At 62.0% G+C, this 55,583-nt stretch carries 57 protein-coding genes (1 of these 57 cut by a window edge); 37 read left to right on the top strand and 20 right to left on the bottom strand.

The genetic code is table 11. The features are described 5' to 3' along the window. Positions 1-155: 155 nt before the first annotated feature. From ACR0NY_RS04500 to mltG, 5 genes are all read left to right on the top strand, one after another. Positions 156-389 (top strand): acyl carrier protein, encoded by a 234-nt coding sequence (locus ACR0NY_RS04500; protein ID WP_005982462.1) that lies wholly within the window; start codon positions 156-158, stop codon positions 387-389. 138 nt (positions 390-527) lie between these two features. Further along, positions 528-1,067, top strand: a complete 540-nt coding sequence (locus ACR0NY_RS04495; protein WP_170338071.1) for a GNAT family N-acetyltransferase — start codon at positions 528-530, stop codon at positions 1,065-1,067. Between the two features lie 123 nt (positions 1,068-1,190). Next, entirely contained in the window at positions 1,191-1,934 is a 744-nt protein-coding gene (locus tag ACR0NY_RS04490) for a 1-(5-phosphoribosyl)-5-[(5-phosphoribosylamino)methylideneamino]imidazole-4-carboxamide isomerase (protein WP_170338073.1), read from the top strand. Between the two features lie 195 nt (positions 1,935-2,129). Then, on the top strand, positions 2,130-3,395 hold the full coding sequence (fabF, locus tag ACR0NY_RS04485) for a beta-ketoacyl-ACP synthase II (RefSeq protein WP_170338075.1): 1,266 nt from the start codon (positions 2,130-2,132) through the stop codon (positions 3,393-3,395). Then, positions 3,396-4,556: an endolytic transglycosylase MltG gene (mltG, locus tag ACR0NY_RS04480; RefSeq protein WP_170338077.1), complete on the top strand. Its 1,161-nt coding sequence runs from the start codon at positions 3,396-3,398 to the stop codon at positions 4,554-4,556. A 115-nt stretch (positions 4,557-4,671) separates the two neighbouring features. Here mltG and ACR0NY_RS04475 read toward each other — a convergent pair whose 3' ends face one another. Both ACR0NY_RS04475 and ACR0NY_RS04470 read right to left on the bottom strand, forming a co-directional pair. Further along, a complete protein-coding gene (locus tag ACR0NY_RS04475) occupies positions 4,672-5,922 on the bottom strand; it encodes a DEAD/DEAH box helicase (RefSeq protein ID WP_170338079.1) in 1,251 nt (416 codons plus the stop codon). A gap of 309 nt (positions 5,923-6,231) precedes the next feature. Next, positions 6,232-6,531, bottom strand: a complete 300-nt coding sequence (locus ACR0NY_RS04470) for a hypothetical protein (protein WP_170338081.1) — start codon at positions 6,529-6,531, stop codon at positions 6,232-6,234. A gap of 592 nt (positions 6,532-7,123) precedes the next feature. Here ACR0NY_RS04470 and ACR0NY_RS04465 point away from each other — a divergent pair. Beyond that, entirely contained in the window at positions 7,124-8,494 is a 1,371-nt protein-coding gene (locus ACR0NY_RS04465; protein ID WP_170368919.1) for a DNA-packaging protein, read from the top strand. On the opposite strand, the gene ACR0NY_RS04460 is transcribed toward ACR0NY_RS04465, so the two are convergent. Next, on the bottom strand, positions 8,495-9,337 hold the full coding sequence (locus ACR0NY_RS04460) for an SDR family NAD(P)-dependent oxidoreductase (protein WP_170368640.1): 843 nt from the start codon (positions 9,335-9,337) through the stop codon (positions 8,495-8,497). A 192-nt stretch (positions 9,338-9,529) separates the two neighbouring features. Between ACR0NY_RS04460 and ACR0NY_RS04455 the strand changes: the two genes are divergently transcribed. From ACR0NY_RS04455 to ACR0NY_RS04380, 16 genes are all read left to right on the top strand, one after another. Then, positions 9,530-10,702 carry a phage portal protein gene (locus ACR0NY_RS04455; RefSeq protein WP_170368639.1) on the top strand — a complete coding sequence of 391 codons (1,173 nt, stop codon included), beginning with the start codon at positions 9,530-9,532 and terminating at the stop codon, positions 10,700-10,702. Further along, positions 10,695-10,919 (top strand): GTA head formation protein, RCAP_rcc01685 family, encoded by a 225-nt coding sequence (locus ACR0NY_RS04450; protein WP_093962401.1) that lies wholly within the window; start codon positions 10,695-10,697, stop codon positions 10,917-10,919. Before ACR0NY_RS04455 ends, ACR0NY_RS04450 begins: the two co-directional genes overlap by 8 nt. Before the next feature lie 26 nt (positions 10,920-10,945). Next, positions 10,946-11,491: an HK97 family phage prohead protease gene (locus tag ACR0NY_RS04445; RefSeq protein ID WP_170368638.1), complete on the top strand. Its 546-nt coding sequence runs from the start codon at positions 10,946-10,948 to the stop codon at positions 11,489-11,491. Positions 11,492-11,525: 34 nt separating this feature from the next. Beyond that, positions 11,526-12,704: a phage major capsid protein gene (locus tag ACR0NY_RS04440; RefSeq protein WP_170368637.1), complete on the top strand. Its 1,179-nt coding sequence runs from the start codon at positions 11,526-11,528 to the stop codon at positions 12,702-12,704. 177 nt (positions 12,705-12,881) lie between these two features. Then, complete coding sequence (locus tag ACR0NY_RS04435) at positions 12,882-13,481, top strand: head-tail connector protein (RefSeq protein ID WP_170338091.1); 600 nt, start codon at positions 12,882-12,884, stop codon at positions 13,479-13,481. Beyond that, positions 13,478-13,816, top strand: a complete 339-nt coding sequence (locus ACR0NY_RS04430) for a phage head closure protein (protein ID WP_170338093.1) — start codon at positions 13,478-13,480, stop codon at positions 13,814-13,816. Before ACR0NY_RS04435 ends, ACR0NY_RS04430 begins: the two co-directional genes overlap by 4 nt. Further along, entirely contained in the window at positions 13,813-14,226 is a 414-nt protein-coding gene (locus ACR0NY_RS04425) for a DUF3168 domain-containing protein (protein ID WP_170338095.1), read from the top strand. Before ACR0NY_RS04430 ends, ACR0NY_RS04425 begins: the two co-directional genes overlap by 4 nt. Positions 14,227-14,246: 20 nt before the next feature. Beyond that, positions 14,247-14,660: a phage major tail protein, TP901-1 family gene (locus ACR0NY_RS04420; RefSeq protein WP_170338097.1), complete on the top strand. Its 414-nt coding sequence runs from the start codon at positions 14,247-14,249 to the stop codon at positions 14,658-14,660. After that, positions 14,660-14,980: a gene transfer agent family protein gene (locus ACR0NY_RS04415; RefSeq protein ID WP_170338098.1), complete on the top strand. Its 321-nt coding sequence runs from the start codon at positions 14,660-14,662 to the stop codon at positions 14,978-14,980. Before ACR0NY_RS04420 ends, ACR0NY_RS04415 begins: the two co-directional genes overlap by 1 nt. Beyond that, positions 14,977-15,195 (top strand): rcc01693 family protein, encoded by a 219-nt coding sequence (locus ACR0NY_RS04410; protein WP_170338100.1) that lies wholly within the window; start codon positions 14,977-14,979, stop codon positions 15,193-15,195. Before ACR0NY_RS04415 ends, ACR0NY_RS04410 begins: the two co-directional genes overlap by 4 nt. After that, positions 15,173-15,835 (top strand): phage tail tape measure protein, encoded by a 663-nt coding sequence (locus tag ACR0NY_RS04405; RefSeq protein ID WP_005982489.1) that lies wholly within the window; start codon positions 15,173-15,175, stop codon positions 15,833-15,835. The genes ACR0NY_RS04410 and ACR0NY_RS04405 overlap by 23 nt, the downstream gene beginning before the upstream one ends. Before the next feature lie 15 nt (positions 15,836-15,850). Next, a complete protein-coding gene (locus tag ACR0NY_RS04400) occupies positions 15,851-16,483 on the top strand; it encodes a DUF2460 domain-containing protein (RefSeq protein ID WP_170368636.1) in 633 nt (210 codons plus the stop codon). Further along, the gene (locus ACR0NY_RS04395) at positions 16,483-17,370 is read left to right on the top strand and encodes a DUF2163 domain-containing protein (protein WP_170368635.1); all 888 of its coding nucleotides are present in this window, start codon (positions 16,483-16,485) and stop codon (positions 17,368-17,370) included. The genes ACR0NY_RS04400 and ACR0NY_RS04395 overlap by 1 nt, the downstream gene beginning before the upstream one ends. After that, the gene (locus ACR0NY_RS04390) at positions 17,370-17,813 is read left to right on the top strand and encodes a C40 family peptidase (protein WP_170368634.1); all 444 of its coding nucleotides are present in this window, start codon (positions 17,370-17,372) and stop codon (positions 17,811-17,813) included. Before ACR0NY_RS04395 ends, ACR0NY_RS04390 begins: the two co-directional genes overlap by 1 nt. Beyond that, the gene (locus ACR0NY_RS04385; protein WP_170368633.1) at positions 17,813-21,778 is read left to right on the top strand and encodes a baseplate multidomain protein megatron; all 3,966 of its coding nucleotides are present in this window, start codon (positions 17,813-17,815) and stop codon (positions 21,776-21,778) included. Before ACR0NY_RS04390 ends, ACR0NY_RS04385 begins: the two co-directional genes overlap by 1 nt. 7 nt (positions 21,779-21,785) lie before the next feature. Further along, positions 21,786-22,082: a DUF7742 family protein gene (locus tag ACR0NY_RS04380; protein ID WP_170368632.1), complete on the top strand. Its 297-nt coding sequence runs from the start codon at positions 21,786-21,788 to the stop codon at positions 22,080-22,082. Here ACR0NY_RS04380 and ACR0NY_RS04375 read toward each other — a convergent pair. Next, positions 22,063-22,401 (bottom strand): TraR/DksA family transcriptional regulator, encoded by a 339-nt coding sequence (locus ACR0NY_RS04375; RefSeq protein WP_170338108.1) that lies wholly within the window; start codon positions 22,399-22,401, stop codon positions 22,063-22,065. The two genes, ACR0NY_RS04380 and ACR0NY_RS04375, sit on opposite strands and share 20 nt — an antisense overlap. Before the next feature lie 86 nt (positions 22,402-22,487). Between ACR0NY_RS04375 and cysE the strand changes: the two genes are divergently transcribed. After that, complete coding sequence (cysE, locus tag ACR0NY_RS04370) at positions 22,488-23,297, top strand: serine O-acetyltransferase (protein ID WP_093962389.1); 810 nt, start codon at positions 22,488-22,490, stop codon at positions 23,295-23,297. Between the two features lie 69 nt (positions 23,298-23,366). On the opposite strand, the gene ACR0NY_RS04365 is transcribed toward cysE, so the two are convergent. Genes ACR0NY_RS04365 through pdhA form a run of 3 tightly spaced genes read right to left on the bottom strand, consistent with a single transcriptional unit; the run spans position 23,367 to position 27,073 of the window. Further along, a complete protein-coding gene (locus tag ACR0NY_RS04365) occupies positions 23,367-24,680 on the bottom strand; it encodes a pyruvate dehydrogenase complex dihydrolipoamide acetyltransferase (RefSeq protein WP_170368631.1) in 1,314 nt (437 codons plus the stop codon). 14 nt (positions 24,681-24,694) lie between these two features. Next, entirely contained in the window at positions 24,695-26,068 is a 1,374-nt protein-coding gene (locus ACR0NY_RS04360) for a pyruvate dehydrogenase complex E1 component subunit beta (RefSeq protein ID WP_170368630.1), read from the bottom strand. Positions 26,069-26,083: 15 nt separating this feature from the next. Continuing rightward, on the bottom strand, positions 26,084-27,073 hold the full coding sequence (gene pdhA / locus ACR0NY_RS04355) for a pyruvate dehydrogenase (acetyl-transferring) E1 component subunit alpha (protein ID WP_093962386.1): 990 nt from the start codon (positions 27,071-27,073) through the stop codon (positions 26,084-26,086). Between the two features lie 224 nt (positions 27,074-27,297). On the opposite strand from pdhA, the gene ACR0NY_RS04350 reads away from it, so the two are divergent. Next, the gene (locus tag ACR0NY_RS04350) at positions 27,298-28,017 is read left to right on the top strand and encodes a hypothetical protein (protein ID WP_170358790.1); all 720 of its coding nucleotides are present in this window, start codon (positions 27,298-27,300) and stop codon (positions 28,015-28,017) included. Here ACR0NY_RS04350 and ACR0NY_RS04345 read toward each other — a convergent pair. From ACR0NY_RS04345 to ACR0NY_RS04335, 3 genes are all read right to left on the bottom strand, one after another. Then, positions 28,014-28,313 (bottom strand): FtsB family cell division protein, encoded by a 300-nt coding sequence (locus ACR0NY_RS04345; protein WP_170338112.1) that lies wholly within the window; start codon positions 28,311-28,313, stop codon positions 28,014-28,016. The genes ACR0NY_RS04350 and ACR0NY_RS04345 overlap by 4 nt on opposite strands. A gap of 165 nt (positions 28,314-28,478) precedes the next feature. Then, complete coding sequence (locus tag ACR0NY_RS04340) at positions 28,479-28,823, bottom strand: lysozyme inhibitor LprI family protein (RefSeq protein WP_170358791.1); 345 nt, start codon at positions 28,821-28,823, stop codon at positions 28,479-28,481. A 59-nt stretch (positions 28,824-28,882) separates the two neighbouring features. Further along, positions 28,883-30,073 (bottom strand): phosphoglycerate kinase, encoded by a 1,191-nt coding sequence (locus ACR0NY_RS04335; RefSeq protein WP_170368629.1) that lies wholly within the window; start codon positions 30,071-30,073, stop codon positions 28,883-28,885. A gap of 134 nt (positions 30,074-30,207) precedes the next feature. Here ACR0NY_RS04335 and ACR0NY_RS04330 point away from each other — a divergent pair, with 134 nt between their 5' ends. The 3 genes from ACR0NY_RS04330 (at position 30,208) to ACR0NY_RS04320 (ending at position 32,337) form a co-directional block, all read left to right on the top strand. Further along, on the top strand, positions 30,208-30,714 hold the full coding sequence (locus tag ACR0NY_RS04330; protein WP_093962382.1) for a peptidylprolyl isomerase: 507 nt from the start codon (positions 30,208-30,210) through the stop codon (positions 30,712-30,714). Then, complete coding sequence (locus ACR0NY_RS04325) at positions 30,707-31,252, top strand: peptidylprolyl isomerase (RefSeq protein ID WP_170368628.1); 546 nt, start codon at positions 30,707-30,709, stop codon at positions 31,250-31,252. Before ACR0NY_RS04330 ends, ACR0NY_RS04325 begins: the two co-directional genes overlap by 8 nt. 122 nt (positions 31,253-31,374) lie before the next feature. Then, positions 31,375-32,337, top strand: coding sequence for a DUF3179 domain-containing protein (locus ACR0NY_RS04320; protein WP_170368627.1), 963 nt, complete (start codon positions 31,375-31,377; stop codon positions 32,335-32,337). 16 nt (positions 32,338-32,353) lie between these two features. Here ACR0NY_RS04320 and ACR0NY_RS04315 read toward each other — a convergent pair whose 3' ends face one another. The 6 genes from ACR0NY_RS04315 to ACR0NY_RS04290 all read right to left on the bottom strand — a co-directional run bounded on the left by ACR0NY_RS04315 (position 32,354) and on the right by ACR0NY_RS04290 (position 38,032). Next, positions 32,354-33,658: a hypothetical protein gene (locus ACR0NY_RS04315; RefSeq protein WP_480771280.1), complete on the bottom strand. Its 1,305-nt coding sequence runs from the start codon at positions 33,656-33,658 to the stop codon at positions 32,354-32,356. Positions 33,659-33,811: 153 nt separating this feature from the next. Continuing rightward, positions 33,812-34,501, bottom strand: a complete 690-nt coding sequence (gene aqpZ, locus ACR0NY_RS04310) for an aquaporin Z (RefSeq protein ID WP_170368625.1) — start codon at positions 34,499-34,501, stop codon at positions 33,812-33,814. A 179-nt stretch (positions 34,502-34,680) separates the two neighbouring features. Continuing rightward, positions 34,681-35,184, bottom strand: a complete 504-nt coding sequence (locus ACR0NY_RS04305) for a bactofilin family protein (protein WP_170338122.1) — start codon at positions 35,182-35,184, stop codon at positions 34,681-34,683. After that, positions 35,174-36,499 (bottom strand): DUF5930 domain-containing protein, encoded by a 1,326-nt coding sequence (locus ACR0NY_RS04300; RefSeq protein ID WP_170358803.1) that lies wholly within the window; start codon positions 36,497-36,499, stop codon positions 35,174-35,176. Before ACR0NY_RS04300 ends, ACR0NY_RS04305 begins: the two co-directional genes overlap by 11 nt. A gap of 175 nt (positions 36,500-36,674) precedes the next feature. Beyond that, positions 36,675-37,493 carry a ferritin-like domain-containing protein gene (locus ACR0NY_RS04295; protein WP_170339424.1) on the bottom strand — a complete coding sequence of 273 codons (819 nt, stop codon included), beginning with the start codon at positions 37,491-37,493 and terminating at the stop codon, positions 36,675-36,677. A gap of 77 nt (positions 37,494-37,570) precedes the next feature. Next, a complete protein-coding gene (locus tag ACR0NY_RS04290) occupies positions 37,571-38,032 on the bottom strand; it encodes a peroxiredoxin (RefSeq protein WP_170338126.1) in 462 nt (153 codons plus the stop codon). 68 nt (positions 38,033-38,100) lie between these two features. Between ACR0NY_RS04290 and ACR0NY_RS04285 the strand changes: the two genes are divergently transcribed. The 4 genes from ACR0NY_RS04285 to ACR0NY_RS04270 all read left to right on the top strand — a co-directional run bounded on the left by ACR0NY_RS04285 (position 38,101) and on the right by ACR0NY_RS04270 (position 44,642). After that, positions 38,101-41,487 carry a YhdP family protein gene (locus ACR0NY_RS04285; RefSeq protein ID WP_367646344.1) on the top strand — a complete coding sequence of 1,129 codons (3,387 nt, stop codon included), beginning with the start codon at positions 38,101-38,103 and terminating at the stop codon, positions 41,485-41,487. A 44-nt stretch (positions 41,488-41,531) separates the two neighbouring features. After that, complete coding sequence (queA, locus tag ACR0NY_RS04280; protein WP_170368918.1) at positions 41,532-42,578, top strand: tRNA preQ1(34) S-adenosylmethionine ribosyltransferase-isomerase QueA; 1,047 nt, start codon at positions 41,532-41,534, stop codon at positions 42,576-42,578. A 108-nt stretch (positions 42,579-42,686) separates the two neighbouring features. Continuing rightward, positions 42,687-43,958 carry an MFS transporter gene (locus ACR0NY_RS04275; RefSeq protein WP_170368623.1) on the top strand — a complete coding sequence of 424 codons (1,272 nt, stop codon included), beginning with the start codon at positions 42,687-42,689 and terminating at the stop codon, positions 43,956-43,958. Between the two features lie 108 nt (positions 43,959-44,066). After that, positions 44,067-44,642, top strand: a complete 576-nt coding sequence (locus ACR0NY_RS04270; protein WP_170368622.1) for a DUF924 family protein — start codon at positions 44,067-44,069, stop codon at positions 44,640-44,642. Here the strand turns inward: ACR0NY_RS04270 and ACR0NY_RS04265 are convergent. Continuing rightward, a complete protein-coding gene (locus ACR0NY_RS04265) occupies positions 44,639-45,070 on the bottom strand; it encodes a hypothetical protein (RefSeq protein ID WP_170368621.1) in 432 nt (143 codons plus the stop codon). The genes ACR0NY_RS04270 and ACR0NY_RS04265 overlap by 4 nt on opposite strands. A gap of 211 nt (positions 45,071-45,281) precedes the next feature. Here ACR0NY_RS04265 and lpdA point away from each other — a divergent pair, with 211 nt between their 5' ends. Continuing rightward, complete coding sequence (gene lpdA, locus ACR0NY_RS04260; protein ID WP_170368620.1) at positions 45,282-46,676, top strand: dihydrolipoyl dehydrogenase; 1,395 nt, start codon at positions 45,282-45,284, stop codon at positions 46,674-46,676. 158 nt (positions 46,677-46,834) lie between these two features. On the opposite strand, the gene ACR0NY_RS04255 is transcribed toward lpdA, so the two are convergent. Then, positions 46,835-48,220, bottom strand: coding sequence for a dipeptidase (locus ACR0NY_RS04255; protein ID WP_170368619.1), 1,386 nt, complete (start codon positions 48,218-48,220; stop codon positions 46,835-46,837). Positions 48,221-48,561: 341 nt separating this feature from the next. On the opposite strand from ACR0NY_RS04255, the gene hemA reads away from it, so the two are divergent. The 4 genes from hemA to ACR0NY_RS04235 all read left to right on the top strand — a co-directional run bounded on the left by hemA (position 48,562) and on the right by ACR0NY_RS04235 (position 53,004). Continuing rightward, entirely contained in the window at positions 48,562-49,785 is a 1,224-nt protein-coding gene (hemA, locus tag ACR0NY_RS04250; RefSeq protein ID WP_170368618.1) for a 5-aminolevulinate synthase, read from the top strand. Positions 49,786-49,914: 129 nt separating this feature from the next. Beyond that, a complete protein-coding gene (locus tag ACR0NY_RS04245; RefSeq protein ID WP_093962367.1) occupies positions 49,915-51,135 on the top strand; it encodes a helix-turn-helix domain-containing protein in 1,221 nt (406 codons plus the stop codon). 72 nt (positions 51,136-51,207) lie between these two features. Then, entirely contained in the window at positions 51,208-52,329 is a 1,122-nt protein-coding gene (gene ispG / locus ACR0NY_RS04240) for a flavodoxin-dependent (E)-4-hydroxy-3-methylbut-2-enyl-diphosphate synthase (RefSeq protein ID WP_170368617.1), read from the top strand. A 279-nt stretch (positions 52,330-52,608) separates the two neighbouring features. Continuing rightward, complete coding sequence (locus ACR0NY_RS04235) at positions 52,609-53,004, top strand: hypothetical protein (protein ID WP_170368616.1); 396 nt, start codon at positions 52,609-52,611, stop codon at positions 53,002-53,004. A gap of 43 nt (positions 53,005-53,047) precedes the next feature. Here ACR0NY_RS04235 and ACR0NY_RS04230 read toward each other — a convergent pair whose 3' ends face one another. Continuing rightward, complete coding sequence (locus tag ACR0NY_RS04230) at positions 53,048-53,806, bottom strand: DsbA family protein (protein WP_170338145.1); 759 nt, start codon at positions 53,804-53,806, stop codon at positions 53,048-53,050. Next, entirely contained in the window at positions 53,803-55,185 is a 1,383-nt protein-coding gene (locus tag ACR0NY_RS04225; protein WP_170368615.1) for a M48 family metalloprotease, read from the bottom strand. The genes ACR0NY_RS04230 and ACR0NY_RS04225 overlap by 4 nt, the downstream gene beginning before the upstream one ends. Between ACR0NY_RS04225 and ACR0NY_RS04220 the strand changes: the two genes are divergently transcribed. After that, positions 55,184-55,583 carry the beginning of a pyridoxal phosphate-dependent aminotransferase gene (locus ACR0NY_RS04220; RefSeq protein ID WP_170368614.1) on the top strand. It continues 764 nt past the right edge of the window, so only the first 400 of its 1,164 coding nucleotides appear in the window; the start codon lies at positions 55,184-55,186; its stop codon lies off the right edge, out of view. The genes ACR0NY_RS04225 and ACR0NY_RS04220 overlap by 2 nt on opposite strands.

The following is a 55,583-nucleotide window of genomic DNA, read 5'->3' as shown; positions in this document are numbered from 1 at the left end:
GCGGCGCATGTAATCAGGGGCCGGTCGTTCAGGTCGGCCTTCTACTTTCCCGGAGACCCGGGACTCAAACCGCCCGGATCGGGCAAACCAAGGCCACCCCGAGCGGGCAAGGGCAGAACCGGGCAGACCGCCCTGAAATGGAATGAGGAATAGACATGAGCGACGTCGCAGATCGCGTTAAAAAGATCGTTGTTGAGCACCTGGGTGTTGAAGAGGACAAAGTCACCGAGAACGCGTCCTTCATCGACGATCTGGGCGCGGACAGCCTGGACACCGTTGAGCTGGTCATGGCTTTCGAAGAAGAGTTCGGCATCGAGATCCCCGATGATGCAGCCGAGACCATCCAAACCTTCGGCGACGCCGTGAAGTTCATCAGCGAAGCTTCCTGATCGCTTTGAATTTGACCGAAAACGGCGCTTCCGGGCAACGGAAGCGCCGTTTTTTTTTGCCCGCTGGAATTCCCGCTTGCCTCGTGGAAAATCGGTTTGCACTGTTTGCGATGAGGCAACAAAACACCGGGTAAGGGCATGAAAAGATCCGCCCCGATGATCAACACCGCGCGCCTGATGATGTGTGCAATGCGCCCCGAGGACTTTGAACGGTTCGCGGAGATTTGGCGTGACCCCTGCGTGGTGCGTCATATCGGGGGCAAACCCCGCACCCGCGGCGAGGCGTGGGACGCGTTCCTGCGCAATGCGGGGCACTGGCAGATGGCTGGATTCGGGCAATGGGCCGTGTTCTTGCAGGCGAATCGCAAATTGATAGGTCAGGCCGGGTTCTTTTACGGCAACCGCTGTCTGGGCGAAGATTTCGATACCTTCCCCGAGGCCGGTTGGGTGTTGGCGCCCGAGGCGCATGGCCTGGGATACGGGCACGAGGCCGTTCAGGCCGCGCATGACTGGTTCGACCGGATCATGCCCGGGCCCTTGGTGTCGATGATTGACGCGGATCATGAGGCCTCGCAAAAGCTGGCGGCCAAGCTTGGATACAAATTGCTTCGCCAGACAGAGTATCGGGACAGCCCGGTGAAACTGTTTCGCCGCGACGGCCCTCCGGCCCGGAACTGAAACGCTTCTTTTTTCGCGGTGCCGCAAACGGATCGCCGTTTGCCGAAACTGAGAAATGCGAACTTGCGCGCGACCAGTATGCTATCATGGATATCCGGAACGATTGAGCGGAGGAGTGTGCTCATGAGGGTTTATCCTACAATGGAATTGCAGAACGGCCGCTGTGTCACGCTGGACAAGGGCCGTCTGGACGAGCCGATGATCTGGCATGTCGATCCGGTGGAAACGGCCCAAGGCTGGGCCGCCGCAGGTGCCGAGTGGATGCACCTGACCGATTTCGACGCGATCGAGGGGCGGGACACGAACTCTGCGTTTGTCGAACGGATCATCCGCAGCGCCGAGCTGCCTGTTCAACTGGCCGGCGGGTTCCGCTCGCGCGAGCAGGTCGAGCGTTGGATCGACAAAGGGGCGGGCCGCATCGTGATCGGCACCCTTGCGGCGCGTGATCCGCATCTGTTCAAAGAGCTGGCCAAGCTATACCCAGACCAGATCGTGTTGGCCGTGGACGTGTGGCAAGGTTACGTGATGACCGACGGCTGGCGCACCCAAAGCGCGTTCACACCGGAGGCTTTCATCGAAGCGTTTGCCGATGCTCCGCTCGCTGCCATTCTGGTCACCGATATCGACAGCGACATGGTGGATGTAGAGGCGCAGCTGGGCCTGATTTCGGGGCTGGCCGCGCATTCGCGTACGCCGGTGATCGCCAGCGGCGTCGTGCGCAGCAGCGACGACATCTCGCGTCTGGCGTACATTCCCAATATTTCGGGTGCGTTGGTCGGGCGGGCGCTATTCCGCAAGGCGGTCGACCTGTCCGAGGCGTTGGCGGTTGCCAAAACCGCCCATGAACCTGTGGCGCAGTTCCAGTAACGCAGCCTAATCCGTCCGAGATGCCCCTGACAGGTTGTCGGGGGCGGCTCGTGTGGTTCTGCTCTGGCCGTGCGCGGTGTGTGGCGCGGAGGCAGGCGGCAAGCTGCCGGTGCGGAATATGCTGTTGCTCTTGCCCCCGGCCCCCGGGCCGGGGTATGAGCGTTTCTCAAACAGGAAGCAGGCAAGAGGCATTTCATGCGCAGAGTCGTTGTAACCGGTCTGGGATTGGTCACTCCACTGGCCAGCGGGGTCGAGGAAACCTGGTCGCGGCTGCTGGCCGGAGAGTCGGGCGCCGGCCCGATCACCTTGTTCGATGCCGAAGCCGCAGGAGTCACCACGACCTATGCCTGCGAGGTGCCACGTGGTGACGGGACCAACGGGACCTTTAACCCCGATGACTGGATGCCGCCCAAGGAACAGCGCAAGATCGAGGATTTCATCCTGTATTCGATCGCTGCCGCCGAGATGGCCTGCAAGGACGCGAACTGGTTGCCCGAAGACGAGGAAGAACGTCTGCGCACCGGCGTGCTGATCGGGTCGGGCATCGGTGGTCTGGGCTCGATCGCTGAAACCGCCAACCTGATCCGTGACAAGGGTCCGCGCCGTGTGTCGCCCTTCTTCATCCCGGGCGCGCTGATCAACCTCGCGTCGGGTCAGGTCTCGATCCGCTTTGGCTTCAAAGGGCCGAACCACTCGGTGGTGACCGCCTGTTCGACCGGTGCCCACGCGATCGGCGATGCCAGCCGTATCATCCGGTCGGGCGATGCCGACGTTATGATCGCCGGCGGCGGCGAGGGCTGCATCTGCGAGATCGGTATTGCCGGTTTCAACGCATGCAAGGCGCTGTCGACCAAATATGCCGACAACCCCAAGGCCGCCAGCCGCCCCTATGACGTCGACCGCGACGGTTTCGTGATGGGCGAGGGCGCCGGTATCGTTGTTCTGGAAGAATACGAGCATGCCGTGGCCCGCGGCGCCAAGATCTATGCCGAGGTTCTGGGCTATGGGATGTCGGGCGATGCCTATCACATCACCGCGCCGGCCGAGGATGGTGACGGGGCCGAACGTTCGATGAAGGCAGCGCTACGCAGCGCAGGGCTCGAGCCGAAGGATCTGGACTATATAAACGCGCATGGCACCTCGACCATGGCCGACACGATCGAGCTGGGTGCCGTTGAACGGCTGCTGGGCGAACATGCCAGCAAGGCGACGATGAGTTCGACCAAATCGGCCACAGGACACCTGCTGGGGGCCGCGGGCGCGATCGAGGCGATCTTCTCGATCCTTGCGATCCGCGATCAGGTCGCCCCGCCGACGATCAACTTGGACAATCCGGCGGTGGAAACACCGATCGACCTTGCGCCGAATGCCAAGCGCGAGCGGGAAATCAACGTGGCGCTGTCGAACTCGTTCGGTTTCGGCGGCACCAATGCCAGCGTGATTTTCGGGAAAGCGTCATAAATGTGGCGGGCTCTGGCATCCAATGCGCTTACCTTTCTTGTGGTCGCCATGTTTCTTCTTGGCGGTGTGATCCTTTGGGGGCAATCGCAATATAAGGCCGAGGGCCCGCTCGATACCGCCATTTGCCTTCGGGTGAAGGGTGGCTCGAACATGAACAAGGTCAGCCGTGACCTGGAAGATCAGGGCGCGATCAGCAGCGCAACGATCTTTCGTATGGCGGCAGACTACACCGACAAGTCGCAGCAGCTGAAGGCGGGTAGTTTCCTGATCCCCGAAGGCGCATCGATGGCGGAAATCATCGACGAAGTCACCCGCAGCGGCGCCAGCACATGCGGAACCGAGGTCGAGTACCGCATCGGTGTGACCCGCACTCAGACACGCGTACGTGAGCTGGACCCTGCAACCTTGAATTTCGTCGAGGTCGCGTCTTTTGTCGTTGGTGAGGACGAAGTTCCTGAAGTCTATCAGGAAAAGCGGAATCAAGCCGATACGCGATACCGTGTGTCCTTGGCCGAAGGTGTCACCAGTTGGCAGGTCGTTGAGGGGCTGAAGGCCGTGGATGCCCTGACCGGAGAGGTCTCGGAAATTCCGCCGGAAGGCATGTTGGCCCCGGACAGCTACGAAATCTCACCCGGTGATGAGCGCACGGCTTTGTTGCAAAAGATGCAGGACCGGCAGCAAGAGCGGATTGCGCGGGTTTGGGAGACGCGTCAAGAGGGGTTGCCCCTGTCCAGCCCTGAAGAAATGCTGATCCTCGCCTCGATCATCGAGAAGGAGACAGGCATTCCGGAAGAGCGCGGTCAGGTTGCCAGTGTCTTTGTTAACCGCCTGAAGCAAGGCATGAAGCTGCAGACAGATCCCACGGTGATCTATGGCGTGACCAAGGGTCAGGGTACGCTGGGCCGAGGCCTTCGCCGCAGCGAGCTTCGGCGGAACACGCCTTGGAACACCTATTTGATCGACGGGTTGCCGCCCACGCCGATTGCCAATCCGGGCCTGGCCAGCTTGCAGGCTGCCGTGACTCCAGACGAGACCGACTTCGTGTTCTTCGTCGCAGATGGAACCGGCGGCCATGCCTTCGCCAAGACGCTGCAGGAACACAACCGAAACGTTGCCAAATGGCGTGAGATCGAAGCCGAGCGGAACAATTCGGGTAACTGATCCGCTCGCTGGTTGAAATCAGAGCCAGCAAAAATCAGGCGGACGACCCACCTGATTTATGAAAAGGCAAAATCTTGGAAAAAGACTGCGCGCATGGAGACATGCGCGCAGTTTTTTATGCGGCCGATTTGCGGCGCGGATGGCGCCGGCGGTTGGCGGGGCCGTTTGTGCCCTGCGGTTTCGGGCCACGGCGTCGATTGCGCTGGCGACCGCCGGGCTTGGCGGCTTCTGCGGCTTCGGGTGCCGTTCCACTGGCGACCGGGATCTCGATCTTCATCAATTTTTGAATCTGACGCAGCAGATCAAATTCATCCGGTGCGCAGAAGGCGATGGCTTCGCCTTCACGGCCGGCCCGAGCGGTGCGGCCAATGCGGTGCACATAGTTGTCAGGAACGTCCGGCAGGTCGTAGTTGATGACATAGGCCACCCCAGGAATGTCGATGCCACGGGCTGCCACGTCGGTGGCAACCAGAACTGTGATTTCGCCGGCGCGGAAGGCCTTGATGGCGCGATCCCGCTGGCCCTGGCTCTTGTTGCCATGGATCGATGCTGCGTTGTAGCCGTCAGCCACCAACCCTTTCATCAGCTTTTCCGCACCATGCTTGGTCCGGGAGAACACAAGCGTCAGGGCGTCGGTATCACGCGAAAGGATCTCGCGCAGCTTGGCGGGTTTTCCCGGCTTTTCAACGAAATGCACCGACTGGGTGATCTTGTCGGCCGCCTTGCCCGGGGGCGAGACCTGCACCCGTTGCGGGTTGGTCAGGTAGGCGCGGCTGAGTTCCTCCATCTGCTTCGGCATGGTGGCCGAGAACAGCATGGTCTGGCGCGGAGTGCCCAGTTGCGGCGCGATTTTGCGCAGAGCGTGGATGAAGCCGAGGTCTAGCATCTGGTCGGCCTCATCCAGAACTAGGTGCCGAACCGAGCCGAGATCGACCGCGCCACGCTCCATCAGGTCGATCAAACGACCGGGGGTCGCGACAAGAATATCGGTCCCGCGCGACAGAAACATGATCTGTTTGTTGATCGACTGTCCGCCGACAACTGTGGCCACACGCAGTTTCGTCTTTTTGGTAAGCGTGCGGAGGCTGTCAGCGATCTGGTTCACCAGTTCGCGAGTGGGAGCCAGGATCAACGCCTTGGCGGTTTTGGGCGCCGGTTTGCCGGGTTGCGCCAGAAGGTGGTCGATCAACGGTAGGCCAAAGGCCAGCGTCTTGCCGGTGCCGGTCTGTGCAAGGCCCAGAATGTCGTGTCCTTCCAGAGCCAACGGGATGGCCTGGTTCTGGATCGGTGTGGGTTGTGTGAAATTTGCGCGCTCGAGCGCGTCGTTCAGAGCCGGCGCGAGGCCGAGCATGTCGAAATCGAACAAGTAGTCTTCCTTTGTGATCCGCGCCGGCATTGGCCGTGCGCGAACGAGAGTGGCTGGCCGTGCAGATTGCACGACCGGCAGGGAGTGTGCGCAGCCTCAGAATTTGCGGGCGAGTCCCGCAACATCCGGCTTTTGCGTCAAGAACCCTGCGTGAATGGGAACTGGGAAAATTGGGCGCTATCTCGGACCTCGGTTCGGTCCGCGTGCTCACGCGGCAGCGCTGTGGCGTAAATGAGCGCTGCTGAGGCGAATGTCAAGCCGACACCGGCAGTCAAGGCTGCCGGTGTCCTATTCGTTGCAAATGGATGTTCAACGACGAGGCGTCGGGGCGGCGGCAGCCAGCGCCTTTTCGACAGCCTGTGTGGTGGAAGGGTGACCGGCCTTGGACAGGCACGAAGCAATTTTGCCCGCGTCAGGGCGCTCGGGGCGGTTGCCGGGCTTGGGACGATCGCCCAGGCAGCTTTGGAGCGCAGATTGCGGAACGCCAATCTCGCTTGCGATCTTGCCAAGATCAGGCCTGCGGTGCCCTGTCTGAGCCTGCGCCACTGTGCCCAAGAGCATCAGGCCGCCCAGACAGATTACCGAGACATAGCTGAGGGGATGGTACATTTTTTGTCCTTCAGATATTTTTCGTATGCTTGTGGTTTATGGTTTTGGTGCAGATTGCGTGTGCAATCAGTTTTTGAAACGCACGACGGGAATTACTCCGTCGCGGAAATCTCGCCGATCGGAGAATTGATTGCGGTCCGTGGGCCGGATTAGGATTTTGTTAACAATGACAGTGCGTTACTTGTTGCGCGCTGTTGCTTCAGAGCTTGACTGAGCGCCCGTTTTCTCGTATAAGTTGTGTCATGCTAGAAGAAGTGGGCAACGGCCCCGGGGCAACCCGGCGGCCGTTTTTCATTTCTCTCGTGCGGAGATCACTCACGCATGAGGTCACAGGCAAACATGACTTTGATTACCCCGGAAGAGCGGATGTCCCGGACGGCCGAGCTGTTGCAGTCGTTGGAGGTGTCCATTCGCGGTTTGCGGCAAGCGGCGGAAGACCTGCGCAAGCGGATCGAGACCGGGGAGGATGCAGACCTGGCGAGTTCAGCCAGACAACTCGGGCAGCTAGAGGGGCTGATCCGGAGTTGCCAGAAAGTGGAGACAAGCTTTGTCGAACAATGTCACAGACAAGCGGGAATTGCCCAAGGGGGCTATGCGCTCGACCTGGAGTGGGCCCGATCTGAGATCGGGTGCCGATTGGCTCGCCTCTGCGCCTGCTGCGGTGCGGGACAGATTTCTGAGTGAGATCGGGGAGGGAGGGCTATGTGCCCTCCCTTTCCTGTTCGAGTTCTGGGCGCTGCCGCACCAGTTGCCGCCCGAGGGCGACTGGCGGTCATGGGTGATCATGGGCGGGCGTGGCGCGGGCAAGACGCGGGCCGGGGCTGAATGGGTGCGATCCATGGTCGAAGGGGGCAAACCTTTCGACGAGGGTGAGGCCCGGCGCGTGGCGCTGGTGGGCGAGACCTTTGACCAGGTGCGCGACGTGATGATCTTTGGCGACAGCGGGATCATGCAGTGCTCTCCGCCCGACCGGCGGCCGCAGTGGAAGGCGTCGGAACGCAAGCTGTTCTGGCCCAACGGGGCCGAGGCACAGGCCTTTTCGGCGCATGACCCCGAGGGGCTGCGAGGGCCGCAGTTCGACGCGGCTTGGGTCGATGAACTGGCCAAGTGGAAAAAGGCGGGCGAGACCTGGGACATGCTGCAATTCGCGTTGCGACTGGGCGAGCGGCCGCGGGTCTGCGTCACCACGACGCCGCGCAACGTGAAGGTTTTGAAAGATCTGCTGGCGGCGCCGTCCACGGTGATGACCCATGCGCCGACGGAGGCGAACCGGGCCAACCTGGCGGAGTCCTTTCTGGAGGAGGTGCGCGCGCGCTATGCCGGCACGCGGCTGGGGCGGCAGGAATTGGACGGTGTGCTGCTAGCCGATGCCGAGGGGGCGTTGTGGACCGGCTCGATGCTGGATGCGGCGCGGGTCAAGGCGCTGCCCGAGCTGGACCGCGTGGTGGTGGCGCTGGACCCCGCGGTGACCGGCGGGTCGGGGGCCGATGCCTGCGGGATCGTGGTGGTCGGCGCGCAGGTGCAGGGGGCGCCCGAGGACTGGCGCGCCTATGTGCTGGCCGACCGGACGGTGCAGGGCGTTGGCCCGGCGGGCTGGGCGCGCGCGGCGATTGACGCGATGGACGAATTCGGGGCCGAGCGGCTGGTGGCCGAGGTCAATCAGGGCGGGCAGTTGGTCGAAGAGGTGGTGCGGCAGGTGGACCCTCTGGTCCCGTTCCGGGCGGTGCGGGCCTCGCGCGGGAAGGTGGCGCGGGCCGAGCCGGTGGCGGCGCTGTATGAGCAGGGGCGGGTGTTCCACGTGGCCGGGCTGGAGGCGCTGGAGGAGCAGATGTGCCAGATGACCGCACGTGGGTTCGAGGGGCAGGGCTCGCCCGACCGGGTCGATGCGCTGGTCTGGGCGCTGCATGAGTTGGTGGTGGGGCCGGCTGCGGCTTACCGGCGGCCCCGGGTGCGGGTTTTGTGATCAGCCCTTAGGTTTTTCGAACTTTGCGAAGCCCTCGGCATAGTCGGGGTGCCAGCGCGAGAGGGCGGGGCGGTTGTGGATGATGTCCTCGGCAGCCCATTGAACGCGACGGCGGTCGCGTTCGGCGTCGACGTCGTTGTCGGGGCAGAGGATGTAGAAATCGCCCTGGGCCATGCGGTCCAGGAAATAGTCGACGGTCTGCTCGCTGGTCCAGGCGGCGGCGGGCTTTTCGGGTAGGAATGACGCGACCATGCCGGTGTAGGTAAAGCCCGGAACGAAGAGATGCGCTGAGATCGGAGCGCCAGCCTCGCGAAGCTCGTGCGCGAGCTGTTCGGTCAGCGTTTTGACGGCGGCCTTGGACACGTTGTAGCCGGGGTTGCCCGGCGGGGTGGTGATCCCCTGCTTTGATCCGGTGTTGATGACGACCGCCGGGCGGTCAGCCTCGATCATGCGGGGCAAAAAGGCTTGGACGCCGCGCAGGGCACCCAGGAAGTTCACGTCGAGAGTTTTCTGCCAGTTGTCGAATGACTCCCACGCTTTCGTCGGCAGGCTGATCCCTGCGTTGTTCATCAAAACGGCGACCCGCCCAGCGGCGAAAGCTGTGTCGGCCAGGTTTTCGATGTCGGCTTGAGAGGTTACATCCGTCGGCACCGCAGTGATGTTTGCCGCGTGAAAGCCAGCTTTGAGGTCTTTCGTTGTTTCGTCGAGCGCCTGTCCGGGCAGGTCGGCCAGTATCACGTCCAGCCCGGCTTGGGCAAAACGCTGTGCCGCGACGCGCCCGACTCCGCTGGCGGCGCCGGTCACGACGGCGATCCCGCCGGTTTCAATTGCACGTTTGTACATGACTGGTCCCTCCTGACAGATTGACGACGAGGGTAGCGCATTTCTGGTTGATGCCGAGGTAAAACCTGAAGGCATAGGCTCCGACGCCGTTGCGCAACCGCCGTACGCCCCATTCCCGAGGCTTAAAGACCTTTCCGTCATAACTCCTTTCAACAAGCCGGGCAGAGCGGCGGCAGAAAGGAGCATCTGGACATGGTATTCGATTTCTTGCGTCGTGGATCGGCTGAGAAGGCCCCCGAGGCAAAAGCAAGCGCAGCCGGGCCGGTGGTGGCCTGGCAAACCGGTGGGCGCGTGGCCTGGAGCCCGCGCGACACCGCCTCGCTGACGCGCACGGGGTTCTCGGGCAACCCGGTGGGGTTCCGGTCGGTCAAGCTGATTGCCGAGGCCGCGGCGGCGCTGCCCCTGGTTCTGCAGGACGATGCGCAGCGGTACGAGACGCACCCGGTTCTGCGCCTGATGCGCCGTCCGAATGCGGCGCAGGGCAAGGCCGAGCTGCTGGAGGCGCTGTTCGGGCAGTTGCTGCTGTCGGGCAATGCCTATGTCGAGGCGGTGCAGGCCGAGGGCGGGCTGCCGGTCGAGCTGCACGTGCTGCGCTCGGACCGGATGAGCGTGGTGCCGGGGGCGGATGGCTGGCCCAGAGCCTATGACTATACCGCCGGGGGCAAGACGCATCGTTTCCCGGCCGAAGCCATCTGCCACATCAAGTCGTTTCATCCGCAGGATGACCATTACGGGTTCTCGCCCCTGCAGGCGGCGGCGATGGCGATCGACGTACACAACAGCGCCTCGCGCTGGTCGAAATCGCTGTTGGACAACGCTGCGCGGCCCTCTGGCGCGCTGGTGTGGAAGGGCGGCGACGGACAGGGCGTGATGGCCGAAGAACAGTTCCGCCGCCTGAGTGACGAGATCGAGGCGAACTATCGCGGGTCGCGCAATGCCGGGCGTCCGATGGTTCTGGAAGGGGGGCTGGATTGGAAGCCAATGGGCTTTTCCCCCTCGGACATGGAGTTTCAGAAGACCAAGGAAGCCGCTGCCCGCGAGATCGCGCTGGCCTTCGGTGTCCCGCCGATGCTGCTGGGGATCCTGGGTGACGCGACCTATTCGAACTATCAGGAGGCCAACCGGGCGTTCTATCGCCTGACCGTTCTGCCCCTGGTGACGCGGGTGGCGGCGGCGTTGTCGGACTGGCTGTCGGACTTTACCGGCGAGGACCTGATGCTGAAGCCCGATCTGGACCAGGTGCCGGCGCTGGCGGCGGAACGCGATGCGCAATGGGCGCGGGTGGCCAATGCCGATTTCCTGACCGATGCCGAAAAGCGTGCTCTGCTGGGCCTGCCGGCGCTGGCGGAGACGGCGGATGGCTGACACGCCGGGATATCCGCCCTTTGACTGCGCGCCGGGGCTGCGCCTGGCCGCGCATGAAAGGGTGGCCGAGATCCAGCACGCGCATCTGTGCAGGCGGCTGGATCAGATCGAGGAGATGATGGAGCGGCTGGAGCGGCGGTTGTGGCTGACGGTCTATGGCGTGGCGGCGGTGATCCTGGCGCAGGCGTTCCAGTCTTTCCTGACGGTGGCGCCATGAATTCAGCGGCTTACGAGGAGTATTTCATGAAATTGGAACGCAAGTTCGCGCGGTTCGGCGATGGGCTGTCGGTGACCGAGGACGCGGTGATCGAGGGCTATGCCAGCCTGTTCGGCCAGGTCGATCAGGGCCGCGACGTGGTGCAGAAAGGCGCCTATGCCGCGTCGCTGGCCGGGCTGAAGGCGGCCGGGCAGCGGGTCAAGATGCTGTGGCAGCACGACCCGGCCCAGCCCATCGGCGTGTGGGACGAGGTGCGCGAGGACGAGCGCGGCCTGTGGGTCAAGGGGCGGCTGCTGGAAAGCACCCAGAAGGGCCGCGAGGCGGCAGAGCTGATCCGCGCCGGTGCGCTTGACGGGCTGTCGATCGGCTATCGCACCAAGCGGGCCGTGAAGGATGACAAGGGCCGGCGGCTCTTGACGGAACTGGAGCTGTGGGAGGTGTCGCTGGTGACCTTCCCGATGCTGCCCAGTGCGCGGGTGGCGGCAAAGGGGTCGGACCTCGATGCCGAGGAAACCTGGCGCAGTATTGCCGAGGTGTTCCAGAACGCCCGGCAGGAGCTGGCGCGAACCTAGCGCGCCTCAACCCCCACCCAGAAAGGAAGTGCTGATGAGCAAGACCGAGACCGCGGCCTTGACCGGAGAGGGTGTGCCCCTGGTTCAGGAGGTGAAGCAGGCGATGGCTGGATTCGTCATCGAATTCAAGGGCCTGAAGGCTGAAGTTCAACAGAAACTGCAACAAACAGAAGAGCGACTGACCATGCTGGATCGTAAATCAACCATCGCGGCGCGCCCGCATCTTGCGGCCTCGACCCTGGAGGAAGCGCCGCACCAGAAGGCCTTTGACGCCTATGTGCGTTCGGGCGATGACGATGCCCTGCGCGGGCTGGAGATCGAGGCCAAGTCGCTGTCGACCGCCGTCAACAGCGATGGCGGCTATCTGGTCGATCCTCAGACCGCCGAGATGATCAAGTCGGTGCTGAAATCCACCGCTTCGATCCGCTCGATCGCGTCGGTCGTGAATGTCGAGGCGAATTCGTTCGACGTGCTGATCGACCACACCGATGTGGGCGCGGGCTGGGCCGATGAAACAGCGGCGGCCACCGAGACCGGCACCCCGTCGATCGACCGCATCTCGATCCCGCTGCACGAGCTGAGCGCGCTGCCCAAGGCCTCGCAGCGGTTGCTGGACGACAGCGCATTCGACGTCGAGGGCTGGCTGGCCGGCCGTATCGCCGACAAGTTTGCCCGCGCCGAGGCGGCGGCCTTTGTCAACGGTGACGGCATCGACAAGCCGAAGGGCATCCTGAGCCATCCGGCGGTGGACAACGACGTCTGGACCTGGGGCAACCTGGGCTATGTGCCCACCGGTGTCGCGGGCGGCATCGACGCGGATGCGATCGTTGACGTGGTCTATGCGCTGGGCGCGCAGTACCGCGTGAACGGCACCTTCGTGATGAACTCGAAAACCGCGGGCGTGATCCGCAAGCTGAAGGATGCCGACGGCCGCTTCCTGTGGTCGGATGGCCTGGCCGCGGGTGAGCCCGCGCGCCTGATGGGTTATCCGGTGCTGATCGCCGAGGACATGCCCGATCCGGGCACCGACAGTTTCTCGATCGCGTTCGGTGACTTCTCGGCCGGCTACACCATCGCCGAGCGCCCCGACCTGCGCGTGCTGCGCGATCCGTTCAGCGCCAAGCCGCATGTCCTGTTCTATGCCACCAAGCGCGTGGGCGGCGACATCAGCGACTTTGCCGCGATCAAGCTGGTGAAATTCGGCACCGCCTAAGTGGTGACGGATCCGGGGGGCCGGTGGGCCGGTCCCTCGGGCGGCGGGCGCGGGCCGGGGTGAGATCCCCCGCGTTGTCTAGCTGCTCCCCTCCGTCCGAGCAACGTGGGGCGGCGCGTGCCCGCCATTTTCCAAGGATGCGGCCCCCGGAGGGGTCCGAGATTGCGGAGTGAATGGATGATGTTGATCGAAGAAACCGCCATCGCGGATGCGGCGCTGCCGGTGGATCAATTCAAGGCGCATCTGCGGCTGGGCACGGGATTTGCCGAGACCGGCCTGCAGGACGACGTGTTGAAAGGGTTCCTGAGGGCGGCGATGGCCGCGATCGAGGCGCGCACGGGCAAGGTGCTGATATCGCGCAGTTTCACCTGGACCCTGAGCCGTTGGCGGAACGACGCGGGCGAGGTTTTGCCGGTCGCGCCGGTGACGAGCATCGACGCGGTGACGCTGACCGACGCGCGGGGCACCCAGCAGGTGGTGGCGCCCGGGACTTACCGCCTGGAGCGCGACAACCAGCGCCCCTGCCTGCGCCCGCTGGGGGCTTGCCTGCCCGCCAATCCCACCGGTGGAGAGGTGACCATCGCGCTGACGGCTGGGATGGCGGCGGATTGGGGCGGGCTGCCGGCGGATCTGGGGCAGGCGGTGCTGCTGCTGGCGGCGCATTACTATGAGTATCGCAACGAGACCAGCCTGAGTGACGGCTGCATGCCCTTCGGCGTGACCAGCCTGATCCAGCGCTATCGCATGGTGCGCTTCGGCGCGGGGGTGATGCAATGAGCGCTCCCCGCCTGAACCGGCAGCTGGTGCTGGAGGCCCCGGTGCGGGTGGCCGATGGCGCGGGCGGCTATGCCGAGACTTGGGCGCCTCTGGGCACGCTGTGGGCCGAGGTGACCGCCCGGACAGGCACCGAGCGCGCGGTCGCGAATGTGGCGGTCTCGCGCGTGAGTTACCGCATCGTGGTGCGTGGCGCGCCCGAGGGGTCGTCGATGCGCCCGGCACCCGATCAGAGGTTTCGCGAGGGCAATCGGCGCTTCGTGATCCGCGCGGTGGCCGAATACGACGCGGCCGGGCGCTATCTGACCTGTTTCGCGGATGAGGAGGTGGCGGCATGAGCTATGGCGTTTCGGCGGCGCTGCAGGCGGCGGTGTTCCAGCAATTGGTGGCGGATGCCCAGGTGGGCGCGCTGAGCGGCGGCGCGATCTATGACGCGGTGCCTTCGGGGACGGTTCCGCAGACCTACGTGACGCTTGGCCCCGAGGAGGTGCGCGAGGCCTCGGACAAGACGGGGCAAGGCACTTTGCATCGCTTCACGGTGTCGGTGGTGTCCGAGGCGGCCGGGTTCGGCGCGGCCAAGACGCTGGCCGGGGCCGTGTGCGACGCGCTGGACGGGGCCGCGCTGACGCTGGATCGGGGACGGCTGGTGGGGCTGTGGTTCGAGCGGGCCTCGGCCCGGCGCACCGGGACCGGCGGCGCGATCCGGCAGATCGACCTGAGATTCCGCGCCCGCGTGGAAGACAACTAAGCAATCAATGGAGAGAGCATATGGGTGCCCAGAACGGTAAGGACCTGCTGGTCAAGGTGGACATGAATGGCACAGGCCTGTTCCAGACCATCGCGGGGCTGCGTGCCACGCGGATCAGTTTCAACGCGGAAAGCGTGGATGTCACCTCGTTGGAGAGCCAAGGCGGCTGGCGCGAGCTGCTGTCGGGGGCGGGGGTCAAGTCGGCCTCGATTTCCGGATCGGGCGTGTTCAAGGACGCCGGCACGGATGAACGCGCGCGGCAGTTGTTCTTTGACGGCGAAACGCCCGCCTTTCAGGTGATCATCCCCGATTTCGGCATCGTCGAAGGACCGTTCCAAGTGACCGGGATCGAGTATGCCGGCTCGCATAATGGCGAAGCGACCTATGAGATGAGCCTGGCCAGCGCCGGTGCTCTGACCTTCGTGGCGTTGTGATGGTCAATCCGTGGGCGGGAGAAGTGGCGCTGGTGGTCGATGGCCAGCGCCGGGTGCTCAAGCTGACGCTGGGCACGTTGGCCGAGCTGGAGCAGGAGCTGGGCGCAGGGTCTTTGGTGGAACTGGTGCAGCGGTTCGAGAGCGGCGCCTATTCCAGCGGTGACGTGCTGGCGCTGATCTTGGCGGGGTTGCGCGGTGGCGGGATGGATGTGACCCGCGCCGACATGTTGCGGGCCGAGATAGAGGGCGGCCCGATGGCGGCGGCGCGGGCGGCGGCCGAGCTGCTGGCGCGGGCCTTCATGGTGCCGGGTGAGTCATGAGCGGCTTTGACTGGCCCGGCCTGATACGTGCCGGGCTGCACGAGCTGCGGCTGACGCCGGATCAGTTCTGGCGTCTGACCCCGGCCGAACTGCGGCTGATGCTGGGGCAGGGCCGCGGGATGCCGGCGATGAACCGGGCGCGGCTGGACAGGTTGCTGGCCGCCTGGCCCGACAAGATACAAGGAGAGCGTGATGACGGATCGGGACGGGTTTGACGACCTGCAGGAGCGCGGCGAGGCGCTGGGCGATGCCCTGGGCGATGCCGCCACGATGGCGGCGGCCTTCGATGCCCAGATGAAGCGGATCAGCGCCGCTTTCGAAGAGACCGGGAAGGATGTCGCCACCCTGGAGCGGGGCATGTCGAGCGGGCTGCGCAAGGCCTTCGACGGCGTGGTTCTGGACGGCATGAACCTGTCGGACGCGCTGGACGTGCTGAAGAACTCCATGATCCGCACGGCCTATTCGGCGGCGATCAAGCCGGTGACGGATCATTTCGGCGGCATGCTGGCCAATACGGTCGGCGGCCTGGTGCAGGGGCTGCTGCCCTTTGCCGACGGCGGCAGTTTCGCCCAAGGACGCGTCATGCCTTTTGCCAATGGCGGCGTGGTTACCGGGCCGACCACCTTTCCGATGCGCGGTGCGACCGGGTTGATGGGTGAGGCCGGCCCCGAGGCGATCATGCCGCTGGCGCGCGGACCCGACGGCAAGCTGGGCGTGCGCAATTCGGGCGGCGGACGGGCGGTGAACGTGGTGATGAACATCACCACGCCCGACGTGCAGGGTTTCCGCCGCAGCCAGGGCCAGATCGCGGCCCAGATGAGCCGCGCCCTGGGGCGCGGCAATCGCAACCGGTAGTTTGGGGAGCAGGACATGAATTTCCACGAAGTCAGATTTCCCGCCAGCCTGAGTTTCGGCTCGGTCGGCGGACCCGAGCGACGCACGGATATCGTGACGCTGGCCAACGGGTTCGAGGAGCGCAACACGCCCTGGGCGCATTCACGGCGGCGCTATGACGCCGGTTTGGGGATGCGGTCGCTGGACGACATCCAGACGCTGATCGCCTTTTTCGAGGCGCGCCAGGGGCAGATGTACGGGTTCCGCTGGAAGGACTGGTCGGACTACAAGTCCTGCGCCGCATCCGCCGAGGTCGACAAGGGCGACCAGGTAATCGGGCAGGGCGACGGGGTCACGACCGTGTTCCAACTGGTCAAGACCTATGCCTCGGGCGTGGCCAGCTATGTCAGGCCCATCGTCAAGCCGGTGCTCGGCACGGTCAAGGTTGGGCTGGATCAGGATGAGGCCCGAGAAGGCGTCGATTTCGAGGTGGACCTGAATAGCGGTCTGATCCAATTCGCGGTCCCGCCGGCCGAGGGGGTCGAGGTGACCGCCGGGTTCGATTTCGACGTGCCGGTGCGCTTCGACACCGACAGGATTCAGGTCAGCGTGGCCAGCTTTCAGGCAGGCGACGTACCCAATGTTCCGGTGGTGGAGGTGCGGGTCTGATGAGCGGTGACAAGCAGGCATTGCTGACCCATCTGCAGTCCGGCATGACCACGGTCTGCCGCTGTTGGGCGATTACTCGAACCGATGGCGTGTCCTTCGGGTTCACCGACCATGACCGCGAACTGGCCTTTGACGGGCTGGTGTTCAAGGCAAGCACCGGCCTCACAGCCTCGGCGATCGAACAGGCGACGGGGCTGTCGATCGACAATTCCGAGGCCATGGGGGCGCTGTCTGATGCAGCCGTGCGCGACGAGGATATCGAAGACGGCCGCTTTGACGGAGCCGATGTCCGAGCATGGCTGGTCAACTGGGCCGCGCCGGAACAGCGCATGTTGCAGTTCCGTGGCTCAATCGGCGAGCTGCGCCGCGCAGGGGGCGCGTTTCACGCCGAATTGCGCGGGCTGACCGATCTTCTGAACCGACCCTTGGGGCGGATCTACCAAAAGCCCTGTACGGCGGTTCTGGGTGACAAAGCCTGCGGCTTCGACAGGTTGACCCCCGGCTACTGGGCCGAGGCCGAGATTGCCGAGATCGACGAGGGGCCGATCCTTTGGCTGCAGGGGGCGGAGGCGTTTGAGGACGGCTGGTTCGAACGCGGCCGCGTCGATGTGTTGACTGGCCGCTCTCAGGGGCTCTGGGCCTCGGTGAAGACGGACCGGAGCATCAAGATCGGGCGGGAATTGCATCTTTGGACTGCTCTGGGCTCGGGTCTGGCCACGGGTGACCGTGTGCGGGTGCTGGCGGGCTGCGACAAGCGGATGGAGACATGTCGGTTGAAATTCAACAACGTCATAAATTTTCAAGGTTTTCCGGATCTGCCGAGCGAAGACTGGGTGATGGCGGTGCCGAAACAAGGCAACGCGAACAATGGAGGCAGCAGGCGGTGATGGTGACGGCTCAGGATATCGTGGACGAAGCGCGAGGCTGGCTGGGAACGCCCTATGTGCATCAGGCCTCGGTCAAGGGCGCAGGAACCGATTGCTTGGGATTGCTGCGCGGCGTCTGGCGATCCGCCATCGGCCACGAGCCCGAGGCGGTGCCTACCTACAGCATGGACTGGTCTGAACCGCAGGGTGAAGAGCGCATGTGGGCGGCTGCGCGGCGCAATCTGGTCGAACGTCCGCGCAACTTTCTGGCCCCTGGGTGCGTGCTGCTGTTCCGGATGCGCGATGCCGGTGTGGCCAAACACCTTGGTATCGTGAGCGAAGCGGGCGCCGTGCCACGCTTCATCCATGCCTATTCCGGACATGGCGTTGTCGAGAACACTCTGAGCGACCCCTGGCGCCGCCGGGTGGTCGCCTGCTTTGAATTTCCTTTGGAGGGCAACTGATGGCGACGATAGTTTTATCTGCGGCGGGGGCTGCGCTGGGCGGCTCCATCGGTGGAACCGTTGCAGGGTTGTCAACGGCCATCGTGGGGCGGGCAGTCGGCGCGACGCTCGGGCGGGTTATCGACCAGCGATTGATGAGCCAGTCGGTCATGGGCGCCGGAAGCGAGGTGGTCGAGTCCGGCCGGCTGGACCGGTTCAGACTTACGGAAACAGGCGAGGGCGTGCCGTTGTCCACTGTGTTCGGCCGAATGCGGGTCGGTGGGCAGGTGATCTGGGCGTCGGATTTCCTTGAGACCCGCAAAACCACGACGTCTACGCAGTCTGCTGGCGGCAAGGGAACTCCAAAACCTGCCGAAGTCACCACGACCACCCATAGCTACAGCTATTCGATATCACTGGCGATTGCTGTCGGCGTCGGAGAGATCGCGGACATCGCGCGGATATGGGCCGATGGGGAAGAGCTTGAGCGCAACAGCCTGAACATGCGGGTTTATACGGGTAGCCAGGATCAGCTGCCGGATCCCCTGATCGAAACGATCGAAGGTGACGGGACGGTTCCGGCCTATCGCGGCACAGCGTATGTGGTGATCGAAGATCTGCCGCTGGCGCAATTTGGCAATCGCGTTCCCCAGTTCTCCTTCGAGGTTGTTCGGCCGGACCAGAAATCCGCACCAGACTACGAGTTCGAATTGCAACGGATTGTCCGGGCCGTGGCCCTGATGCCTGGCACCGGGGAATACACGCTGGCCAGCACGCAGGTAAACTACTCCAAAGGGTCGGGTCAAAGCTGGGCCGCCAACGTCAATGCGCCCTCGGGCGAGCCCGATTTGGTGGCCTCGATGCGTGCCCTGAGCAAAGAACTTCCGGGCTGCAAGGCTGCGTCGCTGGTGGTCTCGTGGTTCGGAGATGACTTGCGTTGCGGCGCTTGCAGCATTCGACCCAAGGTGATCCCCCAAGACGTGGACGGCGCCAACATGCCGTGGAAAGTCTCTGGGCTAAAGCGCAAATCGGCTCAGGTCGTGCAACAGGTGGACGGGCGACCGGTCTATGGCGGTACCCCGGCCGATGCGTCGGTGGTTCAGGCCATTCAACACCTCAAGGGCTCCGGCAGCCGGGTAATGTTTTATCCTTTCATCCTGATGGATCAGATGCAGGGTAATGGTCTTCCAGACCCATGGTCGGATGCCGGCGATCAGCCGCATCTGCCGTGGCGCGGCCGGATCACGCTGGACGTGGCTCCGGGGCGTCCGGGGTCGTTGGACGGAACCGCAGGTGCGGACGCTCAGGTAGCAAGCTTTTTTGGTGCAGCCCAAGCCTCGGATTTCATCATCGGTAATGGCAGCGTGACCTATACCGGCCCGGAAGAATGGAGCATGCGCCGTTTCATTCTTCACTACGCGGCGTTGTGCAAGGCAGCAGGCGGGGTCGAGGCGTTTTGCATCGGTTCGGAAATGCGTGGTCTTACCCAGATACGCGGCGCGTCCGGGTTCGCGGCCGTCGCTCAGCTGAAGGCATTGGCGGCGGAAGCGCGGCAGATACTGGGGCCAGACACCAAGATAGGCTACGCTGCGGATTGGACAGAGTATTTCGGGTACCAGCCTGCCGACGGCAGCGGTGACCGATACTTCCATCTGGACCCACTGTGGGCAGACGAAAACATCGATTTCGTCGGGATCGACAACTACATGCCGGTCTCGGACTGGCGGGATGGCGACGATCATCGTGATGCGATGGATGGTGCCCGGTCAATCTACGACCTGGATTATTTGCGCGGCAACATCGAAGGCGGTGAAGGATACGACTGGTACTATCCAACGCCGGAGGAACAGGACGCGCAGATAAGGTATCCGATCGAGGACGGCGAACATTCAGAGCCATGGGTGTGGAGATATAAGGACATCCGCAACTGGTGGTCGAACTTGCACCACGAACGGATCGGAGGAGTGCGCCAAGCTGACCCGACCGATTGGGTTCCGGGATCAAAGCCGATCTGGTTCACGGAATTGGGCTGTGCGGCCATAGACAAGGGAACGAACCAACCCAACAAGTTTTTGGATCCGAAATCCTCGGAATCCGATCTGCCCAAATACTCAAACGGTCAACGCGACGATTTCATTCAGGTTCAGTATTTGAAGGCAGTTCTGGGATATTGGGCCGATCCGCAGATTAACCCGGTTTCGGATATCTACGATGGTCCGATGGTGGACGTTTCGAATGCCTACGTGTGGGCGTGGGACGCGAGACCTTACCCGACATTTCCGAACCTGCGTTCGCAGTGGAGCGACGGCGAAAACTACGCCCGTGGTCATTGGTTGAACGGACGTTCTGGTGCCAGGACACTGGCCTCGGTGGTGGCCGAGATTTGTCAGGCTGCAGGCGTTTCCGATTTTGATGTGTCTGCGCTGGACGGAGTTGTCCGTGGATACGTGATCGAAGATGTTTCGGACGCGCGGGCGGCCCTGCAACCGCTGATGCTGCGCTACGGATTTGATGCGATCGAGCGGGACGGTGTTCTGACATTCCGCATGAGGGCCGGGCGCCGGGCATTCGATCTGTCGCTGGATCAGGTCGCGGAAAGCCCCGAGGTCGATGGCAGGGTCCAGTACCAGCGCGAAGCCGAGGCCGAAATGGCTGGCCGCGTGCGTCTGCGCTTCGTGCAGTCGGATGCGGACCACGATGTGGTATCAGAGGAGGCCGTGCTGCCCGATGATCGGACACATTCTGTTGCCGTGAACGAAATGCCTCTGTCGATGACCCGCGCCGAAGGGAGGCAGACGGTCGAACGTTGGCTGGCCGAGGCCCGCGTCGCGCGCAACACCGCTCGGTTTGCGCTGCCGCCGTCGCAGATGCATCTGGGCGCCGGCGACATTGTTCGACTTCCATCTTGGAATGGGGGAGCCGATGCGCTGTATCGCATAGACAGGTTGGAACAGGCTGACATCCAGCTGGCGGCTGCCGTGCGGATCGAGCCCGGGGTCTATTCGCCGTCCGACATGGCGGATGATGGGTTTGTCTCACAACCCTTTGTGGCCCCAGTCCCGGTTCTTCCGATTTTTCTGGATCTGCCACTCATTACCGGCGCCGAAGAGCCGCACGCCCCTTATCTGGCCGTCACGGCCGATCCTTGGCAAGGCAGCGTCGCCGTCTATTCCTCGGACAGCGACGAGGGCTACGCGCTGCGCGATCTGGTGACAGGTCAGGCTGTGATCGGGTTCACCGAATCCGCCTTGCTGTCCGCGAGCGCAGGGGTTTGGGATGAAGGTGAGCCGCTGCGCGTGCGCCTTGTTGATGGCGTCTTGCAGTCGCGGTCGCGTGACTCGCTTTTGACAGGCGCCAACTTGGCGGCGATCGGAGACGGCACGCCCGGAAATTGGGAAGTGTTTCAATTCGCGGATGCCGTCTTGCAGGAACCCGGGGTCTATGCCTTGTCTGGCCGCCTGCGCGGCCAATTGGGTACGGACGCAGTCATGCCTGAAAGCTGGCCGGAGGGTTCTGTGTTCGTGTTGCTTGACGAGAGGGTTCTTCAGACCAGCCTGCTGCGGACCGAACGCCGAATTGCCCGGCACTACCGGATCGGGCCTGCCACCCGCGGATACGACGACGATTCCTATGTCCATAAGGTCGAGGTCTTTGATGGAAACGGTCTGCGCCCCTACGCGCCAGTTCATCTGAAGGTCGAGAGACACGGGGGCGATGACCTGTTCACCTGGGTACGCCGAACCCGGATCGACGGCGACGATTGGGACGTGCTGGACGTGCCGCTGGGCGAGGAGTCCGAGACTTATCTGATCCGGATTCGGTCAGGTGGCACCCTTGTTCGGGAAGAGATCGCCACGACGCCAAGTTGGACCTATTCCGCGGCGGCACAGTCTTCGGACGGGGTCACGGGCCTCTACGAGGTCGAGGTGGCGCAGGTTTCGGCCAGCTACGGGCCGGGCGCGGCCGCGCGGCTGAGTGTGGGGTAGGGAGACCATGCGCCCTGTTTTGCACGGCGATGTCAGTTCTGCGGCGCGGGTTTTGCTGACCGTGCCGCAAGCCCAGCGTGAGCGGCTGTGCGCGCGCATGATCGCCGAGGCCGAGTTGGCTGACCGTCACGTAACCGCGACGGGTCGTTTGCATCCTGTTTACGGGAACGGAGCATTGATGGCAGCGGCACGCAGCCGCCCGCTGGCAGATGAGCCGAGCTTTAGCGACACCGAGTATTGCCGGTGTTTCGAGGCGGTACTGCGCCAACTTATCCGGTTTCAACTCAACCGGCCGCGCAGCTGACGCACTTGCTGGCGGCCGGGTCCAGGTCCAGCCGCCTGCGCGGAATGTCGTCACCGCAATCCTCGCAATACCCGAATTCGCCCTCGGCTATCCGGTCGAGGGCGGCTCTCAGCCGTCGGGCTGCGAGATCTCGTCGCGTTTGTTGCGCCTTGGCCATGGCCTGATTCTGCAACGCATCCATTCGGCTGAGCCGCCCGACCGCCTGCTGGTCAAGCTCGACCACGGATTGAGCGTCCTGACCGGCCAGGGAATTGCGTTCCAATTCCTCCAGCCGGGACAGGATAAGTGTTTCAAATTCCCTGAGTTCGGACCGGTTCATTTTCTGTTGTGTTGCACATCAAGGGTTTGCGTTTGGCCTTTTTGGGCCTAGATGGCTATTCTAGGCGCAGCAGAGGATCAAAAGCCATGTTTGAAACGCGCACCCAAGTTACGTCAGTTGACCCCGTCTGGGACCGGATCACGGCCGAAGCACAGGCCGCCGTCGAAAAAGAGCCTTTGATGGGCGGACTGGTGCATGCCTGTATCCTGCACCACAAGTCTCTGGAACGTGCGTTGTCCTATCGGATCTCGGCCAAGCTGTGCTCGAACGAGATGTCGATGATGGTTCTGCGTGAAATCGTCGAAGAGGCATATGCCGATGACAAGGCGCTGATGAATGCAGCCCGCGCGGACCTGATGGCCGTGTACGAGCGCGACCCGGCCTGCCATCGTCTGCTGCAGCCGATCCTGTATTTCAAAGGCTACCAAGCCATGCAGGCCTATCGCGTGGCACACTGGCTGTGGCAGAAGGGCCGGCACGATCTGGCCTATTTCTTCCAGATGCGCAGTTCGGAAATCTTCGGGATCGACATTCACCCCGCCGCGAAGATCGGCAAGGGCATCATGATCGACCACGCGCATTCCATCGTGATCGGTGAAACTGCGGTCGTGGGCGACAACGTCTCGATGCTGCATTCGGTGACTCTGGGCGGGACCGGCAAGGAAGAAGAGGATCGTCATCCCAAAATCGAGGATGGCGTTCTAATCGGGGCCGGGGCCAAGGTTCTGGGCAACATCCGCGTGGGTCATTGCAGCCGCATCGCCGCCGGTTCGGTGGTGCTGCAGGATGTGCCGCCCTGCAAGACCGTAGCGGGTATCCCCGCCAAGATCGTGGGTGAGGCGGGGTGCGACCAGCCCTCGATCTCGATGGATCACATGCTGGGCAAGGATCAGTAAACCTGTTCTCAGGTTCGAAAAAAGCCGCCTCGGGGTCCGAGGCGGCTTTTTTGATTTTTGTGACTTGGATCAGGCCAGCATGACCATGGGGTTTTCGAGGTTGTCCACGATGGCTTGCAGGAGCTGTGCCCCAAGCGCGCCGTCGATCACCCGGTGATCGACCGACATGGTAACCGACATCACGGTCGCCACGGTCAGCTCCCCATCCTCACCCACGACTGGCTTCTTGGCGCCGGTGCCGACGGCCAGGATGCCCGCATGCGGCGGGTTCACGATGGCGTCGAAATTGTCGATGCCATACATGCCCAGGTTCGAAACCGCGAAGGTGCCGCCCTGATACTCATGCGGGGCCAGCTTGCGCTCGCGCGCGCGCGCGGCCAGGTCCTTCATTTCGGTCGACAGGGCCGACAGAGATTTGGTGTCGGCGTCTTGCAGGACCGGGGTGAACAGGCCGCCTTCGATCGCGACGGCTACGGCCACGTCCGAGGGTTTCAGCTGCAGCACCCGGTCGCCCGCCCAGACGGCGTTGCACTCGGGCACCTGCTGCAGCGCGTTGGCGACGGCCTTGATGATGAAGTCGTTGACGCTCAGCTTCACGCCACGGGCTTCCAGCTGCTTGTTCAACTGGCTGCGGAATTTCAGCAGCGCGTCCAGCTTGATATCGCGGCGCAGGTAGAAATGCGGGATGGTCTGCTTGGCCTCGGCCAGACGGGCGGCGATGGTCTTGCGCATGCCGTCCAACTTGACCTCCTCGTACTCGCGGCCCTCGTACATGCGAGCCACCATGTCGGCCGAGGGGCCTGCAGGAGCAGCGGCAGGGGCCGGCGCTGCGCTTGCCGAAGCAGCCGGTGCCGGTGCCGCTGCCGGAGCGGTTGCGCCTTCGACATCTGCTTTGACGATGCGGCCATGCGGGCCCGAGCCCTTGATCTGTGCCAGATCCAGACTCTTTTGGGCGGCAATGCGACGGGCCAGCGGAGAAGCAAAGATGCGACCGCCATCTGCCTTGACCGGAGCCGCAGGTGCCGAAGCGGGGGCGGGCGCCTCGGACGCCGCAGGTGCGGCGGCCTCGTTGCCCGAGTCGGCTGCGGGTGCAGCCTCGGGCGCTTTGGCGGGGGCGGCGGCGATGTCATCGGCGCTTTCGCCCTCTTCCAGCAGCACGGCGATGGGGGTGTTGACCTTGACCCCTTCGGTGCCCTCAGGAACCAGGATCTTGCCGACGATACCTTCATCGACGGCTTCGAACTCCATCGTGGCCTTGTCGGTCTCGATCTCGGCCAGCAGGTCGCCGGAGGAGACGGTGTCGCCTTCCTTGACCAGCCATTTGGCAAGCGTGCCTTCCTCCATGGTCGGCGATAGGGCGGGCATCAGAATTTCGGTGGGCATCTGTCAGTCGCTCCTTACCGATAGGTCACTTGTTTGACGGCGGCGATCACCTCGTCGGTGGTAATCAGCGCCAGCTTTTCCAGGTTCGCCGCATAGGGCATGGGCACGTCCTTGCCGGTCAGCGTGATGACGGGCGCATCTAGATAGTCGAACGCTTCCTGCATGACCACGGAACTGATGTAGCTGCCGACTGAGCCTTGCGGCCAGCCTTCCTCGACCGTGACCAGACGGTTGGTTTTCATCACCGAGTTGACGATCGCGCCAGTGTCCATCGGGCGGATGGTGCGCAGGTCGATCACCTCGGCGCTGATGCCATCCTCAGCCAGCTTGTCGGCGGCTTCCAATGCGTATTGCATACCGATCCCAAAGCTGACGATGGTCACATCGGTGCCTTCGCGCCAGATGCGGGCCTTGCCCAACGGCACGGTCAGATCATCGACCTGCGGCACATCGAACGACCGACCATAAAGGATTTCGTTTTCCAGGAACACGACCGGGTTGGGATCGCGGATCGCCGATTTCAGCAGACCTTTGGCATCGGCTGCCGAATAAGGCATCACCACCTTAAGGCCCGGGATCTGCATGTACCAGGCGGCATAGTCCTGAGAGTGCTGGGCCGCCACGCGCGCGGCGGCGCCGTTGGGGCCGCGGAACACGATCGGACAGCCCATCTGACCGCCGGACATATAAAGCGTTTTGGCAGCCGAGTTGATGATCTGGTCGATCGCCTGCATGGCGAAGTTAAAAGTCATGAACTCGACGATCGGCTTCAGGCCGCCAAAGGCGGAACCCACGGCAATGCCGGTAAAGCCATGCTCGGTGATCGGCGTGTCGATCACACGTTTTGCGCCGAATTCGTCCAGCAGGCCCTGGCTCACCTTGTAGGCGCCTTGGTATTCACCGACTTCTTCGCCCATCAGGTAGACGTCTTCGTCCGAGCGCATTTCCTCGGCCATCGCGTCGCGCAGAGCCTCGCGGACCGTCATCGATTTCATCTCGGCATCTGCTGGCCAGTCCGGCGACAGGTCCACGGTTGGCACGGCCGGTGCAGCAGGGGCAGGAGCGGGGGCCTCAACCGCCGCCGGGGCGGCTTCGGCCTCCGCTGCGGCTGCGGGGGCAGCCGCGGTCACGGCCGAGGCGTCTTCGCCCTCTTCGACCAGGATCGCGATCGGCGTGTTGACCTTCACGCCTTCGGTGCCCTCGGCAATCAGGATTTTGCCGACGATGCCTTCATCGACGGCTTCGAACTCCATCGTGGCCTTGTCGGTTTCGATCTCGGCCAGAATGTCGCCAGAGCTTACGGTGTCGCCTTCCTTGACCAGCCACTTGGCCAGTGTGCCTTCCTCCATGGTCGGCGAAAGGGCGGGCATGAGAATTTCGGTTGCCATGTCTTATTCGTCCTCTCAGGCGTAAATGTCGGTCCAGAGCTCGTCCAGCGACGGCTCGGGGCTTTCCTTGGCGAACTCGGCGGCCTGGTTGACGACCTCCTTGATTTCCTTGTCGATCGCCTTCAGGTCATCCTCGGTGGCGTGCTTGCCGGTCAGCAGCAGCTCGCGCACGTGTTCGATCGGGTCGCTCTGCTCGCGCACCTTCTGCACCTCTTCGCGGGTGCGGTACTTGGCGGGGTCCGACATCGAGTGGCCGCGATAGCGGTAGGTCTTGACCTCGAGGATGTACGGGCCCTTCCCAGCCCGGCAGTGCGCCACGGCCTTTTCACCGGCCTCTTTCACCGCCAGAACGTCCATGCCGTTGACGATTTCGCCGGGAATGCCGAACGCCTCGCCGCGGTGATAGATGTCCTTGGTCGAGGTTGAGCGCGATTGCGCCGTGCCCATCGCGTACTGGTTGTTCTCGATCACGAAGACCACCGGCAATTGCCAAATGGCCGCCATGTTGAAGGTTTCATAGACTTGACCCTGGTTCGCTGCGCCGTCACCGAAATAGGTAAAGGTCACGCGGCCGTTGTCTTTGTACTTGTCTGCAAAGGCCAGGCCTGCACCCAGCGGAACCTGTGCGCCGACGATGCCATGGCCACCATAGAAATGCTTTTCTTTCGAGAACATGTGCATCGAGCCGCCCTTGCCCTTGGACAAGCCGCCTTCGCGTCCGGTCAATTCAGCCATGACGCCGCCCGGATCCATCCCGCAGGCCAGCATATGGCCGTGGTCGCGGTAGGAGGTGATGCGCTTGTCGCCATCCTCGGCCGCAGCTTCGAGCCCCACGACGACGGCTTCCTGACCGATGTAAAGGTGGCAAAAACCGCCGATCAGACCCATGCCGTACAGTTGACCTGCCTTTTCCTCGAATCGGCGGATCAACAGCATCTCGCGGTAGTAGGTTTTGAGTTCTTCCGCAGAAACATTTGGTTTCTTTGTGGTTTTTCGCGCAGCCATCGTGGCGACCTCTCCCTTCCGGCAAGATAGTTTAGCGTTAAACTATCTCATAAAGCATTTCGCGCTTTCTGGCGAGCGGAAATGTGACGCAGCGTCCTGGACGGGGTGGGGGTATCTGTTTCTACCCGATATCCGGCAGGTTTTCGCCTTTTGGTTCGCCCTATGCACGGTTAGTATGCTTCCATTAGCAGGCAATTTTGAACAGGCGCCGGAGACAGATTGGCATGATGATCCTCAGAGAGCCGAAGCTGGTTTTCATCAAAACGAAGAAAACCGCCGGATCATCCATCGAAATTGCACTGAGCGCGAAACTGCAGGACGGAGATTTCGCAACACCGTTCGGCAAGGAAGCCGAACTTCAACGTCCGGGGAAGCAATACATCGTCCGCCGGTCGGTCCAGCTTTTGCGGGAAAGAGCCAAAGGCGAAGTGCAGGCTCGGTATCCCCACAATGGGATCGGTGTGGTCAATCGGTATCTGTCTGATATTGCGGAGGGCTGCAGCAGCATTTGCGTTGAGAGAAACCCTTGGGACAAGGCTGTCTCAGCGTTCTATTTCTGGATGCATCAGCGCGGAACACAGATCAACGACGCAAATGCACTGTTCCTGAGCTTTTGCAGGACTCGCCTGAAGTTCTTCTCTGACTTCCGTCTTTATTCTGAGGGCGGGGAGATCGCGGTTGATCGGGTGTTGCGATACGAAAGCCTGGACAGCGATTTGGCGCAGGTGCTGGATGACTTCGGCCTTGGCGATGTCAGTCTCGGCGACAAGCGTTTGAATTCCGGCATTCGGAAATCAAAGCAGTTCGATGTCTTCTACGGTGAAAACTGGGACGGCGAAGCCGTGGACCTGGTGGCTGACCTGTTCCGAAGGGAAATCGATGCTTTCGGGTATAAGTTGCCAACTGCAGAGGAACCCGGGGCGGTCGGGCAAACAGCTAGTTAGCGGATGACGATTTCATCAGCCCGGATCATTCCCAAAACGGTTCGGGCCTGCTGATCCAGCAGGTCGAGATCCAGGTAGGTGTCTGAAAGGCGTCGGGTCAGGTTTTCCATCCGAGCGATGTCGGCGTTCAGCGCCGCAAGGTCGCGTGACAGAGCGTCCCGTTCCGCTGAAATCTCGATCCGTCGGAACAGGCCGTAGTCGCCCTGAACGGCAGCAAAGGTGAAATAGACACCCAGCATGAAAGCCACCGAGAAGAATGCGACTGCGCCCAGACCGGGCCGATTGGAACGGGACACTCTGTTAACCGCCGTATGAATACTGCCTCAAAAAAACGTGCCCTTTGCGGGCATCTGTCGGCACTATGTCACAGGTGATTCGGGTTGTGAATCCCCCGATTCGCACTTTTTGCAATTCGACGAAAAAAGTGATGCTCGTAGAGCCATGACCACGTAGGTATCCGCTCAACGCAAAGCGGTCAGTTCCCTATTTCGCTTCAGGGTCTGTTCTTCCATGCAGGACCAATAGAACATTTGCGCGGCACTGCCATCGCTTTTGAATTCGGGGTCACAAGTTGCATCCCTGCGTTTCAACCAAGTACGCTGTTCGTTCAACAAAGCCTCGCCGTTTCCGCGCCTGTCCGCCGCTGATTTGACCTCTTTCCAGAGGCGGTTCAGTTCTTTATCAGCGATTTCCCATTTCTCTTTGGCACAGAAAGTGGCGTCGATCTGAGTTTGCCCGGCGCAATGGGACTGCGCGCCAGAAACACTGGGCAGGAGGATAACTGCAAACGTGGCAACGGCTTTCATGGCCCATCTCCCGGTCTGTGGGAGAATACCATGAATGCCGATCGCCAACTAGAATGGGGTTATTGGGCCAGCGCTGCCACACCTGGCAGGGTTTTGCCTTCCATCCATTCCAGGAACGCACCGCCGGCGGTCGAGATGTAGGTGAAATCCTGCGCGGCACCCGACGCATTGAGGGCTGCAACCGTGTCGCCGCCACCGGCGACCGAAACCAGTTTGCCCGCCCGCGTCAGTTCTGCGGCTTTCAATGCAGCGGCATTTGTCGCCGCGTCGAAGGGTTCCAGTTCGAATGCCCCCAATGGGCCGTTCCAGATCAGAGTCTTGCTCTGTTCGAAGATGTTGCAGATCGCGGCGACGCTGTCCGGCCCGGCGTCCAGTATCATCGATTCTGCGGGGCACTTGTTCGCTGGGACGACCTTGTGTGGGGCGTGTGCTTCGAATTTCTCGGCAACGACAACATCGCTGGGCAGGACGATCCGGCAGCCTGCCTCGTCTGCTTTTGCCATGATTTCGGCTGCAGTATCGGTCATCGCGTGCTCGGCCAACGATTTGCCAACGTCCAGCCCTTTGGCCAGCAGAAAGGTGTTGGCCATGCCGCCGCCGATGATCAGGTTGTCGACCTTCTCGATCAGGTTGCCCAGCAGATCCAGCTTGGTTGATACCTTGGCCCCACCGACCACAGCGGTCACAGGACGCTGAGGGTTGCCCAGAGCGGCTTCGAGTGCGCTGAGCTCTGCCTGCATCAGGCGCCCGGCGCAGGAGGGCAGAAGGCGCGCCAGAGCCTCGGTCGAACTGTGCGCCCGATGAGCCGCCGAGAAGGCGTCATTGCAGTAGATGTCTCCCATCTTGGCCATACCTTCGGCCAGGGTCATGCTGTTCTGGGTCTCTTCGGCGTGAAAGCGGGTGTTCTCCAGCAGCAAGACCTCGCCGTCGCCTTGGTTTGCGGCAGCGATTTCAGCCTCGTATCCGACGCAATCCTCTCCGAAACGGACCTTCGTGCCAAAGGCGGCTTCCAGTGTGGGCACCAGCTGTTTCAGCGACAGGTTCTGCCGACGTTCACCGCCGGGCCGGCCGAAATGGGCCAGTAGGATGGGTTTGCCGCCAGCGGCCAGAATGTCGCGGACCGTGGGCACGATCCGCTGGACCCGGGTGTCATCGGTCACGGCGCCATCCAGAACCGGGACGTTGATGTCCACGCGCACAAGAACGCGTTTGCCCTGCAAATCCATGTCGTCCAGAGTTTTCCAGCCCATCGTTTCATCCTCGCCGTTGTCACCACGCGTAAGCGGTTCTTTTCCTGCATTTTGCCCTCAGGTCAATGCGTCACTTGGCTTTCGCGCGTCTGGCGCATAGGTATTTGCGCAAATCAATTCCACAGGAGGGCCCCATGGCCGAGATCAAGGATCCCGAAAACACCATCATCATCGAGCTGAAGGACGGCAACGTCGTCATCGAGCTGCTGCCGGACGTGGCGCCTCAGCACAGCGAGCGCATGAAGGAACTGGCGCGCGCGGGCGAGTATGACAACGTGGCCTTTCACCGGGTGATCGACGGCTTTATGGCCCAGACCGGCGACGTGCAGCACGGCGACATGGAAGACGGATTCAACATCCGCATGGCAGGCACCGGCGGGTCGTCGTTGCCGAACCTTCCGGCCGAGTTTTCCAAGCTGCCGCATGACCGGGGCACCCTCGGTGCCGCTCGTTCGGCCAACCCGAACTCGGCCAACTCGCAGTTCTTCATCAACTTCAAGGACAACCATTTCCTGAACGGCCAATACACGGTCTATGGCCGCGTGATCGAGGGGATGGAGCATGTCGATGCCATCACCCGCGGCGAGCCGCCTGCGAACCCCGACCGCATGATCAGCGTCAAGGTGGCCGCCGATGTATAAGCTGGCCGCCGCCTTTGCCCTGTTGTCCAGCCCCGCGCTGGCCGCAGGCCTGCAGATCGAAGTCGAGGGCGAGGCCAACGGCACGATCACCATCGACCTGTTCGAAGACGTCGCGCCCAAGCATATCGAGCAGATCACCGCTCTGGCCGCCGAAGGCAAGTATGACGGGGTGGTGTTCCACCGCGTGATCGAGGGGTTCATGGCACAGACTGGGGACGTGGAATACGGTAAACTGGGCAGCGACATGCGTCGCGCCGGTACCGGCGGTTCAAACCGTCCGGACCTGCCAGCCGAGTTTTCCGAAGTTCCGTACGAGCGCGGCATCGTCGGAATGGCTCGCGCCAGCAATCCAAACAGCGCAAATTCGCAGTTCTTCATCATGTTCGAACCGGCCCCGACCTTGAATGGCCAGTACACGGTGGTGGGCAAGGTGACCGACGGCATGGACGTTGTTGATGCGATCAAGCGCGGCACAGGCCCGAACGGCGCGGTGGTCGGCCAACCGGACGTCATGACCAAGGTGACCGTCACCGAATGATCCCTAGACCCGGCGCGGACTGCGCGCCGGGTTGTCCGCGCACGGCGCTTCACCTCCCTGTGTAAGGGGCTTGGCCCGACCGCACGGCCTGAGGCACGATGGCAGGTATCCAAAGGTGCCTCATGCGAAGCCGTCTGTTTGCCCTTCTGCTGTTCTGCGCAACCGCGGTGTCCGCGGACCCGAGCCTGTGGCGCGACGAATGGCCCAAAACCGATTTTTCGGTCACCTCGATCGGTGACTGGTCTGAGGTCCGGTCCGGCGGACCGCCGAAAGACGGTATCCCGGCCATCGACAAGCCCGAGTTTGTCCCGGTTTCAGCGAAAACCGGGCTGGGTATGACCGAGGCCGTGATCACGGTTGAACTGCCCGGTAAGCGCCCGCGCGCCTATCCGCTTCGATATCTGATCTGGCATGAGATCGTGAATGATCGCATCGGAAACCGCCCAGTCGCGGTTACATATTGCCCATTGTGCAATTCGGGGCTGGTGTTTGATCGGCGTATCCCGGGACGGTTGCTCAGTTTTGGCGTGTCCGGCAAGTTGCGAAATTCGGACATGATCATGTATGACCGCGAAACCGAAAGCTGGTGGCAGCAAGCCACAGGCGAAGCGATCGTGGGCCAGTTGACCGGTGCTCAGTTGACAGCGCTGCCAGCGTGGATGGAAGGGTGGGACCAGTTCCGCAAGCGCAATCCCGACGGTCTGGTAATGGCCGAGCCGAATTTTGCGCGGGACTACGGGCGCAACCCCTATCGCGGTTATGACAGCGCGCGCAGACCGTTCTTGTATGACGGCGCGCTGCCTCCGCATGGTATTCAACCGCTCGAACGGGTGGTGCGTGTCGGAGAGCGGGCCTGGCCGCTGACGCGATTGCGTGCGGCTGGGCGATTGTCAGAAGCAGGCGTTGTCATCGTTTGGTCGGCGGGGCAAGCCTCGGCTCTGGACGCCGGGCGCGTCGACAAGGGACGCGACATAGGATCGATCCGCGTCACGGATGGTGCCGGACGGGATGTCGTGCATGATGTGATGTTCGCCTTTGCCTTCCACGCCTTCTGGCCCGACGGTATCTGGATGACAGGGCGCTGACACGCGCGTCGCGCGATCAATTCACCTGTCTGGCAACGCTCCGGGTCCAGCCGCTCAGGCCGCGTCGGATGCGGGCCAGAAGACCGTATTCGTTCACGTGTTTTTTGTAGGCTCGGTAGGACGGCGCGCGTGACAGGCAGCGCTCTTCGTGCCAGGCCCGTGCGAAATAGATCAGGTTCACGCCCAGCAGGGCCAGACAGTTGGCCAGACCTGCCCAGAAGTCGACCGCGATGAACGGGATCGAAATCATCCACCAGGTGATGTTCTTGCTGATGTAGGACGGGTGTTTGCTGATGTTGTAGGGAAAGTCGCAGGCCAGCCCGCGATAGGTCAGGTTCGAGAACCGCAGACCCATCCGTGCGGCGGTCAGGCAATAGACCGCCAGGAAGAACAGGATGGTGCCGCCCCACAATCCGTAGAGGACAGGGTAATCCCACAGCCAGACACCCCAGGCGAACCCATCCTCGACATAGTTGAAATAGCTGCGCGACAGCAGTTGCCAGAACGGGGCATAGCAGATCACGCAGACCAGCCATCCGCTCACGGTCGTCTCGGTCCAGCGGATATGAGAGGTCAGAAGCCGGGTGGCAGTGGCATAGCCAATGGTGACGATCGTCAGGTCCAGAAAGAAGGCAAAGCGGTAGAGATATGCATAGACCTGCTGAAAGTCCTGCGCATCCCACAGCGAACGGGTCTGCAGAAAGCTCCAGTCATAGACCAGATAGCAGAACATCAGTGGCAGAAAGAACCCTTTGACGCCCAGCCCAAGAAGAAAGGATTTCAACTCGCGGGCTCCGGTGGATTGGCGACCAAAAGACAAAACCACACGTCCCAGATGCCACATGCCGTCGCGCGGATGTCGCATCGAGAAATGAACCGCCGTGACAACGGAAAGGACAACCGCAAGGATCAGATGCCAGTAGTCGGCAAACAGCGAAAAGAACGGCTGATACCATTCATCCCGGTAGAGGTCGGCAGTGGAGTAGAACAGCGCAAGAAGCGCAAGACTGGTCGCCAGACCAATAAGTTTGATCCAGAAATCAGCCAGATACGCCGGGTCCTTGAAGTTTTCCGGGTTGTAGACCAAGCCGCTGCCCGGCTTGCGATGAATTCGCGCTATGAAAATCTCGGATAGGGCCAGAATGGCAAAGATCGTCAGAGCGAACAGAACAGTCTGATCCCGATCAGAGACCGCGCCGAGGTCTGGCCAGAAATAATGAACCAGCGGAATACTGGCCATCGCAATCCAGGCGGTGGATGCGGGAATTGCGGAAGCGGGGCGCCGGAACTTTGGCCAGGAAATCATGATCAGGTCTTTCACAGAGTTCTGCGAATTCTGGCGGTTCGTTCCGGAAATTCAACCACCCTGATCCGACCGGTCGAATTCTTGCCGCGGGTGTGGCCCACGCAACCGTATAACAGAGTCACCTCCCGGCGTAGGCCGGGAGGGGGTTTGCATTAGTAGGACGGGTTTCTATTCGTCCGAGGCCATCATTTTCCAGATCGCGGCCCCCAAAGCGCCACCTATCAGCGGGGCGACCCAGAACAGCCACAGCTGCGCCAAGGCGGGGCCATCGGCAAACAGCGCCACCCCGGTCGAGCGGGCCGGGTTCACCGACGTATTGGTGACCGGGATCGAAATCAGGTGGATCAGCGTCAGCCCAAGACCGATGGCAATGGGCGCGAGCCCGGCCGGAGCCTTTTCGGATGTCGCGCCCAGAATGGTGATAAGGAAGAAGGCGGTCAAAACGATCTCGATCACCAGCGCCGACATCATCGAGTATCCTTCGGGCGAGGCCCCGCCATACCCGTTCGAGGCAAAGCTGCCAACGCCTTCGAAGCCGGGTGCGCCGCTGACGATCACGTACAGAACGGCTGCGGCCAGTATCGCTCCAAGCACCTGCGAAGCCCAGTAGGGCAGCAGATCCTTGGACGGGAAACGCCCACCGATCATCAGCCCGAGGCTGACGGCGGGGTTGAAGTGACCACCCGATATGTGGCCGACCGCAAAGGCCATGGTCAGGACCGTCAGGCCGAAGGCGAACGACACGCCCAGCCATCCGATGCCCACATCGGCGACCCCGGCAGCCAGCACCGCGCTGCCACAACCGCCGAGAACCAGCCAGAACGTGCCGAAGAATTCGGCCATCAGTTTTGCTCGCATGATAAAACCTCCCAATTTCAACGAGGTGAAGTTTAATTCAAAAAACACCTTTTGTGAAAATGTATCGCGCGTGCAGGGCTTTGCGGCCCTGATAGGGGTCCGGATTGTTGTCTGATGGGCATAGAAAAACGCCGCGGACAGTGGCCGCGGCGTTCTTGGAATTCGGTACTCGGAGCGGTTTACTGGCTGACTTCAGCCGCCGGATTGGCTCCGGTTTTGCCGCTGCGTCCCGGGTTCAGCGGATCGTCCTGACGCTGAACCGAGCCTTCGAAATGCGCGCCGCTTTCGATGGCGATGGTCTTGTGGATGATGTCGCCCTCAACCCGGGCGGTCGAGGTCAGACGTACTTTCAGACCCCGTACACGACCCACGATGCGGCCGTTCACGACCACGTCATCTGCGGTCACTTCGCCTTTGATGGTCGCGGTTTCGCCGATAGTCAGCAGATGCGCACGGATGTCGCCTTCGACGGTTCCTTCGACCTGGATGTCACCGGTGGTCTTGATGTTGCCGGTGATGTGCAGGTCCGACGACAGAACCGATGCCGGCGGCTTGGGCTTGGGCGCGGTGCTTGCGGCCTTCTGTTCGGTCGGGGCAGGGGTCGCCTGAGGCGCCGGGGCTGCCGGCTTGGCCGTTTCGGATGCCTTGGGTGCGGGCTCGTTGATTTTGCTTTTAGAAAACATTGTTCGCAGCCTTGATGAAGTCCATTGGGTTTACAGGTTTTCCGTTCACGCGCACCTCGTAGTGCAGATGCGTTCCGGTCGACCGTCCGGAATTACCCATATCAGCAATGTGATCCCCGCGCGAGACCCTTTGGCCGACCTTCACGCGGATCTTCGAGTTATGGGCATAAAGTGTCTCAACCCCGAAGGCGTGCTTTATCTTGATCAGACGGCCATAGCCGGATTGCCAGCCCGCATGGGTCACGACACCGTCGGCGGTGGCGAAGATATCCGTGCCTGTCGGAGCCGCAAAGTCGGTGCCCTTGTGCATCCGGCGCCCGCCGGTTTTGGGGTCGCGGCGATAACCATATCCGCTGGTGAACCGGAACGCCGATTTGACCGGTGTGGCAAACGGGGCCTTTTCGGCCGCTATGCGATACAGATTCAGCTGGTCCATCTGCTGCAGAAGCTGATTTGCGCGCACCTCATCTGCCGAAAGCTCTTCGCCGCGGGTGCTGAAGGAAATCGGCGTCAGCGGGCCGCCCATGCCGCTGTAGCCGCGCCGCACTTCGTCAAGCATCCGGTCGGTGGGCATTCCGGCCTCGCGGAACATCTTGTCCAGCGGTTCGACCGAGATCACCATGGCTTCTTCCAACTGGCGGAAGATCTCGTCATTGCGTTCCTGCATCAGCAGGATTTCCAGCTCAAGCTCATCGCGCTGGTCCAGTGCCGCCTGTGCATCCGTTGCGATCTGGTCCCGCTGCTGTGCTGTCCGGGTCAGGGCGTCGGCCATGAATTCGATCTGTGCCGGAGCGGCAGAGGCGAACATCGCAACCGATGCGCCATCGGATTTCTCCTGAAGCTCGGCGAGTTGCGCCCGGGCTTCCTCACGTTGCTTCATGGTCGACCGCAGGGTGGTCTGAATGACCTCGATGCCGGTTTCCAGCTCGCGTCGACGGTTTTCGGATTCCAGCAGTTCCGACTGCATCGCCGAGATCTGCTGAAGCGCCGAGTTGAACCGGGCGTGTGCGGCCAGTGCTTCCTGTGCCCGCGCGTCGCGTTCCTGCGACAGGATGTTCAGCCGTTCCTGATAGGTCGCCTGATCGCGCTTGGCCTGTTCACGGAAGTTGCCCGACCCGATGCTGTCCATCAGCAGGATCGCCGTGGCGACCGCCGTCCAGCCGACCATGATCGAAACGCCAAGTGCGGCCACGATCTGCGTCTCCGAGCTGAGCCGGATGAAGCGTGTGTCATTGTCGGATTTCAGGAAGACCCGGCGTTCCGGGAAGTGCCGTTCGAGCAGTGAGTGTAGTTTGATTGCCAGACGTGTTCTCACGCGCCTTACCTCTCATCCCCAATGTCGGGACCGGTCGTGAGTGGATCGCCGCCCCTTGGGCCGATTGCTTAAAGGGCCGGTCCCGGTTGGGCAAGTTTGTTAACCGATTGGTCGACAATTACGGTGTTTTCCCGCACGTCATCGGCAGAAAATTGCCGAAAGCGGCACGTTTCCGTCAGCGTTTCCCGTCTCCCGGGGGCGGCAGATCCTCGGTCAAAGGCCAGTAGAAATCGGGCGGCAGGCCGGCTTCGGCCCGCTTTTCCTCGTTGAAGGGCGGCTTGAGCGCGCCATGAAAATAGCGCCGGACCAGTTGATGGAACACGTCCTTGGGGTCGGCATTCTCGCGGCCGCACAGAAAGTGGAACCATTTCGAGCCATAGGCCACATGCCCGACTTCTTCGGCGTAGATCACCTCAAGCGCGGCCACGGCCTGATCGGCCTTTGCCTTGCGGAAGATGTCGATCATGCCCGGTGTCACATCGAGGCCGCGCGCCTCGAGCACCATGGGCACCACCGCCAGCCGGCCCATCAGGTCTTCGGCGGTGTCCTCGGCCGCACGCCACATCCCGGCATGGGCGGGGAGGGCGCCGTAATAACTGCCCATCGCCTCCAAGCAATCGCAGACCATTTCGAAATGGCGCGATTCCTCCTCGGCGCATTTGACCCAGTCGTCGTAGAAGCCAACCGGCATCGGCACATGTCCAAACCGTGCGATGATGTCCCAGTGCAGGTCCACGGCATTCAACTCGATATGGGCCACAGCGTGCAGCAGCGCGATGCGTCCAGCCTCCGAGCCGGGGCGACGGCGCGGCACGTCGCGCGGCGACAGCAGCTCGGGCTTGTCAGGACGCGACGGATGCAACGGTGGCGTGGCTGTTCCGACTTCGATCGCGGGGGTGTCGCCGTTGCGCGCCGCAAACCATTCGGCGGCATAGCGTTTGGAAAGGGCGGTCTTGGACCGCCCATCCGCAGTGGTCAGAACCTCGGTTGCCATCTGGGTCAGGGTTTTGGCCACGGTAATCCTCGGGTTGGATGAAAACTGCCGCCTCTTAGACCGGATGGCCCGCAGCGTCAAAGCGCGCGTACGGCCTCCAGCACCTCATCCACATGGCCGGGAACTTTGACCTTGCGCCACACGCGGGCGATCTTTCCGTCGGCGTCGATCAGGAAGGTCGAGCGCTCGATCCCCATCGACTTCTTGCCATACATGTTTTTTTCGACCCAGACGCCGTAATCCTCGCACACGGTCGAACCTTCGTCGGACAGCAGCGGAGTGGTCAGCCCGTGCTTGGCGACGAACTTGTCGTGCTTGGCGACACTGTCGCGAGAGATGCCGAAAACCTGTGCACCGGCGTCGGCAAAGGATTGAAGCTGCTCCGAGAAACCGATGGATTCCTTGGTGCAGCCCGGCGTATCATCGCGGGGATAAAAGAACAGAACAACGGGACGACCGCGCAGGTCCGACAGGGTAACCGTGCCGCCGCCATCGCGGGGCAAGGTGAAATCGGTGGCGATGTCTGCAACGTCAGGCATTTTGAACTCCGGTCAGGATTTGTAGGTGATGCCGCGTATCATAGGGCGGCTCGGGCAGGTTGAAAGACGTGGACGGCAAATTGGCGCAAGACGAACAGGACGAGGCTGAGAAGGGCGGGAAACCGCCGCGCCGCCGATCCCGTCGGCGGACAGCCGGGCTGTGGGCCTTGCGCGGGGTGTTCCTGCTGGTGTTTCTGGCCGTCCTGTCCGGGGTCATGGTGTTCGGCCATCGGATCCATGCGCCGGAATGGCTGCGCGACCGGGTCGAAACGCGGCTGGAAAACGTATTGGGCGGTTTGCAGATCCGGTTCGGCGATGTAAGCTTTATCATCAATCAGGAATGGCGCCCGCGTCTGCGGCTCAGCGATGTTTCGATCAGCGACGCCGAGGGGCGCCAGATCGCTCAGGTCTCAAGCATGCAGGCCAGCCTGGCGATGCGTCCGCTGCTGCGCGGCCATGTCCGGCCCAAGCGGATCACACTCAACGGAGCGCAGATCGCACTGACCCGAGCCGAGGACGGATCGCTCTCGCTGACCGTCGGTTCAGGCAGCGCGCCCGTGCAGAATGCGCCAACCTTGGCCGAATTGATCGAACAGTCCGATCAGGTGTTCCTGTCACCGGTCCTGTCGTCCCTGACCTCGGTCGAGCTTGACGCCATTACGCTGGATTACCGCGACTTGCGCCTTGGGCGGTCCTGGGTTCTGGACGGCGGGCATATTCTGGCGACGCGGAGCGAAGGCGCCTTGCGCCTGGCGACCGGGTTCTCGGTGCTGGCGGGCCGTGACTATGTCAGCATGATCGAAGCGAACTACACCAGCACGCTCGGCTCACCCGAGGCGCAGTTCGGGATTTCGATCACCGATCTTCCAGCGACCGACGTCGCGGCGCAATCGCCGGCGCTGGCCTGGTTGCAGGTGTTGGACACGCCGATCTCGGGCGCATTGCGCGGCAGTATCGACGGGGCGGGGGCGCTCGGGCCTGTATTTGCAACCTTGAACCTTGGGGCAGGGGCTGTTCAGCCCAACCCCGAGACCCGACCGGTTCCGTTCGACTCCGCCCGCACGTATTTCACCTATGATCCGGCGCAGCAGGTTCTGGATTTCAACGAGGTTTCCGTGGTGTCGGGCTGGGGTAGCGTACAGGGCGAGGGCAAGGCCTATCTGAAGGGTGTAGAGGCCGGCGCGCTGGAAAGCATGGCGGTGCAGTTTCGTCTGAACGGTATCCGGGTGAACCCAGCCGACCTGTTCGTTGATGCGTTAGAGGTCAAGCAGGCCGATCTGGACTTTCAAGTGCGCCTGAACCCGTTCCGGCTGCAGCTGGGGCAGGTCGTGGTCGAGGATGGCGAAGACCTGTTGCGCGCTTCGGGCGAGCTTGTGGGCCTGCCGGAGGGGTGGAGCGTGGATCTGAACGCGCGGCTGGGGCACATGGCATCGGACAAGCTGCTGCATTACTGGCCGCCCCGATTGGCCCCGAAGCCGCGCAAATGGGTGACCGAAAACCTGTACGAAGGCAATCTGTCGGACATGGACTTTGTTCTGAGGTTGCGGCCCGGAGACTCCAAGCCCGAACTGTATCTTGATTTCGATTTCGATGATGCGCTGGTTCGGTTTGCCAAGACCTTGCCGCCGATCCAAGGCGGGCGTGGGCAGGCCACGCTGATTGGCCGTCGATTCACGGTGACCGCCCGCAAGGGCGTGGTGATCGCCGATGACGGTGGCGCGGTTGATGCCTCTGGGACGTCGTTCATCATCCCGGATACAGACATCAAAAAGAATACACCGGGCATTGTGCGTGTTCAGGCTAGTGGCAGTGTGACCTCGGCCTTGTCGTTGCTTGACCGGGCGCCGCTGCAATTGCTGACCAAGGCAAACCTTCCGGTTGATCTGGCTTCGGGCAGCGTGCGACTGGGCGGCACTCTGTCTCTGCCCTTGATCAAGGGGTTGAAATTCGAGGACACGCAATTTCACTTTCTGGGAGAATTGATTGATCTGGATACGGAAAAACTGGTTCCGGGCTTCCGCATCAGCGCCGCCAAACTGCGCCTGAGCGGGGATCAGACCCAGGTGGCCATAGACGGAGACGGTCTGTTCGGAGAGGTGCCGATACAGGCGACTTGGCGACAGCCGATCGGCGGCAAGACAGCGCAACGCAGCACGCTCAGCGGGCAGATCGAACTGTCCCCGCGGCTGATGGATGAACTGAAGGCCGGATTGCCGTCCGGTATGCTGACCGGGCAAGGCGTGGCGGAGATCAGTCTTGGAATTGGAGGGGGAGAGCCGACAAAGCTGACCGCGACCTCTGATCTGGTCGGCGTCGGAATGGGAATTCCCGAACTGGGTTGGCAAAAATCCGCAGCCACTGCCGGCACGTTGGCCACTGAGGCGACGCTGGGCGATCAACTGCGAGTGGACAGCCTGCGGATTGATGCCGCCGGATTGCGCGCGGTGGCTTCGATCTCGATCGCGAATGGCGCTTTGGATCGGGTTCAGTTCAGTTCTTTTGAACTGGGCGATTGGTTGGCTGTTCCGGCCGAGTTGATCGGCCGTGGCGCCGCGGCGCCGGATATCCGCGTTCTGGGGGGCGTTCTCAACCTGGGCAAAGCGACGTTCGGCAGTAGCAGCGGCGGCGGCGCGTCATCCGGTCGAGGCCCGAACCTTGACGTGGCGCTGGACCGGCTGCAGGTGACCGAGGAAGTAGCCCTGACCGGTTTGAAGGGCAATTTCGAAACGACCGGAGGTTTGAAGGGTGGATTTTCCGCTCAGGTCAACGGAGGCGCCCCGGTCCAGGGTCAGGTCGTGCCCAGCGGATCACGCAGTGCGGTTAGCCTGCAGTCCGTGGACGCCGGTGCGGTGCTGCGGTCTGCCGGTTTGTTGACCCAGGCCAGAGGGGGAAAGCTGCAACTCCGGTTGAATCCGGTGGCTGGCCCGGGCAACTACGATCTGACACTGAAAATCACGGACACGCGGATCCAGGATGCTCCGGCCATGGCGGCGTTGCTGAATGCCATCAGCCTTGTGGGTTTGCTGACCGAGATGGCCGGGCAGGGGATCTACTTCTCATCAATCGACAGCGAGATGCGGATCACGCCGACCGAGGTCAAGATTCTCAGCGGCAGTGCGGTCGGGCCGTCGATGGGGCTGTCCTTCGACGGGACGGTGGATACCGAACGAAAGTTCCTGAACCTGCGCGGCGCGATCTCTCCGATCTATATGGTGAACGCGATTGGCAGCGTCCTGACCAAGAAGGGCGAGGGCGTTTTCGCGTTCAACTATACGCTGGTGGGCCCGATCTCGGCCCCGCAAGTGTCCGTGAACCCGCTGTCCGGTCTTGCGCCACTGTTTCTGCGCAACCTGCTGCGAGAACCTGCCCCAACAGTTTCCGACGGCCCCAACGCAACGCCGGTTGCACCGGACGGACCCAGCCCTTCGGTGGGTAGCCGGGGCGAGGACCGCTGACGCAGAGTGTGGCCGAATCTGTTCGGGCGATGTATGGCGCGGCCATGAAGCTGAGTGATTTCGATTTCGACCTGCCTGATGACCTGATTGCCACGCGGCCCGCCAGTCCGCGGTCTTCGGCGCGCCTGCTGGTGGCACAGGGTGATGCGATCTCGGATGATCGGGTGTTCAACCTGCCCGACTGGCTTCGCCCCGGTGATCGGCTGGTGCTGAACGACACGCGCGTCATCCCGGCCCGACTGAGCGGCCGGCGTCACCGTGACAGCGCCCAGGGTCCGGTCTCGGCTGCGATCGAGGCCACCTTGCTGGAGCCACGCGCCGACGGCACCTGGGGCGCATTGCTGAAACCGCTCAAGAAGATCCGGGTGGGCGAAGAGATCGTGTTCTCCGACGACCTCAGCGCGGTTCTGGAAGGGGTCGCCGACGGCCAGGCCCATCTGCGCTTCAATCTGAAGGGCGATGATTTCGACCGGGCGCTCGAGCAGGCCGGAGCAATGCCTTTGCCCCCCTACATCGCGGCCAAACGGCCGGCGGACGAGCGTGACAAGACCGATTACCAGACCGTTTGGGCGCGGCAGGCCGGGGCTGTGGCGGCACCGACCGCCTCTCTGCACTTTGACGAACCATTGTTGCAGGCCCTTGCGGATCGGGGAGTCGAGTTCACCCATGTTACCCTGCACGTCGGGGCCGGAACGTTCCTGCCGGTCAAGGTCGAGGATGTGACGACCCACAAGATGCACGCCGAATGGGGACAGGTCAGCCCGCAGGCCGCAGCCGAGATTCAGGCGACCAAAGCCTCGGGTGGTCGCGTCATCCCGGTCGGCACCACCGCCTTGCGACTGATCGAAAGTGCCGCGCGCGATGGATCGATCCAGCCTTGGGAGGGGGAGACCGACATCTTCATCTACCCCGGCTTCCAGTTTCAGGTCACCGACGCGCTGATGACCAATTTCCATCTGCCGAAATCGACGCTTCTGATGCTGGTTTCGGCGCTGATGGGACCGGACAGGATGCTGCGGGTCTATGATCATGCGATCAAAAGTGGCTATCGCTTCTTTTCTTATGGTGACGCGTCGCTTTTGATCCCTTAGAGGGCGGGATCGCGGGATCGAATCTGGTCAATGTCGTAGACAAGCGCGACCGGGACATCGTTTGATCCTTTAACGAAAGCCATTGTTCAGCGGATTTGGAGTGCAAACATGCTTCAGGTACTTGCCAGCGCGTGGGCGCTTCTACTCGGAATGGGTCTGCTGATGATCGGCAACGGCCTGCAGGGCACCTTGTTGGGTGTCCGGGGCGAGATCGAAGGGTTTTCGACCCTGCAGATGTCGTTTGTCATGTCCGCGTATTTCCTCGGTTTTCTGGGCGGATCCCGACTTGCACCCGAGATGATACGGAGGGTCGGGCACGTGCGGGTCTTCGCTGCGCTGGCGTCGTTCATCTCTGCCGTGATGATCAGCTATCCGATGCTGACCGATCCGATCGCGTGGTCGCTGGGCCGTGTGGTCATCGGGTTCTGCTTTTCCGGCGTGTACGTGACCGCCGAAAGCTGGCTGAACAACGCTGCGAGCAACGAAAACCGTGGCCAGGCTTTGTCGCTATATATGATCGTCCAGATGATCGGCATTGTCAGCGCGCAGGCATTGATGCTTGCAGGGGACCCGGCCGGGTACGAAACCTTTGTGATTGCCTCGATCCTGGTTTCCGTTTCCTTTGCTCCGATCCTGTTGTCGATTTCTCCGACCCCGGCTTTTGATACGACCAAGCCGATGACGCTAAAGCAGCTGATGGACACGTCGCCCTTGGGCTGTGTCGGCATGTTCCTGTTGGGCGGCATCTTCTCGGCTCAGTTCGGCATGGCCGCGGTTTACGGCGCGCGGGCCGGGCTGACACTGGTCGAGATTTCGACCTTCGTGGCGTCATTCTATATCGGCGCATTGGTCCTGCAGTATCCGTTGGGCTGGTTTTCGGATCGCATGGACCGGCGCCTGTTGATCCTGCTGGTTTCGGTCGTTGGCGGCATCAGTGCGGCGGTGGGCATGGTTTTCGGGGTCGACTTCCCGGTTTTGCTGGCTGCGGCCTTTGTCATCGGTGGCATGTCCAATCCGCTGTATTCCCTGCTCATCGCCTACACCAACGACTACCTCGAACACGAAGATATGGCAGCCGCGTCCGGCGGGCTTATTTTCATCAACGGGCTTGGCGCAATTGCCGGCCCGCTGATCACCGGCTGGTTGATGGGGGATGCCGTGTTCGGGCCGCCCGGCTTTTTCCTGTTCATTGCCGCACTACTGTTTGTCATGGCAGGCTATGCGGTCTACCGGATGACCCAGCGGGCCTCGGTGCCCGTGGACGAGACCGGCACCATGTCGCCGCTGTACCCGACGGCATCGCCGGTCGCACTGGAAGTTGCTCAGGAAGTCGCGATCGAAGCGGCGCAGGACGAAGAGGAGGAGCACCAACCCGCTTGACCGCCGGATTTGTGTCGTCACTGTTGCAATATGTTACTGTAACAAGTCTGTAAAACCGACTTAAATGACGTTACGTCCCTCGGGGGGGAACAGACGGAGACAAGGGCAATGGTTGGTCCTGAAGAAGTACTGAGTTTCTGGTTAGATGAAGTAGGCCCCGAGGGGTGGTACCGCGAAGATGAAGCGCTGGATGCGCAGATTCGGGACCGCTTCCTTGAGACATGGCAAGCCGCGTGCGAGGGTAAGTTCTCTCTGTGGTTGACCTATCCCAGCGGATCGCTGGCCTACATCATCCTCATGGACCAGTTTCCGCGCAACATGTTCCGAGGCAGCGGCAAAGCCTTCTCATCCGACAAGGCGGCACTGGCAGCAGCGAAATGTGCCGTCGACAAGGAATGGGATCTGAAGATCGACGAGCCCGCCCGACAGTTCTTCTACCTGCCGATGATGCATTCAGAGAACCTGTGCGATCAGGAGCGCTGTGTGCGCCTGATGTGCCAGCGTATGCCTGAACATGGTTCAAGCAATCTGCTGCATGCCCGGGCCCATCGTGAGGTGATCCGCCAGTTCGGGCGTTTCCCGTACCGCAACGCGGCGCTTGCCCGTCAGACCACGGCACCCGAAGCCGCATATGTCAGCGGCGGTGGATACGGCACTACGGTTCGTGAGTTGCAGGCGGGTTAGGCCGCCTCTCCACATCCGCGCAATTCGATCAGCCTGGCCGTTGTGGCATCGACGGTCGTGGTGACTGCATAATCAATCAGCATCTGAGGATTTTCGACCAGTTCGTTGAGGCGGGCCTGCGTGGTTTCCAGCTTAGCTTGAACCTCGTCCAATCGCACCAGCGCCTGCTGAAGCTTCTGCTTCAACTCCGGCTCATCATCTCCCAGGATGCGAATACCGGACAGATCAGCGCGCAGACTTGCAAGATCCTCTCGGACGCCCTGCGCCTGTTCACGCAGCGGCTGAACGATTTGCAGGCTTTCTCTGAAGTTGTCCTGAATATTCTCGACGCTTCGCGCCAGCTTCCAACCAAGGAACAGACACAGAGCTACAAGGATCAGTGTGGCGTTCAAAAGGGCAAGCAACAAGTCTTTGAGGGTCTTGGCCATGATTGGTTTCCCTAAAATCTGTAGATCCGAAATTCGAACATGGTTGCAGGTCTTTTCTAGCCTTCGAGGGACGCGGGGTATAGGCTGAATAGCGCGCACTCTTGTTTTGATGACCCTGCGTCACATATGTCGCGGGGCAGCATATTGATGCGTTCAAAAAAATAGTTTAACGGTAAACTAGTTTTCAATCGACCTGCGCCGAGAGGTAAACATGGCTGCACAATCCTTTGATCTGATCGTAATCGGTGCGGGCCCCGGCGGCTATGTGGCTGCCATTCGTGCGGCCCAACTGGGCCTCAAGACCGCCGTGGTCGAGCGCGAGCATTTGGGCGGCATCTGCCTGAACTGGGGTTGCATCCCGACCAAGGCCTTGCTGCGGTCGGCCGAAGTGTTCCATCTGATGGAGCGCGCCAAGGATTTCGGTCTGAGTGCGGACAAGATCGGTTACGATCTGGACGCGGTCGTCAAACGCTCGCGCGGGGTTGCCAAGCAGCTGACCAGCGGTGTCGGGCATTTGCTGAAAAAGAACAAAGTCACCGTCGTGATGGGCGAGGCGACAATCCCGTCGAAAAGTAAAGTGACGGTCAAGACCGACAAGGGCACCGAGGAACTGACGGCGAAGAACATCGTCTTGGCCACCGGTGCCCGTGCGCGCGAGTTGCCGGGCCTGGAGGCAGATGGCGATCTGGTCTGGACCTACAAACATGCGCTGCAACCGGCGCGGATGCCGAAAAAGCTGCTTGTTATCGGGTCCGGAGCGATCGGGATCGAGTTTGCCAGCTTCTACAATACGTTGGGCGCAGACACGACCGTGGTCGAAGTGATGGACCGGGTCTTGCCGGTCGAAGACGCCGAGATCAGCGCGTTCGCCAGGAAATCCTTTGTCAAACAGGGCATGAAGATCATGGAGAAGTCCATGGTCAAGCAGCTGGATCGCGGCAAAGGCAAGGTGACGGCTCATATCGAAACCGGTGGCAAGGTCGAAAAGCACGACTTCGATACCGTCATCTCCGCCGTTGGGATCGTCGGAAATGTCGAGAACCTCGGGCTTGAGGCGCTGGGCGTCAAAATTGACCGCACCCATGTGGTGACGGATGCATACTGCCGGACCGGGGTCGATGGCCTCTATGCCATCGGCGACATCGCCGGAGCGCCTTGGCTTGCGCACAAGGCCAGCCACGAAGGCGTGATGGTCGCAGAACTCATCGCTGGCAAACATGCCCATCCCGTGAAACCGGAAAGCATCGCGGGATGTACCTATTGTCATCCCCAGGTCGCGTCGGTTGGCTATACCGAGGCCAAGGCCAAGGAGCTTGGCTTTGATGTGAAAGTTGGCCGCTTCCCGTTCATCGGCAATGGCAAGGCAATTGCATTGGGCGAGCCGGAAGGCATGATCAAAACCGTATTCGACGCGAAAACCGGCGAGTTGCTGGGCGCTCATATGGTTGGCGCGGAAGTGACCGAACTGATTCAGGGCTATGTCGTAGGTCGCCAGTTGGAGACCACCGAAGAGGACCTGATGAATACAGTCTTCCCGCACCCGACCTTGTCGGAAATGATGCATGAATCGGTTTTGGACGCCTACGGGCGCGTGATCCACATGTAAGACGGTCTGTCCGCGGGCCGCGGCTTAAGGGGGCGCTGCCCCCGGCCGCGTTGCCCGCGACACACCGGGATACCGCCGGCCGGATGAAGTTCGCATCCGCGCTTCACCCGGCTCGGAATATCCCGGAGCGCAAGGCTGCGCCTTGCGATAAAACGCGGCTATCGGCTCAGAGCGTCCAGAATTCGGGCCCACGAGCGGATCCCTTTATGAAAGCTTTTCACGTCGTATTTTTCATTGGGCGAATGGATTGCGTCATCGTCGTTGGCATAGCCGACCAACATTGAATCTAAGCCCAGGACCGTATTGAAGTATCCCACCACCGGGATCGATCCTCCCATGCCGGTGAAAACGGCTTCGCGCCCCCATTCGTCGGACAGTGCGGCGCGTGCCGCTTCGAATTCCGGGCGATCCAGGTTCATGACCGACGCAGGGGAGCCCTCGAGATCATTGTCCCAGACGACTTTGGCGTCAGGAGAGAGCCGGTCTTCAACATGCTTACGGATCTTGTCGCGCAGTTTGTCCGGGTCCATTTCACCGACCAAGCGACATGTGATCTTGCAATGGGCCTGGCTGGGGATCACCGTTTTCGAACCGGCGCCGTTGTAGCCGCCCCACAACCCGTTGATCTCCAGCGTCGGTCGCGCCCACTGCTGTTCAAGGGTCGAGTACCCTTTCTCACCATGCGGTTGCGTGTAGCCCACCGAGTTGAGGTACTCGGCCTCGTCGAAACCACAGTTCTCCCACTGGCGCAGCTGCTCGGCGGGGACTTCGTGAACTCCCTCGTAAAAACCTTCCACCGCGACCCGTCCGGTTTCCTCATCGTAGAACGATGCAACGATCCGCGAGATTTCCCGCAGCGGGTTCAAGCCGGGGCCGCCGTAATGGCCGGAATGCAGGTCGATGCGCGGACCGATGATGGTGAATTCGTCCTTGAGCATGCCGCGCAGTTGCGATGCGATCGAGGGCACACCGCGCGAGACCATCGAGGTGTCGCAGACCAGCGCCAGATCGGCCTTCAACTCTTCCTTGTTGGCCTCGAGAAATGGGACCAGCGAAGGTGAACCGGATTCCTCTTCGCCTTCGAAGAAAAACGTGATGCGGCAAGGCAGCTTGCCGTTGACCGCCTTCCAGGCGCGGCAGGCTTCGACAAATGTCATCAACTGGCCCTTGTCATCCGACGAGCCCCGTCCGCGGATGACCTGACCGTGCACTGTCTCTTCCAGCGCCGGGTCGAAGGGGTCACGGTTCCACAGGTCCAAGGGATCAACGGGCTGCACATCGTAATGGCCGTAGAACAACACATGCGGGGCGTCCGCATCGTCGCCGACATGGCCCACGACCATCGGGTGGCCCGGGGTCGGGTGCTTTTTCGCATCGATCCCGATGCTTTTAAGGTCGTCGACCAACCAGTCGGCCGCCTTGTCCACGTCTTTCTTGAAGGCCGGATCGGTGGAAATCGACGGGATTCGCAGAAACTCCATCAGCCGCTCGATGGAGGCTGAGAGGTCAGAGTCGATTTTGCTCAGAGTGACGTCAAGCGACATGGGTGTGCTCCTGAATGGATGAGATATTGCGGCGGACCCTAACAGCGCTGGCAGCGCCGTCCAGCCCGTAGCGGCGGGAAAACGCGCGTCTGATCGGAAACATTCTGCGTGAAACGGCACGTAACCTGCGTCGTTTCCTCGCGCCTTATGGTCTCAACTTTACTTGTCGCTGCGGGTTCAAGGCGATAATTGATGCAAATCAAAGTTGCGACCCCTGTCTGGGCGTTAGGCAGGAAACCTGAAAATAGGCGCGGATGCGGCCGAAAATTCGGTTATGATACGCATCGGAACACAGCCTTGCCGTGCAATCACCCTGCGGCGGGGTCACGAAGGAGGGTCCTTTGGACTACACTGCTCAGCTCGACTCAGCGATTGCCAGGCTGCACGACGAAGGCCGTTACCGGACCTTCATCGACATCGAACGCCGCAACGGACATTTCCCCCATGCCGTGCGTGCGCGTCCCGACGGGTCACAGCAGAACATCACCGTCTGGTGCGGCAACGACTACCTTGGCATGGGGCAGCACCCCGTCGTGCTGGAGGCGATGCACGAGGCGATCGACGCAGCCGGAGCGGGCTCTGGCGGGACGCGCAACATCTCGGGTACGACCGTCTACCACAAGCGGCTCGAGGCCGAGCTGGCCGACCTGCACGGCAAGGAAGCGGCCCTGCTGTTCACAAGCGCTTATATTGCAAATGACGCCACGCTCAGCACGCTGCCCAAGTTGTTTCCCGGGCTGATCATCTATTCCGACGAACTGAACCACGCGTCGATGATCGAAGGGGTCCGCCGCAATGGCGGGGCCAAGCGGATCTTCCGCCACAATGACGTTGAGCACCTGCGCGAGCTGCTGCAAGCCGACGATCCGGCGGCGCCGAAGCTGATCGCGTTCGAGTCGGTCTACTCGATGGATGGCGACTTCGGTCCGATCGAACAGATCTGCGACCTGGCCGACGAATTCGGCGCGCTGACCTATATCGACGAAGTGCACGCAGTTGGCATGTATGGCCCGCGCGGTGGCGGTGTGACCGAGCGGGACCGCCTGGCGCACCGGATCGACATCATCAATGGCACTTTGGCCAAAGCCTACGGCGTGATGGGGGGGTATATCGCAGCAAGCGCGAAGATGTGCGATGCTGTCCGCTCGTATGCGCCGGGCTTCATCTTCACCACCTCGCTGCCACCATCGGTCGCGGCCGGTGCTGCGGCCTCGGTGGCGTATCTCAAGACAGCGCCCGAACTGCGTGAGCAGCATCAGACCCAAGCCAAGATCCTCAAGCTGCGACTGAAGGGCCTGGGCTTGCCGCTGATCGATCACGGCAGCCACATCGTTCCGGTGATCGTTGGCAACCCGGTGCACACCAAAAAGCTCAGCGACATGCTGCTGGACGACTACGGGATCTACGTGCAGCCGATCAATTTCCCGACCGTTCCGCGGGGGACGGAGCGTCTGCGCTTTACGCCTTCGCCGGTCCATGGACCCAACGAAATGAACCGTCTGGTCCAGGCCATGGACGAACTTTGGTCACATTGTGCGCTAAATCGCGCCGAACTTGCTGGTTAACCTAACGCCGACATGTGCAACTTGTTTGCCGCGTGTTAAGCTTACGCTAACAAAAGTAGCGGACGAATCGTTATGGGGACGATTCGCCGTTAGCGTGAAACACGCGATGGGCAGAATGGGGCAGCAGGAATGATTGGGCGCAGGACACAGCGCAATTCCGAAGAAGACGTGGACGTCAGGCCCAAGGGGTTCGACGACTACGAAGTACGGCTTGGCGACGTCATGCGCGGTGAGCGCGCGACGATGGGCAAGTCTCTTCTCGACGTACAGCGCGAACTGCGGATCAAGGCCAACTACATCGCTGCCATCGAGAATGCCGATCCCGACGCATTCGACACACCCGGCTTCATTGCCGGGTATGTGCGTTCTTACGCCCGCTATCTGGGGATGAACCCTGACGACACTTTCGCCGCGTTCTGCAAGGAAAGCGGGTTCGAAGTGGCACATGGAATGTCCGCACAGGCATCCGTGGTCAAAAAATCGGTCGGGGACCTTCCGAACCGTGGCCCGATGGGGCGCGATCCGTTCATTTCGCCGAACACGCCCTACGTTCCCGGCCGCGAGTCCGTGTTCAGCCAGATCGAGCCGCGCGCCGTAGGCTCGTCGCTTGTCCTCCTCGCGCTGATCGCCGGGATCGGATATGGCGGCTGGTCGGTTCTGAACAAGATCCAGCAGGTTCAGGTCTCGCCCGTCGAACAGGCCCCGGTCGTGTTGTCCGATCTTGACCCGCTGTCGGCCATCCGGACCGAGTCCGGAACGACCGAGGTTGCGGCCGCTGAAATTCCCAGCCCCGAAGCGCTGGACCGTCTTTACCGCCCCCAAGCACTGGATGTACCGGTGATGGTTGCGCGGGATGCCCCGATTTCCACCCTCGATCCGCGGACCGTTGGAACGTTCCGTCCGCCGGAAGTTCCGGAAATCGCGCTGGCTGAGATTCATACCGTCGAAAGAACTGCCGCGACCCTTCCGCAGGTGGTCGAGAAGGTCGACACGTCGCTGAAAATCGTCGCGGTCGAACCGGCCTGGATGCGGGTCACCGCAGCGGATGGCAGCGTGATCTTCGAGGGCACGTTGGGAACCGTCGAAAACGGCAAGAGCTTTGAGGTTCCCCTGACGGAAGAGCCGCCGCAATTGCGGGCCGGAGCGTCGGGCAACGTGTATTTCTCGATGAACGGCGAGCTCTATGGGCCGGCCGGTGCACCGGGAACCGTCGCCAAGGGTGTGGTTCTGTCCAAGGACGCTGTGGCCGAGACCTATGCCGTGGCGGATCTTGAGGCTGAGCAAAACATTGCGCTCAAACAGCTGGTGGCCGAGCTTCAGACACAATCCGCCGAGGTGCCGGCAGAGTGATCTTGCCATTGCGGCGGGCTTGCCCCCGGACTATCTAAGGGCCAGACCCCAGGCTGACGCGGATCCGTTTTCATGTCTCTGAACCATGTGCGCCCTTGGCGCGACATCTATCGCCGCAAATCCCGCCAGATCATGGTGGGCAACGTTCCGGTGGGCGGCGACGCGCCGATTGCCGTTCAGACCATGACCAACACGCTGACGACCGATGTTGCCGCAACCGTGGCGCAGGTACAAGCTGCGGCAGAGGCGGGGGCTGATATCGTGCGCGTCTCTGTTCCTGATGAGGCGTCGTCGAAGGCGTTGAAGGAGATCGTGCGCGAAAGCCCGTTGCCGATCGTGGCCGACATTCATTTCCACTACCGCCGCGGCATCGAGGCCGCCGAGGCTGGTGCCGCCTGCCTGCGCATCAATCCCGGCAATATCGGTGACGAGGCGCGGGTGAAAGAGGTCATCAAGGCCGCACGCGACCACAATTGCTCGATCCGCATCGGCGTGAACGCGGGAAGTCTGGAAAAGCACCTGCTCGAGAAATACGGTGAGCCGTGCCCCGAAGCGATGGTGGAAAGCGGGCTGGAACATATCCGTATCCTGCAGGACAACGATTTCCACGAATTCAAGATCAGCGTGAAGGCCAGCGACGTGTTCCTGTCGGCCGCCGCCTATCAGGGCATCGCCGAGGCCACCGACGCACCGATCCATCTGGGCATCACCGAGGCCGGAGGGCTGGTCAGCGGCACGATAAAATCGGCCATCGGGCTCGGCAACCTGCTGTGGATGGGGATCGGCGATACGATCCGGGTCAGCCTGTCCGCCGATCCGGTCGAAGAGGTGAAGGTCGGGTTCGAGATCCTCAAGTCTCTTGGCCTGCGCCACCGGGGCGTGAACATCATCTCGTGCCCGTCCTGCGCGCGGCAGGGGTTCGACGTGATCAAGACGGTCGAGACGCTGGAGCGGCGCTTGGAGCACATCAAAACACCGATGAGCCTGTCGATCATCGGCTGCGTCGTGAACGGCCCCGGTGAGGCGCTGATGACCGATGTCGGTTTTACCGGTGGCGGCGCGGGCTCGGGCATGGTTTATCTGGCGGGCAAGGCCAGCCACAAGATGTCGAACGAACAGATGATCGACCACATCGTCGAGCAGGTGGAAAGGAAAGCGGCCGAGCTGGACGCTGCTGCAGAGGCGGCTGAATAGTACTTTAACTTCGATCCGGAACTAATTCTTCATAAGATATTTTTTGGCCCAAATTCGCAGTATCAATCGCGATATCTACTGACATGGACCGGAGTTCGATTCTTTGAAACCAATGCCTTTCGTGACGGCGTTTGCCGTCGTCCTTCTTTCTGCGTGCAGCAGCCCCTCTACCGGGTCGGACAAACGCCCCGGTTTTTTAGTGTTCCAGTTCCGCAGTCTGCACCGGGGACGCAACTTGGGTATATGTCGGTGCATGTGTCCGGGTTCAGCAATGACGGAATGACGACGCGCGCAGACGTCCGGCTCAGCCCGGGTGGAACCGGCAAACCGCGGGGCCGTTTGACCCCGATCATGAATGTCGACCCGCAGCTGGCGTCTCGGGTCGCGGTATCGTTCAAAACCGGTCAGGATGCCCAGGCGGCCTATGCTTTGGCGAAACAAATCGCCCGGGCGACCTATTGTTCAACCGGCCCCATTTCTGAAAACACCGGTATTCGCAAGTACGATGATCCACAGGATCTGCAGACAATTCTGGCTGAAAGCAAACGGCACGGGCGTGGCGTCATTCCATCGGGAATTCGTGGCAAATCCGTGCCCGCGACCCAATTCAGAAAAACTGGAACTCCGACATGGGTCGTGTCGATGAAATGCGACGCCCCGTATCCATACGACTAGGGCGTCGTTTCAACGGGGCGGCGATCAGGCCGCCCCAGCTGCTTCAGCCGCGTTCAGCCCGCACACCGTCAGCGATCTGTTTCATCTGATCTGCGGGCAGGAAGCCCCGCAGCATCTCGGTGCCCAGAACAAAGGATGGGGTGCCCGAAATCCGCATGCGCTGCGCCAGTGCCCGCGTCTTGGCAATTTCTTCGGTCACTTCGTCGCTGTCCATCGCCGCAAGGATGGCGTCACTGTCCAGTCCCAGCCCGTCCGAGATACGGCGCAGCGTCACTTCGGAAGGCTCACCCGTGAATTCCAGCAGGGCGTCATGGACTTGCTTGTAGGCGTCATCCCCGGCGACCTGCTTGGTGGCGATGGCAAAGCGCGACGAAAGAACCGACGCATCCCCCAGAATTGGGAATTCCTTGATGATCAGGCGGATGTTGCCATCCTCGGCCAGCAGCGCGTCCACTTCGGGGACCGCGCGGCGGCAGTATCCGCAACGATAGTCCATGAACTCGACCAGGGTGATGTCGCCGTCCGGGTTGCCACCGACCCAGCTATAGCCGTCATTGAACAGCTCGTCGGCGTTTTCTGCGATCAATTGCTGGTCGGCCTGTGCTTCGGCGGCAGCGTTACGTTGCTCCAGGATGTTGATCGCCTCGAGAATGACTTCGGGATTTTCCAAGAGGTATTCCCGCACTTGCGCTCCGAACTCTGCTCTTTCGGATTCGGTCATCGAGGACAGATCCAGCGCATTGGCCGGACCGGCAATCAGGGAAAGCCCCAGAAGGGCAGGTGCTGCGTGTCTGAGGATCATTTCCGGTTCCTTTTCGATTTCTCAGCTTGTTCTGCGGCAATCAGCACATCCTGTGCCCGTTGCCAACCCGTCGAGCCTTCGGGCAACTGACCGATGGCTCGTCTTGCGTGAATTCCGGCATCCAGCAGGCGCCCCTCAAGGGCGAAACGCTCGGCAGTGACGGCGGATGCCATACCGTTGTTGCCGACCTTGGAATAGGCCATTCCCAGATCCTGCATCAGGCGGCCGTTCCGGTAGTCCCGGGCGCGTGCGCTTTCCAGCACCTGCAGGGCCTTTTTCGTCTGTCCGTCAGCAAGCAGCGCGCGCCCGTAGCCTGCCATGATCAATGCGTCGGTCGGAGCCAGCTCGGACGCCTTGGCATAGGCCGAGACCGCCTCCGAGACCCGAAGGTTCTCCAAAAGGATCTGCCCCTTCAGTTCGTTATAGAACGGATCGTCGGGGCGGATGGCCAGCGCACCATCGATGGCTGCCCGGGCAGCCGAAAGGTTGCGGTTCTGATGATGGGCGGCGGCCTCGCGCATCAGGCGAATATCCTGCGCTGTTTCTTCCTTGGCCCGCCGCAGGGTCCAGCCGGGAGAGCGCAGAAACGCGGACAGCTTGCCCTTGACCCGCGCAAACCAGTAGTCGGCATTGGGGTTAGATTTCGCCCGATCCCCGAATTGGTACAGAAATTCCTCGGCAGCGCGCAGGCGTTCACGGCTGGTCGGGTGCGAGCGCATATAGGGATCCTGATTGATCTCGCTCAGCAATTCCTGGCCTGCGAATTTGCGGTGCAGTTCGACCATGCCAATGGGCGAAATCTCGGCCCAACGCAGGTAGCTGGCGGCGCTGCGATCCGCCGAGGATTCTTCGGCGCGCGTGTGGCCCAGAAAACTGCGGATTGCGGCCCCTTGGGTGCCAGCGGCAATGCCCGCGGCGGCCTCTCCGCCGCCCGCAGCGGCGGCAATCAGAGCCAGCGCGGTACCGAAACCGGCCGCGCGTTGAGCGGCCCGAAGGTTCTCGGCCCGACGGGCGAGGTGCCCGTTGGCGATATGGGCCGCCTCATGCGCGATCACGGCCTGAAGCATCTCGGGGCTGTCGACCGTCAGGATCAGTCCGTGGTTCAGGTAAATCGTGTTGTAGTCGATGACGAACGCGTTGAACGTGCCGTCCTTGACGACCATCACCCGCACGCGGTTGGTGTTCAGGCCGGCGGCGCGCAAAATCGGAAAGGCCAGTTCGCGCAGCCCGTGTTCGATATCGGGGTCGCGGATCAGGCTTTGCGCGTGGCTCTGCGCGGTCGACGCCATCCACAGCGTCACCGCCAGCAGAATTGCCGGGATTGACGCCAGCCTGGATCCGCGTTCAAAAGCCATGGTCGCAACATGGGAGATGGGCATGCGAAACTCAACCCGGTCGGGCGTTGATCCCTTCATCGTGATGGACGTGATGGAGGCCGCGCGCCGTGCTGAAGAGGCCGGGCGCCACATCATCCACATGGAGGTCGGCCAACCCGGAACCGGCGCCCCGCAAGGCGCGCTGGATGCGCTGGCCAAGGCGATGCGGCAAGGTCCGCTGGGCTATACGGTCGCGCTGGGTCTGCCGGCGCTGCGGCAACGCATCGCACGGATGTACGGCGAGTGGTACGACGTTGATCTGAACCCCGAACGGGTGGTCATCACTCCCGGATCTTCGGGCGGATTCCTGCTGGCCTTCACCGCGCTGTTCGACAGCGGTGACCGTGTGGGGATCGGCGCGCCGGGCTATCCGTCCTATCGTCAGATCCTCCGGGCGCTGG

It is taken from the genome of Ruegeria sp. BJ5 (assembly GCF_056537865.1).
Note: the sequence above shows the minus strand (reverse complement) of the source record. Positions and strands in the feature narration are given on the sequence as shown.

Bases quoted from the DNA above. Each gene is read 5' to 3' on its own strand.
- cysE (WP_093962389.1), top strand. From the start codon at position 22,488: ATGTTTGAAACGCGCACCCAAGTTACGTCAGTTGACCCCGTCTGGGAC.
- ACR0NY_RS04325 (WP_170368628.1), top strand. From the start codon at position 30,707: ATGTATAAGCTGGCCGCCGCCTTTGCCCTGTTGTCCAGCCCCGCGCTG.
- ACR0NY_RS04225 (WP_170368615.1), bottom strand. From the start codon at position 55,185: ATGCCCATCTCCCATGTTGCGACCATGGCTTTTGAACGCGGATCCAGG.
- ACR0NY_RS04290 (WP_170338126.1), bottom strand. From the start codon at position 38,032: ATGCCTGACGTTGCAGACATCGCCACCGATTTCACCTTGCCCCGCGAT.
- lpdA (WP_170368620.1), top strand. From the start codon at position 45,282: ATGGCTGCACAATCCTTTGATCTGATCGTAATCGGTGCGGGCCCCGGC.
- ACR0NY_RS04295 (WP_170339424.1), bottom strand. From the start codon at position 37,493: ATGGCAACCGAGGTTCTGACCACTGCGGATGGGCGGTCCAAGACCGCC.
- ACR0NY_RS04390 (WP_170368634.1), top strand. From the start codon at position 17,370: ATGGTGACGGCTCAGGATATCGTGGACGAAGCGCGAGGCTGGCTGGGA.
- ACR0NY_RS04330 (WP_093962382.1), top strand. From the start codon at position 30,208: ATGGCCGAGATCAAGGATCCCGAAAACACCATCATCATCGAGCTGAAG.
- ACR0NY_RS04445 (WP_170368638.1), top strand. From the start codon at position 10,946: ATGAAATTGGAACGCAAGTTCGCGCGGTTCGGCGATGGGCTGTCGGTG.
- ACR0NY_RS04435 (WP_170338091.1), top strand. From the start codon at position 12,882: ATGATGTTGATCGAAGAAACCGCCATCGCGGATGCGGCGCTGCCGGTG.
- ACR0NY_RS04335 (WP_170368629.1), bottom strand. From the start codon at position 30,073: ATGGGCTGGAAAACTCTGGACGACATGGATTTGCAGGGCAAACGCGTT.
- ACR0NY_RS04440 (WP_170368637.1), top strand. From the start codon at position 11,526: ATGAGCAAGACCGAGACCGCGGCCTTGACCGGAGAGGGTGTGCCCCTG.
- ACR0NY_RS04275 (WP_170368623.1), top strand. From the start codon at position 42,687: ATGCTTCAGGTACTTGCCAGCGCGTGGGCGCTTCTACTCGGAATGGGT.
- ACR0NY_RS04375 (WP_170338108.1), bottom strand. From the start codon at position 22,401: ATGAACCGGTCCGAACTCAGGGAATTTGAAACACTTATCCTGTCCCGG.
- ACR0NY_RS04465 (WP_170368919.1), top strand. From the start codon at position 7,124: ATGCGCTCGACCTGGAGTGGGCCCGATCTGAGATCGGGTGCCGATTGG.
- fabF (WP_170338075.1), top strand. From the start codon at position 2,130: ATGCGCAGAGTCGTTGTAACCGGTCTGGGATTGGTCACTCCACTGGCC.
- ACR0NY_RS04460 (WP_170368640.1), bottom strand. From the start codon at position 9,337: ATGTACAAACGTGCAATTGAAACCGGCGGGATCGCCGTCGTGACCGGC.
- aqpZ (WP_170368625.1), bottom strand. From the start codon at position 34,501: ATGCGAGCAAAACTGATGGCCGAATTCTTCGGCACGTTCTGGCTGGTT.
- ACR0NY_RS04320 (WP_170368627.1), top strand. From the start codon at position 31,375: ATGCGAAGCCGTCTGTTTGCCCTTCTGCTGTTCTGCGCAACCGCGGTG.
- ACR0NY_RS04255 (WP_170368619.1), bottom strand. From the start codon at position 48,220: ATGTCGCTTGACGTCACTCTGAGCAAAATCGACTCTGACCTCTCAGCC.
- ACR0NY_RS04245 (WP_093962367.1), top strand. From the start codon at position 49,915: ATGATTGGGCGCAGGACACAGCGCAATTCCGAAGAAGACGTGGACGTC.
- ACR0NY_RS04490 (WP_170338073.1), top strand. From the start codon at position 1,191: ATGAGGGTTTATCCTACAATGGAATTGCAGAACGGCCGCTGTGTCACG.
- ACR0NY_RS04230 (WP_170338145.1), bottom strand. From the start codon at position 53,806: ATGATCCTCAGACACGCAGCACCTGCCCTTCTGGGGCTTTCCCTGATT.
- ACR0NY_RS04385 (WP_170368633.1), top strand. From the start codon at position 17,813: ATGGCGACGATAGTTTTATCTGCGGCGGGGGCTGCGCTGGGCGGCTCC.
- ACR0NY_RS04400 (WP_170368636.1), top strand. From the start codon at position 15,851: ATGAATTTCCACGAAGTCAGATTTCCCGCCAGCCTGAGTTTCGGCTCG.
- ACR0NY_RS04455 (WP_170368639.1), top strand. From the start codon at position 9,530: ATGGTATTCGATTTCTTGCGTCGTGGATCGGCTGAGAAGGCCCCCGAG.
- ACR0NY_RS04470 (WP_170338081.1), bottom strand. From the start codon at position 6,531: ATGTACCATCCCCTCAGCTATGTCTCGGTAATCTGTCTGGGCGGCCTG.
- queA (WP_170368918.1), top strand. From the start codon at position 41,532: ATGAAGCTGAGTGATTTCGATTTCGACCTGCCTGATGACCTGATTGCC.
- ACR0NY_RS04380 (WP_170368632.1), top strand. From the start codon at position 21,786: ATGCGCCCTGTTTTGCACGGCGATGTCAGTTCTGCGGCGCGGGTTTTG.
- ACR0NY_RS04500 (WP_005982462.1), top strand. From the start codon at position 156: ATGAGCGACGTCGCAGATCGCGTTAAAAAGATCGTTGTTGAGCACCTG.
- ACR0NY_RS04235 (WP_170368616.1), top strand. From the start codon at position 52,609: ATGACGACGCGCGCAGACGTCCGGCTCAGCCCGGGTGGAACCGGCAAA.
- ACR0NY_RS04425 (WP_170338095.1), top strand. From the start codon at position 13,813: ATGAGCTATGGCGTTTCGGCGGCGCTGCAGGCGGCGGTGTTCCAGCAA.
- ispG (WP_170368617.1), top strand. From the start codon at position 51,208: ATGTCTCTGAACCATGTGCGCCCTTGGCGCGACATCTATCGCCGCAAA.
- ACR0NY_RS04305 (WP_170338122.1), bottom strand. From the start codon at position 35,184: ATGTTTTCTAAAAGCAAAATCAACGAGCCCGCACCCAAGGCATCCGAA.
- pdhA (WP_093962386.1), bottom strand. From the start codon at position 27,073: ATGGCTGCGCGAAAAACCACAAAGAAACCAAATGTTTCTGCGGAAGAA.
- ACR0NY_RS04450 (WP_093962401.1), top strand. From the start codon at position 10,695: ATGGCTGACACGCCGGGATATCCGCCCTTTGACTGCGCGCCGGGGCTG.
- ACR0NY_RS04395 (WP_170368635.1), top strand. From the start codon at position 16,483: ATGAGCGGTGACAAGCAGGCATTGCTGACCCATCTGCAGTCCGGCATG.
- ACR0NY_RS04415 (WP_170338098.1), top strand. From the start codon at position 14,660: ATGGTCAATCCGTGGGCGGGAGAAGTGGCGCTGGTGGTCGATGGCCAG.
- mltG (WP_170338077.1), top strand. From the start codon at position 3,396: ATGTGGCGGGCTCTGGCATCCAATGCGCTTACCTTTCTTGTGGTCGCC.
- ACR0NY_RS04430 (WP_170338093.1), top strand. From the start codon at position 13,478: ATGAGCGCTCCCCGCCTGAACCGGCAGCTGGTGCTGGAGGCCCCGGTG.
- ACR0NY_RS04265 (WP_170368621.1), bottom strand. From the start codon at position 45,070: ATGGCCAAGACCCTCAAAGACTTGTTGCTTGCCCTTTTGAACGCCACA.
- ACR0NY_RS04350 (WP_170358790.1), top strand. From the start codon at position 27,298: ATGATGATCCTCAGAGAGCCGAAGCTGGTTTTCATCAAAACGAAGAAA.
- ACR0NY_RS04405 (WP_005982489.1), top strand. From the start codon at position 15,173: ATGACGGATCGGGACGGGTTTGACGACCTGCAGGAGCGCGGCGAGGCG.
- ACR0NY_RS04270 (WP_170368622.1), top strand. From the start codon at position 44,067: ATGGTTGGTCCTGAAGAAGTACTGAGTTTCTGGTTAGATGAAGTAGGC.
- ACR0NY_RS04360 (WP_170368630.1), bottom strand. From the start codon at position 26,068: ATGGCAACCGAAATTCTCATGCCCGCCCTTTCGCCGACCATGGAGGAA.
- ACR0NY_RS04410 (WP_170338100.1), top strand. From the start codon at position 14,977: ATGAGCGGCTTTGACTGGCCCGGCCTGATACGTGCCGGGCTGCACGAG.
- ACR0NY_RS04340 (WP_170358791.1), bottom strand. From the start codon at position 28,823: ATGAAAGCCGTTGCCACGTTTGCAGTTATCCTCCTGCCCAGTGTTTCT.
- ACR0NY_RS04365 (WP_170368631.1), bottom strand. From the start codon at position 24,680: ATGCCCACCGAAATTCTGATGCCCGCCCTATCGCCGACCATGGAGGAA.
- ACR0NY_RS04495 (WP_170338071.1), top strand. From the start codon at position 528: ATGAAAAGATCCGCCCCGATGATCAACACCGCGCGCCTGATGATGTGT.
- ACR0NY_RS04420 (WP_170338097.1), top strand. From the start codon at position 14,247: ATGGGTGCCCAGAACGGTAAGGACCTGCTGGTCAAGGTGGACATGAAT.